46 protein-coding genes, 1 other RNA gene, 1 pseudogene and 1 other annotated feature (1 of these 49 running past the window's edge) are annotated in these 57,671 nt (G+C 29.6%); of the genes and pseudogenes, 46 read left to right on the top strand and 2 right to left on the bottom strand.

The window, feature by feature from the left end:
* The 5 genes from K5V21_RS14410 to K5V21_RS14390 form a co-directional block, all read left to right on the top strand.
* A protein-coding gene (locus K5V21_RS14410) for a hypothetical protein (RefSeq protein WP_221861871.1) crosses the window boundary here: on the top strand, positions 1 to 199 show its 3' portion. Its footprint begins 188 nt before the window's first position; 199 of the gene's 387 nt are visible here — the last part of the coding sequence; its start codon lies off the left edge, out of view; its stop codon occupies positions 197 to 199.
* A gap of 74 nt (positions 200 to 273) precedes the next feature.
* Complete coding sequence (locus K5V21_RS14405) at positions 274 to 1,089, top strand: hypothetical protein (protein ID WP_221861870.1); 816 nt, start codon at positions 274 to 276, stop codon at positions 1,087 to 1,089.
* 68 nt (positions 1,090 to 1,157) lie between these two features.
* A complete protein-coding gene (locus tag K5V21_RS14400) occupies positions 1,158 to 2,171 on the top strand; it encodes an ABC transporter permease (RefSeq protein WP_221861869.1) in 1,014 nt (337 codons plus the stop codon).
* A gap of 3 nt (positions 2,172 to 2,174) precedes the next feature.
* Positions 2,175 to 3,332 (top strand): hypothetical protein, encoded by a 1,158-nt coding sequence (locus K5V21_RS14395; RefSeq protein ID WP_221861868.1) that lies wholly within the window; start codon positions 2,175 to 2,177, stop codon positions 3,330 to 3,332.
* 1 nt (position 3,333) lies between these two features.
* The gene (locus K5V21_RS14390) at positions 3,334 to 4,002 is read left to right on the top strand and encodes an ABC transporter ATP-binding protein (protein ID WP_221861867.1); all 669 of its coding nucleotides are present in this window, start codon (positions 3,334 to 3,336) and stop codon (positions 4,000 to 4,002) included.
* A gap of 363 nt (positions 4,003 to 4,365) precedes the next feature.
* On the opposite strand, the gene K5V21_RS14385 is transcribed toward K5V21_RS14390, so the two are convergent.
* Positions 4,366 to 5,241 carry a DMT family transporter gene (locus tag K5V21_RS14385; protein ID WP_221861866.1) on the bottom strand — a complete coding sequence of 292 codons (876 nt, stop codon included), beginning with the start codon at positions 5,239 to 5,241 and terminating at the stop codon, positions 4,366 to 4,368.
* 254 nt (positions 5,242 to 5,495) lie between these two features.
* On the opposite strand from K5V21_RS14385, the gene K5V21_RS14380 reads away from it, so the two are divergent.
* The 38 genes from K5V21_RS14380 (at position 5,496) to K5V21_RS14195 (ending at position 53,900) form a co-directional block, all read left to right on the top strand.
* Positions 5,496 to 6,407: a D-alanine--D-alanine ligase gene (locus K5V21_RS14380; protein WP_221861865.1), complete on the top strand. Its 912-nt coding sequence runs from the start codon at positions 5,496 to 5,498 to the stop codon at positions 6,405 to 6,407.
* A gap of 230 nt (positions 6,408 to 6,637) precedes the next feature.
* Positions 6,638 to 7,339 carry a response regulator transcription factor gene (locus K5V21_RS14375; RefSeq protein WP_221861864.1) on the top strand — a complete coding sequence of 234 codons (702 nt, stop codon included), beginning with the start codon at positions 6,638 to 6,640 and terminating at the stop codon, positions 7,337 to 7,339.
* Positions 7,329 to 8,888 (top strand): sensor histidine kinase, encoded by a 1,560-nt coding sequence (locus K5V21_RS14370; RefSeq protein WP_221861863.1) that lies wholly within the window; start codon positions 7,329 to 7,331, stop codon positions 8,886 to 8,888. Before K5V21_RS14375 ends, K5V21_RS14370 begins: the two co-directional genes overlap by 11 nt.
* Positions 8,889 to 9,095: 207 nt before the next feature.
* On the top strand, positions 9,096 to 10,043 hold the full coding sequence (locus K5V21_RS14365; RefSeq protein WP_221861862.1) for a glycoside hydrolase family 25 protein: 948 nt from the start codon (positions 9,096 to 9,098) through the stop codon (positions 10,041 to 10,043).
* Between the two features lie 213 nt (positions 10,044 to 10,256).
* Entirely contained in the window at positions 10,257 to 11,675 is a 1,419-nt protein-coding gene (locus K5V21_RS14360; protein WP_221861861.1) for a VanW family protein, read from the top strand.
* Between the two features lie 157 nt (positions 11,676 to 11,832).
* Positions 11,833 to 12,672, top strand: coding sequence for a Cof-type HAD-IIB family hydrolase (locus tag K5V21_RS14355; protein WP_221861860.1), 840 nt, complete (start codon positions 11,833 to 11,835; stop codon positions 12,670 to 12,672).
* Positions 12,673 to 12,721: 49 nt separating this feature from the next.
* Positions 12,722 to 13,735 carry a spore photoproduct lyase gene (splB, locus tag K5V21_RS14350; protein WP_221861859.1) on the top strand — a complete coding sequence of 338 codons (1,014 nt, stop codon included), beginning with the start codon at positions 12,722 to 12,724 and terminating at the stop codon, positions 13,733 to 13,735.
* 184 nt (positions 13,736 to 13,919) lie between these two features.
* Positions 13,920 to 14,381 carry a tRNA (cytidine(34)-2'-O)-methyltransferase gene (locus K5V21_RS14345; protein ID WP_204594866.1) on the top strand — a complete coding sequence of 154 codons (462 nt, stop codon included), beginning with the start codon at positions 13,920 to 13,922 and terminating at the stop codon, positions 14,379 to 14,381.
* Between the two features lie 18 nt (positions 14,382 to 14,399).
* Entirely contained in the window at positions 14,400 to 15,245 is an 846-nt protein-coding gene (locus K5V21_RS14340; RefSeq protein ID WP_221861858.1) for a DegV family protein, read from the top strand.
* Positions 15,246 to 15,366: 121 nt separating this feature from the next.
* A complete protein-coding gene (locus tag K5V21_RS14335; RefSeq protein WP_221861857.1) occupies positions 15,367 to 16,428 on the top strand; it encodes a BMP family lipoprotein in 1,062 nt (353 codons plus the stop codon).
* A gap of 126 nt (positions 16,429 to 16,554) precedes the next feature.
* Positions 16,555 to 17,934, top strand: coding sequence for an RNA polymerase factor sigma-54 (gene rpoN / locus K5V21_RS14330; RefSeq protein WP_221861856.1), 1,380 nt, complete (start codon positions 16,555 to 16,557; stop codon positions 17,932 to 17,934).
* 176 nt (positions 17,935 to 18,110) lie between these two features.
* A complete protein-coding gene (locus K5V21_RS14325) occupies positions 18,111 to 19,145 on the top strand; it encodes a sugar-binding transcriptional regulator (RefSeq protein WP_221861855.1) in 1,035 nt (344 codons plus the stop codon).
* A 66-nt stretch (positions 19,146 to 19,211) separates the two neighbouring features.
* Positions 19,212 to 20,213 (top strand): type I glyceraldehyde-3-phosphate dehydrogenase, encoded by a 1,002-nt coding sequence (gene gap, locus K5V21_RS14320; protein WP_204594871.1) that lies wholly within the window; start codon positions 19,212 to 19,214, stop codon positions 20,211 to 20,213.
* A gap of 112 nt (positions 20,214 to 20,325) precedes the next feature.
* Positions 20,326 to 21,516, top strand: coding sequence for a phosphoglycerate kinase (locus tag K5V21_RS14315; RefSeq protein WP_221861854.1), 1,191 nt, complete (start codon positions 20,326 to 20,328; stop codon positions 21,514 to 21,516).
* Positions 21,517 to 21,642: 126 nt separating this feature from the next.
* A complete protein-coding gene (gene tpiA, locus K5V21_RS14310) occupies positions 21,643 to 22,389 on the top strand; it encodes a triose-phosphate isomerase (RefSeq protein ID WP_204594873.1) in 747 nt (248 codons plus the stop codon).
* Positions 22,390 to 22,578: 189 nt separating this feature from the next.
* Positions 22,579 to 24,111, top strand: coding sequence for a 2,3-bisphosphoglycerate-independent phosphoglycerate mutase (gene gpmI / locus K5V21_RS14305; protein ID WP_221861853.1), 1,533 nt, complete (start codon positions 22,579 to 22,581; stop codon positions 24,109 to 24,111).
* 177 nt (positions 24,112 to 24,288) lie between these two features.
* A complete protein-coding gene (locus K5V21_RS14300; RefSeq protein WP_204594875.1) occupies positions 24,289 to 26,280 on the top strand; it encodes a fructose-specific PTS transporter subunit EIIC in 1,992 nt (663 codons plus the stop codon).
* A gap of 63 nt (positions 26,281 to 26,343) precedes the next feature.
* Positions 26,344 to 28,962 (top strand): glycoside hydrolase family 38 N-terminal domain-containing protein, encoded by a 2,619-nt coding sequence (locus K5V21_RS14295; RefSeq protein WP_221861852.1) that lies wholly within the window; start codon positions 26,344 to 26,346, stop codon positions 28,960 to 28,962.
* 29 nt (positions 28,963 to 28,991) lie between these two features.
* Positions 28,992 to 29,789 (top strand): MurR/RpiR family transcriptional regulator, encoded by a 798-nt coding sequence (locus K5V21_RS14290; protein ID WP_204594877.1) that lies wholly within the window; start codon positions 28,992 to 28,994, stop codon positions 29,787 to 29,789.
* 11 nt (positions 29,790 to 29,800) lie between these two features.
* Positions 29,801 to 31,177, top strand: coding sequence for a glycoside hydrolase family 1 protein (locus tag K5V21_RS14285; RefSeq protein WP_221861851.1), 1,377 nt, complete (start codon positions 29,801 to 29,803; stop codon positions 31,175 to 31,177).
* An 18-nt stretch (positions 31,178 to 31,195) separates the two neighbouring features.
* The gene (locus K5V21_RS14280; protein WP_221861850.1) at positions 31,196 to 32,080 is read left to right on the top strand and encodes an ROK family protein; all 885 of its coding nucleotides are present in this window, start codon (positions 31,196 to 31,198) and stop codon (positions 32,078 to 32,080) included.
* A gap of 215 nt (positions 32,081 to 32,295) precedes the next feature.
* A complete protein-coding gene (locus K5V21_RS14275) occupies positions 32,296 to 32,715 on the top strand; it encodes a DUF2871 domain-containing protein (RefSeq protein WP_221861849.1) in 420 nt (139 codons plus the stop codon).
* 231 nt (positions 32,716 to 32,946) lie between these two features.
* Entirely contained in the window at positions 32,947 to 33,543 is a 597-nt protein-coding gene (locus K5V21_RS14270; protein WP_221861848.1) for a protein kinase family protein, read from the top strand.
* Between the two features lie 357 nt (positions 33,544 to 33,900).
* The gene (gene eno, locus K5V21_RS14265) at positions 33,901 to 35,196 is read left to right on the top strand and encodes a phosphopyruvate hydratase (protein WP_204594882.1); all 1,296 of its coding nucleotides are present in this window, start codon (positions 33,901 to 33,903) and stop codon (positions 35,194 to 35,196) included.
* A gap of 164 nt (positions 35,197 to 35,360) precedes the next feature.
* On the top strand, positions 35,361 to 35,591 hold the full coding sequence (gene secG / locus K5V21_RS14260) for a preprotein translocase subunit SecG (RefSeq protein ID WP_204594883.1): 231 nt from the start codon (positions 35,361 to 35,363) through the stop codon (positions 35,589 to 35,591).
* Between the two features lie 351 nt (positions 35,592 to 35,942).
* Positions 35,943 to 37,955 (top strand): sodium-translocating pyrophosphatase, encoded by a 2,013-nt coding sequence (locus K5V21_RS14255; protein ID WP_221861847.1) that lies wholly within the window; start codon positions 35,943 to 35,945, stop codon positions 37,953 to 37,955.
* 185 nt (positions 37,956 to 38,140) lie between these two features.
* The gene (gene rnr / locus K5V21_RS14250; RefSeq protein ID WP_221861846.1) at positions 38,141 to 40,384 is read left to right on the top strand and encodes a ribonuclease R; all 2,244 of its coding nucleotides are present in this window, start codon (positions 38,141 to 38,143) and stop codon (positions 40,382 to 40,384) included.
* A gap of 190 nt (positions 40,385 to 40,574) precedes the next feature.
* On the top strand, positions 40,575 to 41,045 hold the full coding sequence (gene smpB / locus K5V21_RS14245) for an SsrA-binding protein SmpB (RefSeq protein WP_204594885.1): 471 nt from the start codon (positions 40,575 to 40,577) through the stop codon (positions 41,043 to 41,045).
* 267 nt (positions 41,046 to 41,312) lie between these two features.
* Entirely contained in the window at positions 41,313 to 43,244 is a 1,932-nt protein-coding gene (locus K5V21_RS14240; RefSeq protein WP_221861845.1) for a sigma-54-dependent Fis family transcriptional regulator, read from the top strand.
* Between the two features lie 230 nt (positions 43,245 to 43,474).
* Entirely contained in the window at positions 43,475 to 44,641 is a 1,167-nt protein-coding gene (locus K5V21_RS14235) for an iron-containing alcohol dehydrogenase (RefSeq protein WP_221861844.1), read from the top strand.
* A 100-nt stretch (positions 44,642 to 44,741) separates the two neighbouring features.
* Positions 44,742 to 45,632: a sulfide/dihydroorotate dehydrogenase-like FAD/NAD-binding protein gene (locus tag K5V21_RS14230; protein ID WP_221861843.1), complete on the top strand. Its 891-nt coding sequence runs from the start codon at positions 44,742 to 44,744 to the stop codon at positions 45,630 to 45,632.
* Entirely contained in the window at positions 45,632 to 47,026 is a 1,395-nt protein-coding gene (gltA, locus tag K5V21_RS14225; RefSeq protein WP_221861842.1) for an NADPH-dependent glutamate synthase, read from the top strand. Before K5V21_RS14230 ends, gltA begins: the two co-directional genes overlap by 1 nt.
* Before the next feature lie 275 nt (positions 47,027 to 47,301).
* Positions 47,302 to 48,192, top strand: a complete 891-nt coding sequence (locus K5V21_RS14220) for a DMT family transporter (protein WP_221861841.1) — start codon at positions 47,302 to 47,304, stop codon at positions 48,190 to 48,192.
* 109 nt (positions 48,193 to 48,301) lie between these two features.
* The gene (locus tag K5V21_RS14215) at positions 48,302 to 50,179 is read left to right on the top strand and encodes a glycerophosphodiester phosphodiesterase (protein ID WP_221861840.1); all 1,878 of its coding nucleotides are present in this window, start codon (positions 48,302 to 48,304) and stop codon (positions 50,177 to 50,179) included.
* 59 nt (positions 50,180 to 50,238) lie between these two features.
* Positions 50,239 to 50,506 (top strand) — a binding site (T-box leader).
* Between the two features lie 165 nt (positions 50,507 to 50,671).
* Positions 50,672 to 51,220: a tryptophan transporter gene (locus tag K5V21_RS14210; protein WP_221861839.1), complete on the top strand. Its 549-nt coding sequence runs from the start codon at positions 50,672 to 50,674 to the stop codon at positions 51,218 to 51,220.
* 55 nt (positions 51,221 to 51,275) lie between these two features.
* Positions 51,276 to 51,485 (top strand): hypothetical protein, encoded by a 210-nt coding sequence (locus K5V21_RS14205; RefSeq protein ID WP_221861838.1) that lies wholly within the window; start codon positions 51,276 to 51,278, stop codon positions 51,483 to 51,485.
* A complete protein-coding gene (locus K5V21_RS14200; RefSeq protein ID WP_221861837.1) occupies positions 51,482 to 51,676 on the top strand; it encodes a hypothetical protein in 195 nt (64 codons plus the stop codon). The genes K5V21_RS14205 and K5V21_RS14200 overlap by 4 nt, the downstream gene beginning before the upstream one ends.
* A gap of 265 nt (positions 51,677 to 51,941) precedes the next feature.
* Positions 51,942 to 53,900 carry an SH3 domain-containing protein gene (locus K5V21_RS14195; protein WP_221861836.1) on the top strand — a complete coding sequence of 653 codons (1,959 nt, stop codon included), beginning with the start codon at positions 51,942 to 51,944 and terminating at the stop codon, positions 53,898 to 53,900.
* Between the two features lie 73 nt (positions 53,901 to 53,973).
* Here K5V21_RS14195 and K5V21_RS14190 read toward each other — a convergent pair whose 3' ends face one another.
* On the bottom strand, positions 53,974 to 54,213 hold the full coding sequence (locus K5V21_RS14190) for a hypothetical protein (protein ID WP_221861835.1): 240 nt from the start codon (positions 54,211 to 54,213) through the stop codon (positions 53,974 to 53,976).
* 239 nt (positions 54,214 to 54,452) lie between these two features.
* Here K5V21_RS14190 and cooS point away from each other — a divergent pair, with 239 nt between their 5' ends.
* From cooS to K5V21_RS19830, 3 genes and pseudogenes are all read left to right on the top strand, one after another.
* On the top strand, positions 54,453 to 56,369 hold the full coding sequence (gene cooS / locus K5V21_RS14185) for an anaerobic carbon-monoxide dehydrogenase catalytic subunit (protein WP_221861834.1): 1,917 nt from the start codon (positions 54,453 to 54,455) through the stop codon (positions 56,367 to 56,369).
* A 460-nt stretch (positions 56,370 to 56,829) separates the two neighbouring features.
* Positions 56,830 to 57,186: a transfer-messenger RNA gene (ssrA, locus tag K5V21_RS14180) on the top strand.
* Between the two features lie 419 nt (positions 57,187 to 57,605).
* Positions 57,606 to 57,671: pseudogene (locus K5V21_RS19830) on the top strand (IS200/IS605 family transposase); the annotation flags it as partial.

Genomic DNA, 57,671 nt, shown 5'->3' with positions numbered 1-57,671 from the left:
TAATAATGTTTCAGTAAATTATCATAAAGCGCAAATGTATGATAGTGTTGGAGGTAAAAGTAATAGTAAAGTAGCAACTGGGAATAAAAAATGGGTTAATTTAGGAATTGAAAAAGCACATAAGCATAGAATATCATTTTCTTCTACTGGTTCATCAAATTATGGTGGATTTGGAAAAGATGGATGGCATTATGCATAATTAAAATATTAAGTTTTTAAAGTATAAAAAGGCTATTTAGCCTTTTTATACTTTATAAAATAGAGGGGGTTGCAATGAAAAAGTTAATTATCGGTATTTTTTTAATCTGTAGTATTTTATTGTTAGGAGGATGTTTTAGGAACAACTCTATTACAGCTGTTATTGCTTTAGATCAAGTTTGGGATGGCGGATTTTCATATGGAATTATAAAGGACGGAGATAGTGGGACAGACTTATATAAATTAAAAAAGATTGATTTTGAAAATGGGGTTTTAAATTTAGGAATTAGATATGATGGCGATAAAGAAAGGGAGTTTTCTATAACGCCTTTATTAAATAGCAAAAGAATAAAAGTAGATTTTAATGGTAAAGGGTTAGAGGATCAATATACGACTAAAATAAAAAAAGGAGATAATAAAATTAAAATAAAAACAGATAGCTTAGCTAATGGAATTGTTAGTTTTATATTTAAATCAGGTGATACATGCTTTGGTATATATGGGTATAATAATCATTCTAAGATTGGTGATGTTATGAAAGATATAAATTATGATGAATTAAAAGAAGCGAAAGAAGGAGCTAATGAAGAAATAATAGGGAAAAAAGGTGAAGAGGTAAATTATTCATTTAAGGTGGAACTCCCAAAAGAAAGATTTGAAGGGGATAATTATGGATATAAGGTTTTCTTAGATGACACTTTAATTAATATTGATGATAAAAATTATAAGGTATTTAAAGATAATAAAGATATTTTTGAGGATGAATTTAGATTTAAGTTACCTGAAAAAGAAGGAACATATGATTTATATATTTTTAGAGAAGTAAATCCTATTGATGAAATACAGCCTACCGGCAGTATTGTATTTAAAACAAAGGTAATAGTGGAATAATGTTAATATGTATACTAGAAAAAATAAAAAAAAATTTCAGTATGTATATTGGAATAATTATTTTATTTATGATAGGAACATTTAGTGTATGTTTTATTGCAGGAATACAAGAAAATAGTCTTAAGATTTCTGAAAGATTATCAATGGGTAACTATAAAAATAGAGTTAATGTCGTAATAAATAATGTAACTGAAATAGAAAAGATTGAAAAAATAATTAAAGAGTTTGCAAAGAAAACTAGTGTTAGGATGAACGGAAGTGATTCAGTAGTTTTAGTTAGTTATAAAAATGGACTTGATTATGATTATTTTATTACAAAGGGAAGTTTTTTAAATCCGAGTAAGGCTGAAGAAAAAATAGTATTAGGATATAAAAATGCTATTGAATTATTTGGAACAAGTAATGTTTTAGGAAAATCAGTAGAAGTACTTGGAAAAGAATATAAGGTTTGTGGTATTTTGGGAAACGAAATTTCAAAGGAATTGGATGTATATAATAATTATATTTCAATTTTCACAGTGGATAATTTCTATGATTTTTGTGATGATAATGGTAAGGTAAGTTTTTCTGTATATGATAAAAATGAAAAACCTATAGCTTTAGTAAGTGAATTAGAGAAAGAATTAAAAAAAGCAGATCCTAAGATATATTTCGAATCTAGTGATTGGGATGAAAATAAGTCAGAGCTAACTATAACAAAGGAACAGATTATTTTATTTAATGGAATAATATTCACAATAATATTATTTACTTCATTTCAGATAGGGATATTTAATTATAATTTAAAGAAAAAAGATTATAAATCACTTTTAGTAATTGGTTATGGAAAAAGAGATATTGGTTTTTTAATTTTTTTAGAAAACTTAATTATAGTTATGATAGGTACAATTATAGGAATGATGTTATTTTTATTGTTAGAGGGGAAAATACATTTTCTTTTAAATCAATACGAGTATTTTAATAGCTTTGATTTAAATATTAGAGGAATAGGATATACTCTAGTTATAAATGTATTAGCTTCTATAATATTATCTTCTACCATGATGATTAAAATAAATAAAGGTCAAATAAAGGATATTTAGCGTATGGGTATAGTTTTTATAAAGAATAGAATAAAAAAGGATAAGGTAATAATAGTTTTTCTTACAATAATAATTCTAGCAGGTGTTTTTTTACTTAACTCTGTTAATATATTGTATAGATATCCAAGCTATATAAAAAGTATTTGTGATATAAATAATACTTATTCTATAAATTTGAATTATTATGATAATCAAAAGGGGATAGAAGAAAGTGTTGCAGCAAAGGCAATGATGACAAATGATGAAAATAAGCTAGATAAATTAATAGAACTTAAGGAAATGATATTTAAATTAGATTCAGAAAAATATAGATTTTTAGAAATGCCTGTATTAGATGAGGTTACTAAAAATGGACAGGTTATAGATATAGCTTATATAAATAACAAAACAGCAGTTCCAAATAATAATCTAAAAAATGAAGGGGATACCTTAGTTTCAAATAAATTAAGTGGAATATATAAGGTAAATAACAATTATAAGTTAAATTATGATAATAAAATAAATGTTAAAGGGGTTTTATCAGAGAATGATATTTTATTAAAAGATATCTTTGATGAAAAGAAATATACAGATAATTTTTTACTAATAAGGAAAGAAACTGTGTCTAAAGAAGTTCTAAGAAAAAATACTTTTGACATATTAAAAGGTATGATGGTAGTAGTTAATGAAAAGAATATAGAGGATTTTAAAAAAGAAATATTAAAGATTGATAATAATATTTCAAGTATTCAATTAAGACCTGTGCGTAATATTATCTATGAAAATTACACAAGTAAAAATACATTCAATATATTAATGATATCTTCTTATACAATTATAATAGGAAGTCTAATTATTATATCAATGATAATAGTAAATTATATAAATATGAAAAAAAGAAAAACGGAGTTTATGATATTGTTAACTATAGGATATTCATACAAAACAATAATTCTAAACACTATATTAGAAGAGGGAATATTAGTATTTTTATCGTTAGTTATTTCAGTAGTGGCTCAAAAGATTTCATATTTAATTACTAAAATTGAATGGCTTGATGTTTCTGTTAAAGTATGGGGAGGAATAATAGCTTTACTTATAATATTCTATATTATATTATGTATTGCCATGTATATTTGGTTTTATAGGAATAGAAAAAATATAGTGGTAAGAGGTGAATAAGTTGGAATGTGTAAAATTAGATGGAATAACTAAAAAATATAGTACTGGTAAAAATGAAGTTATAGTTTTAGATAACTTTAGTTATTTGTTTGAAAAAGGAAAATTCTATATGATAAGAGGAGCTTCTGGATCAGGTAAAACAACAATTTTAAATATCTTAAATGGATTAGATGAAGAATATACAGGAACCTACTATATAAATAATAAAGATGTAACATCTGAAAATGCAAACGGAAAGGCTAAAATAAGAGCTTTAGATATTGGATATATTCATCAAGAGTACTTATTATTAGAGGATTTATCTGTATTAGAAAATGTAAAGATAAGATTAAAATGCAAAAATAAATATCTTAGAGAAAAAATTAAAACAAAAGATATAAAAGAAAAGAGTATAAAGATATTAGAAAGATTAGGTCTTAAGGATCATATGAATAAATCGCCAAAAGAACTCTCAGGAGGTCAAAGACAAAGGGTGGCAATAGCTAGATGTTTAGTTTCAGATGTGGATATTATACTAGCTGATGAGCCTACAGGAGCATTAGACGGTAAGATAACAATTGAGATAATGGATTTATTAAAAGAACTAAACAATGAAGGTAAAACTATAATTATGGTAACGCACGATATTTCTATTGAAAATTATGCAGATGAGATTCTAGAGCTTAGATAATATTAGTTGGATAGTATAATAACATAATAATGTTAAAATATGATATGGATAGGGGAATAGGAGCTGAAAGAGATTAGAGTATTTTCAGAGTAAGATCAATATTCACTGATGGAGAGTGTAAATAAATTTTTGCGAAAGAATGATAATTCAAACAAGTATAAAATAATTGATATTCAATATGAAACTAGTAAAAGAATAGTATTGATATTTCTGCTTCTGTAAATAACTTCTTACTCATTTTAATTTCTCCTAATATTATTTATTTAATTATACATAAAAGTACCCTACGGAATAGACTTTTTTATATTGACTATTCTATAGGGTACATTTTATATATAGCTGATAGATTTTTATTATTTAATCTTAACTAGAACTTTTTTGAAGATTATTACCCATCTTATTGTTGTACATAAACATTCCGATAGAGGCTATTATTACGATAGCATAACCAATAAAGCTAAACGCTGTTGGTAATTGATCGAAAATTGTAAAACCAATTAGCGCAGTAAATACTATTTGCGTATATGAGTATATTGATATTTCTCTAGCTGGTGCATGTTTATATGCAGCTGTAAGCGCAAATTGTGCAATTGATGCTGCAACACCTGCCATTAATAAGTAGAATAACTGAATCATAGTAAATGGCTTAAAATCTACTAATACAAATGGTAAAGTTGAAACTATTGAGAAGAATGAGAAGAAGAATACTATAGTAGGTCCTTTTTCACGTCCTCCTAAAAATCTAACAAATGTATAAGCACCACCCGCAAATATTGCAGATGAAAGACCAATTAAGGCAGGGATTATTTCTAAACTAAATGTCGGTCTTATTATAAATAAACTTCCTGCAAATGCTATAAGCAATATTATAATTTGATTCTTTGTAATTTTTTCTCTTAAGAATAGACTAGAGAATATAATTGTAAAGAATGGTGAAAGCTGATTTAGCATATTAGCATCAGCTAGGATTAGATGTTCAATTGCATAAAAATTAGCTATAACTCCTATAGTACCAAGTAAGGCTCTACCTATTAAATACTTTCTATTTTCCTTTTTACCAAATAAAGAATCGCCACTTTTTTTGACTAAATAAAATGCGACTATACAACTTACTACATTTCTAAATAAGCTCTTTTCTATTGATGGTAAGTCACCTGAAAGTTTAACAAAAGTACTCATTACTGCAAAGGCAATAGCTGAAACTATCATTAATATAATTGCTTTATTTTTTTCTTTCATGTCTTAAAATGTCTCCTTATATATTTTTATATGATTACATTATAACATTATCTATGTAAATGCAAAGTAAGAATAAAAGTTATACATTTTAAATTAAGAGAACCACTAGAAGTAAAAAAATGATTATTAGTGGTTCTTCATTTTGATAGAGTCTTTATTATAATAGTAATATAGGTTAAAATAATATAGTTATTAAAATAATGTATTTATAAATAGAGAACTTTAAGTATGATAGTATATTTTGGAGGTACAGTATGAAAATTGGAGTAATAATGGGGGGTATCTCATCGGAAAGAGAGATATCTTTAAAAAGTGGGGAATCAATTTTAGAGAATATAGATACTAAAAAGTATGATGTAGTTAAAATTGTAATAGATAAAAAAGATGATATAGTAAATAAGGTAAGAGATGAAAAAATAGATTTTGCATTACTAGCACTTCATGGACAATTTGGAGAAGATGGAACTGTTCAATCAGTATTACAATCTTTAGAGATACCATATTCAGGTTGTGGGCCATTAAGTAGTGCAGCATGTATGGATAAGGATATGTCAAAGAATCTTTTAAAAGCATCCGGAATAAGAACAGCACCATGGATAAACTTAAGAGATGTTTCAGAGCTTAACTTTGACGATATTGAAAAATTAGGATATCCAGTGGTTATTAAACCGACTCATGGTGGATCAAGCGTTGCAACATTTATTATTAAAGATAGATCTGAGGTTCTAAATGCAGTAGAAGAAGGATTTAAATGGGATAACGAAGTAATGATTGAGAAGTTTATTAAAGGAGAAGAGATAACTTGCCCAATCTTAGGGAATGAAATGTATCCTATAGTAGCTATTAAGCCAAATGCAGAATTCTTTGATTATGCAGCAAAATATAACGATGGTGGATCAGATGAATTTGTAATTGAACTTGAAAGAGATCTTCATAAAGAAGTAGAAGAAATGGCACTTGCAACATATAGAGCCTTGAAGTGTTCTGTATATGCTAGAGTTGATATGATAGTTACAGAGGATAAAGTACCATATATATTAGAAGTAAATACTCTTCCAGGAATGACTAAAAATAGTTTATTCCCAAAGAGCGCTGCTGGAAAGAATATGACATACAGTGAGTTATTAGATAAAATAATAGAAGAATCATTAAAAGAAAAGAGATAATTATATTAAATAAGCTATGCCTAAAAGGTTTAGCTTATTTTTGTTTTTAATAAGTAGTATTGCATGTACCATATTACATAAGTATACTAAAAGAGAATTTAAGATATGATTTGTAAAATATGTATCTTAAGAATATATTAAGAATTTGTGAGATAATTATTTAAGAAGTAAAATTTATAATTTACTTATGATAAAGATAGTATCCACAAATATAAGGAAGGGGTATTAAATTGAGTAAAGAAAAGATTTTAATTGTAGATGATGAAAAGGAAATAAGAGATTTAGTTGAAATATATTTAAAAGGTGAAGGATATGAAACTTTAAAAGCTGCAGATGGAGAAGAAGCTTTATATTTATTAAGAGGAAATGAAGTTGATTTAGTTATATTGGATGTAATGATGCCAAAATTAAATGGGATAGAAACTTGCCTAAAGATAAGAGAGGAAAGCGAATTACCAATAATAATGCTTTCAGCAAAATCAGAGGATATAGATAAGATATTAGGACTTAATATGGGAGCTGATGATTATTTAAGTAAGCCATTTAATACATTAGAACTTATAGCGAGAGTAAAATCACAGCTTAGAAGATACAAAAAGTTTAATAGTTATCAAAGCAAAGAAGAAAGTGATCTAACAATAGTAATAGATGATTTAGTAATTAAATTAGATACACATGAAGTATTTCTAGGGGATAAGAGTATTAGATTCACTCCAACTGAATTTGATATATTAGTTTTACTTGCAAAGAATACAGGAAAAGTATTCTCAATGGTAAATATATATGAGAGTGTATGGAATCAAGAATATATGGAATCAGATAATACTGTTATGGTTCACATTAGAAAAATAAGAGAAAAGATAGAGGAGAATCCAAGAAGTCCAAGGTTTATAAAAACTGTTTGGGGGGTAGGATATAAAATTGAAAAATAAAAAAAATAAATCGGAAACACCTAAAGAAAAGTTTAGAGTCAGAATAGTCAATAAAATATCTACTCTCAGAATAACAAAAAAGGCTAAAGAATTAGTAGCATATATAGATAAGAAAATTAAAAAGAGTATTAGATTTGAACTTATGATTCTATTTGGAGTATGTTTTTTAGTAGCATTATTATCTTATGGAATCTTAAATGATATGTTTAGAGATGTTAAGACTAATGCGGAGATACGATATAACTATAGTAATATTGAATCAAATGCTGAAAATATAATGAATGAAATTGAATATAAAAAAGAAAATGAAGATAGTAATGGAAAACAGTATAATAAATTAAAGATTACAGATAGTAAGTTTTTCAAAGATATTTTAAATAATACTTCAAGAAATTCTGATAAAGTGTATATAACAGATATAGATGGAAAAGTAATATATAGAAATTCCAGTGCATCTGAAGAAAAACTTGATATATTTAATATATTAAAAAATGTATCAAGAAGTTATAAAAATGAACATGATGCAAGTGAGTATACAGTGCTATATCCGATTGATATTGAAAATGGAAAGTACTATTTAATTTATAGTGGAATACCTAATGCGAATATAGAGTATGTTCAGTATGAAGTTAATAATTCGTATCTTGCATTAATTCTTTCAATAATTATATTTGTTGTATTGTTTTTAATTGCAAGTAATAAAAAGACAAAATACTTAGATGAGATTGCAAGGGGAATTAAATATATTGCAGATGGAGATTTAAGTTATGAGATACCTGAAAGTGGAAATGATGAAATAGCTAATATTGCAATGAACGTAAATAATATGGCAAAAGATATAGATACAAGAATAAAAGCACAACAAAATTCAGAGCAAACGAAGGCGGATTTAATTACTAATGTCTCACATGATTTAAGAACACCTTTAACATCTATAATGGGATATATTGGTCTTGTTAAAGATAAAAAATATGGAGATGAAGAAACAAGAGATGAATATTTAAATATTGCCTATAATAAATCAGAAAAACTTAAAATTTTAATAGAAGATTTATTTGAATACACAAAGCTTAATAATAATGGAATGAAACTTGATAAAGCCGAGGTGAATCTTGTAGACTTTGTATCACAAGTATCGGAAGAGATGAAGCCTTATTTTGAAAGTTCGAATATAGAGCAGGTTAAAACATTAACTGATCAAAGGATTATTGTAAGCATTGATCCAGGAAAGATGGTTAGAGTAGTTGAGAACTTATTAACTAATGCAGTCAAGTATTCATATAAGCCTGGCGCAGTTATCATTGGAGTATATTCAAAGGATGGATATGCAACAATAGCTGTAAAAAATAGAGGTGAAAATATTCCGCAAGCAAAACTTGATAAGCTATTTGATAGATTCTATAGATTAGATGAATCAAGAAGTACAGACTTAGGTGGTTCGGGTCTTGGCCTTGCTATATCTAAGAATATAGTAGAAATGCATGGTGGTAAAATTTGGGGGGAATGCTATGGAAATGATATAAGTTTTTATATAAGATTAAAAATATAAAAAATATATTGCTTAAAAATAAAGAAAAGAATTACAAATGCTTAATATTATACTAACTATAAAACTTAAAATATGTTTATTACTATAATACTAAGAATCTATTATTTATAGCTTCTTAGTATTATTTATCTTTTTTGCTATTTAAGGAACATTATATCTTGAAAAATAATACTTTAATAAAGAATAAGTATTTTCTTTGGAGGAGTTATGCAAGATAGGAATGCTAGAAGCACTTTTGGTGTAGATTTAAATGAATATAGCATGGGAGTTAATTTTAGAACATTAGCAACTACAGTTGATTTTTTGTACTTAAGATCATCAGGTTCTGGTTCAGGAAGATTTAGAGAGGATAAAAGATTTCTAGAATTTGCAAGAGAAAGCAGAAGTTATGGTATACCAGTTGGGGCATATCACTATGCACTACCATCATATAATATTTTAACAGCTGATTCTCAATGTGACGATTTTATTGCCATACTTCAAAGGGGTTTTGGAAATAAAAATTATGGCGATTTATTCCCAGTACTAGATGTGGAAGCACCAATAGAACCTAAAATGGATACAGATGCTCTTTTAAATTGGGTAGACAGATTTAGAGATAGATTTGAAAAAAAGACTAGAAGAAGGCTTATGTTATATACTGGTTTATTCTTTATAGAGCTTTATGATAATTTTAGAAAGAGTAATGGAACTTATCCTTTAAGCAACATGCCATTATGGATAGCAATGTATAGAAATGTTCCAAGCAATCCACCGGTTCCGCCAAATATAGGAGGTTGGAAGAGATGGAGAATATGGCAGTATAGCGAAAATGAAACTGTAAATGGTGTTGGTAACCCAGTAGATGCAAACTGGGGCCCTGATAATTTAGATCTTCTAATGCAGCCAAGGCAAGTAAGAGGATTAACGGTTACACATGATAATAAATATATTTATGTAAGATGGAATAAGAATAGTGATATAGATTTATTAGGATACAATATATTCGTAGATAATTATTGGGTAGGAACAGTTGATAAAGATGATACTAGTTTTAGAATTCCTTTAAGTACAATTTATAAGCCATTCAATAGAGTATTAAATATATCTATAGAAGCTTTTGATTACGATGGAGAAACATCACAAGTTAGAAGTCACTATAAACTTAAAGTATAGATAATTCAAAGAAGTTTTTAAAGTTAAAATACCAATTTGTTATAAATTATAATAAAAATATAGAGCCTTTTAAGAAAACTTAAAAGACTCTATATTAATGTATTTATATAATATTATATAAATATATTATATTTTTAGTAATTATAATATATAATTATTTTATAACCAATTTATATATAAATTTAGAAATTATTACAAAAGGGAGGACGAAGGGTGAGGAGTCGAATGGAGAGGCGTGAGACGGGCCACAAGAAAGATGGGAGTGACCCAAATAAAAGAAAGCATATATTAATAGCAACTGTTGCAGTGGTTGCTATGATTGGTATAGGTACAGGTGCATATATTGCATCAATAAATAGTACAATAAATGAATGGAATAATAAAATTTATCCAAAAGTTATAGTTCAAGGTATAGATATTGGTGGAAAGAGCAAAGAAGAAGCTACTGAGGTACTTCAAAAGGAGTTTGCTAATAAAATAAATAATAAAGAAATTATTATAGATGTTAAGGATAAGGATAAAAAGTATGAAGCTAAATATTCAGAAATAGATTCTAAATATGATATTGAGAAAACTGTGAGTGAAGCATTTGATTATGGAAAGGATTTAAGTATTTTTAAAAAGAATTCATTAATAAAAAATAAAGGTGGTACAAGCCATGATATTCAACTTAGTTTCAGTTATAGTGATAAGAAATTAGTTGAATTAGAAGATAAAGTAATAAAGAAACTTAGCATAGCACCACAAAATGCTAAAATTAATATAAGTAATTCAGGAAATATTTCAATAGCACCAGGGAAAGTAGGGTATGGAATAAATAAAGAAGACCTTAACAAAGAGCTTAAAGCTAAAATAAATGGTAATGTTGATGAAGCAACAAAAGTAGAAGTAATAGATAAAGAAAATAAGCCTAAGGTAACAGAAGCTGAATTATCTAAGATAAATGGTGTTATGGGCGAATTTACTACTTCATTCCAATCATCAGATGCAAATAGAGCAACAAATATTGATGTATCAACTGAGTTTGTAGATGGAACACTTTTAATGCCAGGTGATGTATTTAGTTATAGTGATATTAGTCAAACTGATAAAAGTAGATACAAAGAAGGAAACGTTTATATAAATAACAAAGTAGAAAAAGATATTGGTGGTGGAATATGCCAAGTATCATCAACGCTTTATAGAGCTGTAATGAGAGCAAATGTCAGATCAACAGAAAGACATAATCACTCATTAACAGTTGGATATTCAAAACCAAGTCTTGATGCAACTGTAGCATGGGGATATTTAGATTATAAATTTAAAAATCCATATGATTTCCCAATTTATATTCAAGGGATTACTCATAATAAAAATGTTACATTTAAAGTTTATGGAGACGTTAAAGGTTTAGGTGGAAAGACTTATGACATGACAAATGAAGTTATAAAGACTATAAGTCCAACAGAAGAAATTATAAAAGATCCAAGCTTGCCAAAGGGTACGAGGATTGTAGAATCATCTGGACAAACTGGATATGTTTCTAAGGGATATCAAGTTACTTATGAAAATGGTAAAGTTATAAATAAAGAATTAGTTTCAACAGATAATTATGCTATGGTGCCTAAGAAAGTTAGAGTTGGAACAAAATAAGGTTAAAAAAGTTAAATATAGTTTAATTAATTAAAAATATGTGGAAAAATTTGAATATTTCTCTTAGAATAATATATAAGAGAAATTATATAACAAAGCAAGTTATAATATTATAACTTGCTTTTTGTAGTATATAGTAGATGATGGAGATGAAAATATGAGTTATAAAATGGTATGTATAGATATGGATGGAACTTTGCTTGGAAAGAGAAAGTCTATTTCAGAAGAAAGCAAAAAAGTAATAAAAGAAGTTGCAAACAAAGGCGTTCAAGTGGTAATAACAACTGGAAGACTTTATAATAATGCGGCATACTATTCAGAACTTGTAGGGGCATCAGCAGCTGTTATAGCAGGTAATGGGGCGGTTGTTAGGGAAAAGAGAAGTAGTGACATTATTTTTAAAAGTAAAATTAATGAAAATACGTGTAAGAAGTTACTTAAAATAGCAGATAAATGTGGAGTGGTTTTACATTTACATACAATAGATAAAATTATAACTAATAGCTATATTAGTAATTTAATAACTAGGATAGTGATTCCTGGAATAAAGAACAAAGACTTTTCAATAGGTGTGGAAACTATAAAGGGAGAAGAAAAGTGGAGTGAAGAATTAAATAAATATAAAGGTGAAATCACAAAATGTATAATGTTTTCTATTTTTCCAGAAAGAACAGAGATGTTTAGAAAGGAACTTGATAATATAGATGATATTGTATATTACAGCTCTGGGAATAGAAGTATAGAGATAAATGCACATGGGGTATCAAAAGGAAATGGAGTAAAGATTTTAGCAGATCATTATGGAATTAAACGTGAAGAAATAATATGTATAGGTGATAATGAGAATGATATATCAATGATTGAGTATGCAGGTCTTGGAATAGCCATGGGAAATGCAATTGATAAGCTTAAGGAGAAGGCAAATTATATAACAGATACAAATGTAAATGATGGTGTGAGAAAAGCTCTTGAAAAATTTATATTAAATACAAGATAGACGTATAAATACTTTAAATTTAAGAAAATACTACTTTAGAGGTGATTTTATGTTTAAACCAGCTAAAGTTATTTTTGATGAAAAATCATTAGAATATCCATTAGGAAAAAGATTGTTTTCTTATTTTAATGAGGAAGATACAGAAGTTATAGTAAATAAAGGTGGAAGGTTTATTGGTAAGAAGGCAGAAAGTCCTATACAAAGCTTTATTTCAGGTAAAAGTTCTTTGGTTGTAGGAGTTAGAAAAATAACAGAGTTTCAAAGTTGTAAGCCATCAGCTAATTATCAATTACCTCTCATCAGTGGGTGTAGTGGTATGTGTGAATACTGTTATTTAAACACCCAATTAGGTAAAAGACCCTATACAAAAATTTATGTAAATGTGGATGAAATATTAGAGAAGGCACTAAATTATATTAACGAAAGAAAACCTAAAACTACAACTTTTGAAGGTGCAGCTACATCAGATCCAATTCCTACAGAAGAATATACAGGAGCAATGAAAACTGCAATAGAATTTTTTGGATCAAATGAATATAGTTATTTTAGATTTGTAACAAAATTTTCAAATGTTGATTCGTTGATAGGTGCAAAGCATAATGGTAGAACAACTATAAGATTTAGTCTGAATACGGATAGGATAATAAGAGAATTTGAAAGAGGAACAGATCCATTTATAAAAAGAATTGAAGCTGCTAAAAAGTTATATAATGATGGATATAAAATAGGATTTATTATAGCTCCAGTATTCATATATGAAAATTGGATGGAGGAGTATGAAAATCTTATCAAAAAAATAGGTGAAGAGTTTAGAGATATAGACAAAAAGATTGAAATAGAAGTAATTTCTCATAGATATACAGAACGAGCTAAGAATCAAATCTTAAGTGTATATCCTGAATCAAAACTTCCGATGGATAAAGAAAATAGAACGCTTAAGTACGGTCAATTTGGATATACAAAGTATGTTTATGATAAAGAGGAATTAGAAAGGATGAAAATATTTTTTAAGGATAAAGCAAGTAAATATATTAAAAATTGTATAATAAAGTATATTATTTGATGATAAGTTTATTTGTTTTAAAATGTAAAAATAACAAATTAAGTATATAGAAATTCTTTGACTAAAAAGAAGTGATGTAGTATTATTTTTATTATAGTCTAAAATAGGATAGGGCTATAAAAGCGTAAGATGAATGTGAATTCATCTTCTTTTTTCTCGTATTCGATAATGGAAGGTGATTTTTTTGAATTTAAATATAGTTATGTATCAACCAGAGATACCACAAAATACAGGTAATATAGCAAGAACTTGTGTATTAACAGGAGCTAAGCTTCACTTAATAAAACCACTAGGTTTTGATATAAGCTCAAAGCAAGTAAAAAGAGCAGGTCTTGATTACTGGGATGAGTTAGAATTAGAAGTTCATGAAAGCTATGAAGATTTCATGAAAAAGTATGGAGATAATAAAATATATTTAGCAACAACCCATGGTGGAGAACATTATGATGAAATTGAATTTAAAGAAGGTGATTTCATTATGTTTGGAAGAGAGACATGCGGAGTTCCAGAAGATGTACACAATGCTCATGAAGGAATAAGAGTTCCAATGATTAAGACTAGCACGAGAAGTTTAAATCTTTCAAATACAGTTGCAATAATTGCTTATGAAGCATTAAGACAGTTTGGATTTCCTAATATGAAATAAAGCAAAGGGGAATGAGGAATGGAAAAAATTAAGATTATAACAGATAGCACCGTTGATTTACCGAAGGAGCTTTTAAGAGAATTAGATGTGGAAGTATTGCCAGTTCTTATAAATTTTGGTGAAGAAAGTTACTTAGATGGAATAGAAATAACTTTAGAGGAAGTATTCAAAAGAATAGATGAAGGTGATGTTTTCCCAACAACAGCTCAAATTACTCCAAATAGATTTGTAGAAGTGTATGAAAAATATATAAATCAAGGTTATAAAGTTTTAGCAGTTCTAATGTCATCAGGAATGAGTGGAACATATCAATCAGCATGTCTTGCAAAACAAATGCTAGAGACAGAAGATGTACAAGTTGTTGATTCTCAGACAATAACATCAGGACTTGGTCTACTTGTAATAAAAGCAGTTAAACTTAGAGATCAAGGCCTAAAAATTGAAGAGATAGCTAAAGAGTTAGAGGAAATTAAGCCTTATTTAAGTAGTTCTTTAAGTTTTGATTCATTAGATAACTTAGTTAAAGGTGGAAGACTTCCAAAGGCAGTAAGTGTTGTAACAGGAATGCTTGGAATTAAGTTAGTACTTGAAGTTAAAGATGGGGTTATTGCCTTAAAAGGTAAGGTAAGAGGTAGCAAAAAGGCTGTTAAAAGAATTATAAATGATATGGAAGAATTAGTTCCAAGAAGAGATTTACCAGTAGTTATAGCAAACGTAAATCATGATGAGGTATGTAGTGGATTGAAAGAATATCTAGAAGAACACGATATTGATTATATAGAAGGACCAGTTGGTTGTTCTGTAGGAATACATTCAGGTGATAAAGCTCTTGGTGTATTCTTTATAGGTGAGAAGAAATTATAATATTATATAAGAGATTACAATATATAAAAGAAGTATCAAAATCTGATACTTCTTTTATTTTGTATTAAAAAAAAGTAATTGGAAAAAATAAAATTGATAAATTTTATTGAGGTGAACTTATATGAATAAGCTAAAAAGAAATAAGGAAATTTCTATTTTATTGGTTTTATTAGTCTGTTTATACATATTAATGCTTACTGGTGGGTGTGTTGCAAAATTTGAAAAGTCTATATCAAGAAAGATACACATAGGACTTATAGCTCAAAATTTTAAGGATGCATCTTTTGGAGAACTTGCAAAAAAAGGAATAGAAAAATCAAAGGAAGAAGTTCAAATTATTCCAGGATATGTTGAAACTAAAGATGATAAAGAAAAGATTGATGAAGGACTTAGAAAGCTTGCAGAAGATAGTTATATGACAGTTGCTATGGGAGTTGAAATGAAGGCTGCTGTAGAAAAAGTTTCAAGAGAAAGAAGAGATAAAAGTTTTACTATTGTAGATGAAGACGTTGAAGAGCCAAATGTGAAATCAGTTTTATTTAGACATCAAGAAGGATCCTTTTTAATGGGAGTGGTAGCTGGAGATGAAACAAAATCAAATAAAGTAGGCTTTATCGGAGGTATGAATAATGAAATAGGGCTACAATTCTATAGTGGATATGCAGCTGGTCTTAAGACAGTTAATGAAAAAGCGGCTATGGGAATTATAGATGGAAGTAATGTAAGATTTATTCAAAGTTTTGCAGATGAAAATAAAGCTTATGAGAATGCAATAGAACTTTATGATGAAGGGTGTGATATTATATTCCAAGCATGTGGTAAAGCGGGTTTTGGAGTGTTTAAAGCAGCAAAAGAACGAGGTAAAAAAGTTATTGGAGTAGATACTGATCAAAGAGTTACTGTGCCTGAGTATAGTGATCAAATAATATCTTCTATGATTAAAAGTGTGGATAAAGCAATATTTAATCTATGCGAAAATGTAAAAAATGGAGAGTTTAAAAGTGGAATTCAAAATATTCAAGAACTAGGAATTAAAGAAGAAATGATAGATTATGCTCCATCAACTAGTGAGGCTGTATCAGGAAAGACTATGGAGGATTTAAAAAAATATAAAGAAAAAATAAAGACAGAAGAAATAAAAGTGCCAAAAATGATATTTGAAGTCATAGAGTTTAAAGCATGATATAATACTTGGGATGGTGGGGTAAAACCATTACACGCTTATTTATTACTAAAAATTTCTATGATATAATTAACTGTAAAAAGAATATGTGTATAAATAAACAGATAAGTGGAGATGGGTGATATTATGAAAATGGAGTATTCTATTAATCTAACTCAAGAACAGAAGTTAGTTATGACTCAAGAGATGCAAATGTCTATAAAAATGCTTCAAATGTCAGTAAATGATTTGCGTGAGTACATAGATAAAGAATATGAAGAAAATCCAATACTTGATATGAAAGATAATAATCAGGAAAAATCCTCTATTAGCGAGGATAAGGTAATGGATAAGTATGATTACAAAGAAATGGTAAAATATTTTGAATTTGATAACTATGGAGCGCAAAGTTATGGATCATATGATGAGGAGGAGGTATCTCCTTTTAATTTTATATCAGAAATGAAGTCGTTAAAGGAATATTTACATGAGCAATTAATGGAGTTATCAATAGATGAATATACCAAAGAAATTGGAGATTACATAGTAGAGAATTTAGATCATAGAGGTTATTTAGAATGTGACTTGAAGGATATTTGTGAGGAACTTAAAATTTCTTTAGATAAAGGTGAAGAGGTTTTGAAAATAGTACAAGATTTAGAACCTTATGGTATAGGGGCAAGAAATATAATAGAATGTTTACTTATACAATTAGATAAATTAGCTTTAGATGATGATATTATGGTCGAAATAGTAAAAAATCATTTAGAGGATATAGCAGAGAATAGATATGTAGTACTAGGCAAAAAATTAAATATATCACCAAGAGAGGCACAGAGATATGGAGACGTTATAAAAAAACTAGAACCAAAACCATCAAGAGGTTTTTATACTGGTGAAGAAGTTAAATTTATAATACCAGATGCAGCGATTAGAGAAATTGATGGGGAATTCATAATAATAATGAATGATAGTGTTATACCAAGATTATCCATAAATAAAACGTATAAGCAAGTTATCAATAATGATGATAATGCAAAGGCATCAGAATACGTTAAGGAGAAGCTTAATAAAGCGTTATTTTTAATTAAAAGTATTGAGCAAAGAAGAAGTACTTTATATAGGGTTTTAGAAAAAATAATTGAAAGACAAAAGGAATATTTTAAAAAGGGACACAATTACCTAAAACCTATGACCTTAAAAGAAATTGCAGAAGAGTTAGAAGTTCATGAGTCAACAGTAAGTAGAGCGATTAAAGATAAATATATATCAACTGATAGAGGAACTGTAAAAATAAAAGATTTATTTAGGGTAGCTGTATCTTCAAGAAATGAAGATCTTGGAGTGATAAAAATAAAAAATACCATAAAAGAGATGATTGATTCAGAAGATAAGAAAAAACCACTTTCTGATCAATTTATATGTGATAGGTTAAAAGAAGATGGAATGAATATATCAAGGAGAACTGTGGCAAAATACAGAGAGGAACTTGGTATCAAATCTTCAAGTAAAAGAAAAAGATTATAATTGCAATGGATTACTGTAAATATAAGGTTTGAGAGTAGTTTCTAAACAAAAAATAGGTATAAAAATCAAAAAAAATTAAATTTATACTTTAAAAATTAGTCAAGATAACTTATAATGTTCTTGTGGGACGAAAATAATAAGTGTGGGACGCTTTGTGACCAAAAGGAGTGTTGAAGTTGCAGGAAATATTAAGATTGCAAAAGAAGATAGTTCCTGAACTTGTAGAGGTACTCGAGAAAAGGTACAATATACTAAGGACTATATTTTTAAATCAGCCCATAGGAAGAAGAGTTTTAGCAAATGAGCTTTCTTTAAGCGAAAGAGTTGTTAGAACAGAAGTAAGCTTTTTAAAAGGGCAAGGATTAATAGAAGTTAATACCCCTGGTATGAATGTAACTAAAAGTGGAGAAGAGATAGTTGATAAGCTAAGTGGATTTATTCATGAAGTTAGAGGATTATCTGATATTGAACAAGATATTAAAGAAAAACTTTCTCTAAAAGATGTTTTAATAGTTCCAGGTGATGTAGATAGCAATTCGTCAATCCTTAAGGATATAGGTAAAGCTGCTTCAAATTATTTAAAAAAAATAATTAAAAGCAATTCAGTAATTGCCTTAACGGGAGGAAGTTCTGTTAAAGAAGTTGTTGAATCCTTTGAAATCATTAGAAATATATCTAATGTATTGGTAGTTCCAGCAAGAGGTGGAATGGGAAGAAATGTAGAAGTACAAGGAAACACATTAGTAGCCTCACTTGCAAAAAAGGTTAACGGAACTTACAAAATGCTTCATGTTCCTGAAAGTGTTAGTTTAGAAATTTTAAATTCTTTAAAAGAAGAAAAATCAATAAAAGAAGTTGTTGAAAGTATACATAATGCAGATATTTTTGTATACGGAGTAGGTAATGCTTTTGAGATGGCTCATAAAAGAGGCCTTTCAGATGAAAGTATTTCTAAATTAGCAGAGCTTAAAGCTGTAGGAGAAGCATTTGGATGTTATTTTGATAAAGATTCAAAAGTGGTATCAAATACAACCGCTATTGGAATAAATATTGATGAAGCCAGAAAAATTAACACGCATATTGTTGTTGCTGGTGGAAAAAATAAAGTAGAGTCAATTATTGTGACTCAAAGAAATAATAAAAATGGTGTATTAGTCACCGATGAAGCTACTGGGCGTGAAATCTTAAGAAGATTAAATGAAGCCAAGTAGATAATTAAATTAATTTGTTTATAAAAAAAATTTTTATAAAAGCTATTTTTAGGAGGTATTTACAATATGGTAAATGTAGCAATTAACGGTTTTGGAAGAATAGGAAGATTAGCATTAAGATTAATGATCAACAACCCTGAATTTAATGTGGTTGCAATCAACGATTTAACAGATGCTAAAACATTAGCTCACTTATTCAAATACGATTCAGCACAAGGAAGATTCGATGGAGAAATCGAAGTTAAAGAAGGAGCTTTCGTAGTTAACGGAAAAGAAATTAAAGTAACTGCAGAAAGAGAACCTAAGAACTTACCATGGGGAGAATTAAACGTAGACATCGTTTTAGAATGTACTGGATTCTTCGCTTCAAAGGAAAAGGCTTCAGCTCATATCGAAGCAGGTGCTAAGAAAGTTGTTATATCAGCTCCAGCTGGAAACGACCTTCCAACAGTTGTTTACAACATAAACAATGAAATATTAAAAGCTAGCGATACAGTTATATCAGGTGCTTCATGTACTACAAACTGTTTAGCTCCAATGGCTAAAGTATTAAATGATCAATTTGGATTAAAAGAAGGATTCATGACTACAATCCACGCTTACACAAATGACCAAAATACATTAGACGCTCCACACGGAAAAGGAGATTTAAGAAGAGCAAGAGCTGCTGCTGCTTCAATCATCCCTAACTCAACTGGTGCTGCTAAAGCAATCGGATTAGTTATCCCAGAATTAGCTGGTAAGTTAGACGGAAACGCTCAAAGAGTTCCAGTAATAACTGGTTCATTAACTGAGTTAGTTTGTGTACTTGACAAGAACACTACAGTTGAAGAAATAAATGCTGCTATGAAAGCTGCTTCAAACGAATCATACGGATACACTGAAGATCCAATAGTATCATCAGACGTAATCGGAATAAGCTTCGGATCATTATTTGATGCAACTCAAACTAAGATCATGGAAGTTAACGGACAACAATTAGTTAAAGTTGCTTCATGGTACGACAATGAAATGTCATACACTAACCAATTAATCAGAACTTTAGGATACTTCGCTAACTTAAAGTAATCTATTAATTAGATAGTAAATATAAAAAGTTTTATAAGTCTGGTTTTGTAGTATAAGGCTATAAGGCCAGACTATTTTAAAATATGTATATAATTTATAAGAGGTGAAAGAGATGAACTTCAATAAAAAGACTATAGAAGATATAAATGTTAACGGTAAAAAAGTCCTAGTAAGATGTGACTTTAACGTTCCACTAAAAGATGGAGTTATAACTGACGAAAATAGATTAAATGGAGCACTTCCAACTATCAAGTACTTAGTTGATAATGGAGCTAAAGTAATCCTTTGCTCACATATGGGTAAACCAAAGGGAGAACCAAAGCCAGAATTATCATTAGCACCAGTTGCTAAGAGATTAAGCGAAATGCTTGGAAAAGAAGTTGTTTTTGCAGCAGACGATAATGTTGTTGGAGAAAACGCTAAAAAAGCAGTAGCTGAAATGAAAGATGGAGATGTTGTTTTACTACAAAACACTAGATACAGAAAAGAAGAAACTAAGAATGGAGAAGAATTCTCAAAAGAATTAGCTTCACTTGCTGAAATCTTCGTAAACGATGCTTTCGGAACAGCTCACAGAGCTCACTGTTCAACAGTTGGAGTTACTGACTTTATAGATACAGCAGTATGTGGATACTTAATCCAAAAAGAATTAAAGTTCTTAGGAAGCGCTGTAGAATCACCAGAAAGACCATTCGTTGCAATCTTAGGAGGAGCTAAAGTTTCAGATAAGATCGCTGTTATAAACAACCTTTTAGATAAAGTAGATACTTTAATAATTGGTGGAGGAATGGCTTACACATTCTTAAAGGCTCAAGGATACGAAATCGGAACTTCATTAGTTGAAGAAGATAGAGTTGATTACGCTAGAGAAATGATTGAAAAGGCTAAGGCTAAGGGAGTTAACTTCTTATTACCAGTAGATCATAGAGTAGCACCAGAATTTAAAGATATGGAAGCTACAATAACTGAAGATCAAAACATTCCTGCTGGAAACATGGGATTAGATATCGGACCAAAAACAGAAGAATTATATGCAAATGCAGTTAAAGATGCTAAGACAGTTATCTGGAATGGACCAATGGGAGTATTCGAATTCGATAACTTCAATAAGGGAACTATTGCAGTAGCTAAAGCTATGGCAGAATCAAATGCAACTACTATAATCGGTGGTGGAGATTCAGCTGCAGCTGTAAACATCTTAGGATTCGGAGATAAGATGACTCATATCTCAACTGGTGGTGGAGCATCACTTGAATTCTTAGAAGGTAAAGTATTACCTGGTATAGATGCTTTAAATAGCTAATTTATTAGCCTAAATAGTTTTTATAAATAAAATATTAGCCACTCTGTTAAGAAGTTAAGAGAGTGGCTGATTTATCAGTATTTTTAAGAGTTTTAATAAACTCAATAATTTTAGAGGTGATTTTAAATGAGAAAAGCAATAATCGCAGGAAACTGGAAAATGCATAAAACTCCAGCTGAAGCTGTAGAATTTATAAACGAATTCAAACCATTAGTAAAGGATGCTACTTGTGAAGTAGTACTTTGCCCAACTTTTGTATGTTTAGACGCTGCTGTTAAAGCTGCTAAAGGATCAAACGTAAAGATCGCTGCACAAAACATGCACTTTGAAGAAAAGGGAGCTTTCACAGGAGAAGTTGCTCCAGGAATGCTTGAAGCTATGGGAGTTGATTACGTAGTAATTGGACATAGTGAAAGAAGAGAATACTTCAACGAAACTGATGAAACTTGCAACAAGAAAGTTAAAGCTGCTTTAGCGCATAACATAATTCCTATTCTTTGCTGTGGAGAAACTTTAGAGCAAAGAGAATCAGGAAAATATGTAGAAGTTTTAGCTGGACAAATCAAAGCTGATTTAGAAGGATTAACTAAAGAGCAAGCAGAAAAAGTTGTTATAGCTTACGAACCAATCTGGGCTATTGGAACAGGAAAAACTGCTACATCAGAACAAGCTAACGAAACTATAGCTGCTATCAGAAACGTTGTAGCTGAAATGTTTGGAAAAGAAGTTGCTGATAAAGTAAGAATCCAATACGGTGGATCAGTTAAGCCTGCAACTATTAAAGAACAAATGGCTCAATCAGATATCGATGGAGCTTTAGTTGGTGGAGCTAGCTTAGTAGCTTCAGACTTTGCTGCAATAGTTAACTACTAAAATTAAGTAAGATTAATAGGTAGAATTAACATATAAGCAATAGTCATGATTGAATAATACTAATTCTTTCATACTATTGCTTTTTGTTGTTTAAGGCACTTTATTATAGTATAATATAAGTGGAAAAATGACACATAATAAAAAGAGATGAATCATTTTTAATATAGATATAAAATGGAGGTAATAGTTATGGCAAAAAAACCAGTAATGTTAATGATATTAGATGGATTTGGAATAGCAGAAGCTTCAGAAGGTAATGCTGTTTCATTAGCTAAAAAACCAAACTTTGATAAATTAATAAAGGAATATCCTCATTCAATGCTTGAAGCATCAGGAATGGCAGTTGGTCTTCCAGAAGGTCAAATGGGTAATTCAGAAGTAGGTCACTTAAATATAGGTGCAGGTAGAATAGTATACCAAGAACTTACTAGAATAACTAAAGCTATAGCTGATGGAGATTTCTTTAAGAATGAAGAGCTTTTAAAGGCTATGAAAAATGCTAAAGAAAATAATACAGCATTACACTTAATGGGATTATTATCAGATGGTGGAGTTCACTCACACATCAATCATTTAAAAGGACTTTTAGAATTTGCTAAAAAAGAAGGTTTAACAGAAGTTTACGTTCATGCATTCATGGATGGTAGAGATGTTGCTCCTTCATCAGGTAAGGAATTCATAGAAAAGACTGAAGAAATGATGAAAGAAGTTGGAGTAGGAAAAATCGCTACAGTAAGTGGTAGATACTACGCAATGGATAGAGATAACAGATGGGAAAGAGTTGAGCTTGCTTACAATGCAATAGTAAGAGGAACTGGTAATACAGCAACTAGTGCAGTAGAAGCTATACAAGAATCATATAATGATAAGAAGACTGATGAATTCGTAGTACCTACAGTAGTATTAGAAGATGGTAAGCCAACTTCAACTGTTAAGAGTGGAGATTCAGTAGTATTCTTTAACTTTAGACCAGATAGAGCTAGAGAACTTACAAGAGCTTTAACTCAAAAAGATTTTGATGGATTTAATGCTGAAAAGTTAGATTTAACATTTGTTACAATGACTCAATATGATAAGACTTTCGAAGGTGTTATGATAGCATTTAAGCCTCAAACACTAGAGAATACGCTAGGAGAATTTGTTGCAAACAAGGGATTAAATCAATTAAGAATAGCTGAAACTGAAAAATATGCTCACGTAACATTCTTCTTCAATGGTGGAGTTGAACAGCCAAATGAAAATGAAGATAGAGCATTAATTGCATCACCTAAAGTTGCAACTTATGACTTAAAGCCAGAAATGAGTGCATACGAAGTAACTGAAGAGTTGCTAAAGAGAATAGATAGTGATAAATATGATATGATTATATTAAACTATGCTAACCCAGATATGGTTGGTCATACAGGAGTAATTCCAGCAGCAGTTAAAGCTATAGAAACTGTTGATGAATGCTTAGGAAAAGTAGCTGATAAGATCTTAGAAAAGGGTGGATCATTATTTGTAACTGCTGACCACGGAAATGCAGAAACAATGATAGACTTTAAGACTGGAACTCCATTTACTGCTCACACAACTGATCCAGTACCATTTGTATGGGTAACTAAGGATACAGAAGGTAAGACATTAGAAAGTGGTAAATTATCAGATATAGCACCAACTATGTTACACGAAATGGGACTTGAGGCTCCATCAGAAATGACTGGACACTCATTGATAAAGTAATTAAATAAAATTGTTTAAGAACTCGTATACTATATACGAGTTCTTTTCTTATATATATTTTGAAAATATTTTCGCTGAAACATATAAAAAAGAAAATCAAATCTAAAAGGGCTGAAAATGTTTGCAAAGAGAAAAAAATGTGTAATAATGAAATCATCAAATGGGAGGTGCAATAAAATGAACAAAAAAATTGTAGCAGTTACAGCTTGTGCAGCTGGGATAGCACATACATATATGGCAGCTGAAAGTATAAATAAGGCTGCTAAGAAAAAGGGTTATTTAGCAAAAGTAGAAACACAAGGTTCTATAGGAGCTGAAAATGTACTTAATGAAAAAGATATTAAAGATGCAGATGTAGTAATAATTGCAGCTGATATAGATATCGATTTATCAAGATTTGCAGGAAAGAGGGTATTGCAAACAAAATCAATAGATGCTATAAAAAATGCTAGTTCATTAATTGATAGAGCATATGATGAAGCTCTACTTTATGGTAAGAAAGGCTCTAAAGTTGGAGGTGTAACTTTAGGAAAAACTGATAATCAGTTTATAAAACATATAATGAGTGGTATATCTTATATGGTACCAATGTGTATAGCAGCTGGACTTCTTTTAGCAATAGCTAACATATTTGCATTCCAAAAAGATGAACTTGGAAGAATAGTAAATTGGGGATTTGATAATACAACAGCAATGGGATACTTCATGTCAAAATTATTTGCTGTAGGACAAGTTGGATTTAAATTAATGATTCCATTATTTGCAGGTTTTGTTGCTAACTCTATAGCAGATAAGCCAGCAATTGCACCAGCAATGATTGGAGCATATTTAGCAAACGATCCAGAATTTTTAGGAACTCAAACAGGTGGAGGATTCTTATCAGCTATATTAGTAGCATTTATTGTAGGATACTTAGTAAAAGGACTTAAGAGTATAAAGTGGCCAAAGATATTACAACCTTTATTAGCAATTATGATTATTCCATTAATAGCTACTTTTGCAATTACAGTAATAGTATTATTCTTAATAGGACAACCAATAGCAGGAGCTATGGATTGGTTATATAGTGGACTTACAATGTTAAATGATAAATATTCAAGTGCACCATTTATTATTGGAGCTATTATTGGAGCTATGATTGGATTCGACTTTGGTGGACCAGTAAATAAAACAGCTTTAATATTTGGTACAGCAGTATTTACAGATACAGTTGCAAAGTTTGGTATTCAAAATGCAAACTTTGTTCCAGGAACAGCAGCACAAGCTGCAATATCAGTAGCACCACTTGGAATATGGCTTGCCTCAATATTATTTAAAAATAAATTTACTAAAGATGAAAAGATATCAGCAAATTCAGCCTTTGGTATGGGTATGGTTGGAGTTACAGAAGGTGCAATACCATTTGCAGCAGCACATCCAGTACAAATGATTACAGCTTCAGTTGCAGGTTCAGCACTTGCTGGGGGATTAGTTGGATTATTTGGATGTAAGTTCTATGGGGGTATAGGTTCACCTCTTGGAACATTTATAGGATATATTGAACAACCAATTCCTTTTATAACATGGATAGGATCAGTTTCAGCAGGTATACTTCTTACAGCTGTATTACTAGGTATACTTAAAAAACCAGTAACTGAAGAAGCAGATGTATATGAAGATGATGAAGAAATCAATGAAGAGAAAATTGCAGAAGAAATAGTTTTAGATATAAAGGATATAGATAATGAAGTTTTTAAAGAAACTCATATATATGTAGATGAAAATTCAAAGACACAAGATGAAGCATTTAAATTCCTAGCTTCAATTGCATATGAAAATGGCTATGTATCTAATAAAGAAGAATATCTTAAAGGATTATATGAAAGAGAAAAAGAAGCTACAACTGGGTTTAATGATGGAATAGCAATTCCACATTGCAAAGGTAAAGTAGTTAAAAAATCAGGAGTGTTTTTAATAAAGTTTAAAAATCCAATTGAATGGGATTCTCTTGATGGAAAACCAATAAAAGTAGCATTTGGACTTACAATACCAGAAGATGGTGCAAATAATCATATAAAGATATTAAGCGCTATTGCAACAAAACTAATAGATGATGATTTTAGAAATAAAATAGCAAGTGATATTGATAATAGAGAATTATATAGCTTAGTGTCACAAATAGAATTTTAAATAATTAAATCAAAGCCTAAGTAGAATATTCTATTTAGGCTTTTTAATAAAAAGGAGAAATATATGAAGAAAGTACATGTTTATTCTCATACACATTGGGATTATGAGTGGTATTTTACAGCAAATGAAACAATAATACAGTTAATATATCATATGGATGAAGTTATAGAAGCACTTGAGAGTGGGAAAGTTAACAAGTATTTATTAGATGGTCAAATAAGTATATTAGAAGAATATATAAAGTTTATGCCAGATAGATTTGAAGTCGTTAAGAAACTTGTTACTGAAGGAAAGTTATTAATAGGACCATGGTACACTCAAACAGACGAATTAATAATCTCTGGAGAATCTATCATAAGAAACTTATTCTATGGAATTAAAAATTCATCTAAGTATGGGGATTACATGAAGATAGGGTATCTTCCAGATTCTTTTGGTCAAACAAAAGACTTACCTAAAATATTAAATGGATTTGATATAAAAAGATCAATATTTTGGAGAGGTGTTTCAAAAGATGAATGTCCAAATAGAGAGTTTATATGGAATAGTGAAGATGGGAGTAGCGTGTTAGTTTATAACATAAAAGATGGATACTATTATGGTGGAAACCTTATATATAATGATGATGTTAAATCTGTTGAAGAAAAAATGAGAGATGGATCAGCTACACAGAATATATTACTACCAGTAGGTGGAGACCAAAGGTATGTAGATTTTAATATAAAAGAAAGAATTAAATATTATCAAGATAGAACAGAAAATAATTTTAAATATATAGAGAGTTCTTGTGATGAATTTTTTGATGAATTAGAAAAGGAAAAGAATTTATTTCAAGTAGAAGGAGAATTTATAAATCCATCTAATTCTAAGATACATAGATCAATTTATTCATCGAGGTATGATCATAAATACCTAAATGATAAAATTGAAAGAAGACTTGTATATGTATTAGAACCTCTAATGGTAATGGCTCAAAATATAGGGTTAGATCCTAAAGTAAGCATGCTTGAAGAGATATGGAAGAAGTTACTTATGAATCATGCTCATGATAGTGCTTGTGGATGTAATAGCGATAAAACAAACGATAGTATATTAGCAAGGCTTATTGAGGTAGATCAGTTGTCTTATTCAGCTTGTGATTATATAGTAAGAAAAATAAGCGAATCAATTAAAGATAGAGAAGAAAATGATTTAATTTTATTTAATACTTTATCAAGAACTAGAGATGAAGCGTTTACTATAAATATAACATCTAAGAATAAGGATTTTAAGATTATAGATGAAGAGGGAGTAGAAATTCCACTTCAAATAATCGAAAGTAAAAAAGAATATAGTGGAAGTATAAAGAGAAGTGCAGAAGAGCATGATGAAAATTTATATTTCTATGTAACTAAAGCAGTAATAAAGTGCAAAGTTAATCCATTTAGTATAAAGAGACTAAATGTTATTGAAGAAAAAAGCAACTATAGTAAAGAAGAAATTTTAGAAAATGTAATTGAAGATAATTATTATAAAGTTGAGTTTAATAATGGAAAAATAGATATAACTAATAAGCTAACTGGAGAAATCTTAAAGGATTGTATATCAATTGAAGATTCAGGTGATGATGGAGATACCTATGATTACTCGCCACCTTATAATGATACAAGATTTAAATTTGATTTTAAAGATTCAAAGTGTGAAACTATAAATGGAGAGTTATATAAAGAACTTAGCATAAGTGGGATATTTGATATTCCTAGGAACTTGGAAGATAGAAATATTTCTAGAATAAATTCAAGTATTCCATATACTATGAAATTATCTCTAAATAATAAGAAGATAATAGATTGTCATTTAGAAATTAATAACAATGCAGAAGACCATAGAATGAGAGTTATAATAAAAACAGGAGTTATATCAGAAAAGTCAATAACTGATACTCCTATGGGAATAATTAAAAGGGATAATACTCCAAATCATATTGATGATTGGAGAGAACTTAATTGGAAGGAAGAACCTTCACCTATTTATCCGATGTTACATTTTGTATCATTGAATGATACAAAATCATCAGCTACAATAATGACAAAGGGAATTAAAGAGTATGAAATATTAGATAATTCTAATATAGCATTAACACTTTTTAGGGGAGTTGGATATTTAGGAAAGCCAGATCTTATAAGAAGACCTGGGGTGGCATCTGGAAATGAATTTAAATATATAGAAACCCCAAAGAGTCAGCTTAAGGGTAAGCTTAAGTTTAAGTTTGCAATAAATTTTGATAAAGAATTAGATATAACTAAAATAAAAAATATATTTGAAAATTATAGTATAAGTAGTCCATATTATCAAATACAAGAGATAAATAGATTTACGAATACATTAAAATATTTTGTAAGTCATCCTCTTCAAGATGATATATCTATTATTGATAGCTTAATAAATAGTGATGAATTAAAAGGAATTAATATAACCTCAATAAATGCAATAGATAAAAAATCATTTATTATAAGATTTCTAAATTCTTCAGATAAAGAAATAAATGATTCAGGAAGAATAAAAGTTAAGAATGCTAAGAGCTATCAATTAGTTAATTTAAATAATAGAGAATTAACAGAAGAGGTAAATGTAGATAAAGAAGAGATACTTATACCATCATTTAAAAAAGGAGAAATTAAAACTATAAAAATAAATTTATAGTTAATGATGAATCAAGTATTGGAGGAAGTATGAAGAAGGAAATTGTTTTAAGGATAAACCATTCCAAAATTAATTTTACATTTGTTGAGGAAAGAATAGCTGAATATTTTCTAGATGAAAAACCAGTTTTACCTATAAATAAATTATCAAAAGAATTAAATGTATCTAATGCATCAATAACAAGGTTTTGTAAGAAGATAGGACTTTCTAATTATAAGGAGCTTATATATTTATACAATGAGCATCTTAAAAATAAAAAAGACCATAGCTTAAATAATATAGCAATTGATTTACAAACTGAATATTTTAATTTGTTTGATGATATAGATAAAAATTTTGATGAGAAAAAAATAGAGAGGGTTTGTGAAGAGATACATTCACATAGGCTTATAAATATATTTGCATTAGGGCTTAGTGCAACAGCTGCTCAGGATTTTAAATTTAGATTTTCAAGAATGGGAAAATTCATAGAAGTTATACATGATAGAAGTGCAATAGAAATGGCAACTCAGATATTAGAAAAAGGTGATTTAGTATTTTTGTTTACTCTTAGAGGTAATAAAGCTTTAGAGAAGATTGGTGAAGAGTTAAAAGAGAAAGATATAACTGTAATAACTATAACAGCAAACAAAAAATCATCTTTAAATGAGACTTCAGATATAACAATAAATACTTCAAACTTTAAGGGGGAGGAAGCAACAGGTATATTATCAGCTCAAATTCCAATACTTGTTCAAATTGATTTAATTCATTATTACTATATAAGAAAATATAAGGAAGTCTTAAATAGTTGGGTTTCAACGGAGAAAGTATTTAATAAAGAGTAGGAGAGAATAATATGATAAAATTTTCAAATGATTTTTATTTTGGAAGCGCATCTTCAGCCACTCAAAGTGAAGGTGCTATAGATGTAGGAAATAAGGGAGAGAATATTTGGGACTATTGGTTTAAGACAGAGAAACATAGATTTCACAATGGTATAGGAACGGAAGATACTTCAACATTCTATAAAAACTACAAAGATGATATAAAGTTAATGAAAGAAACTGGACATAATTCATTTAGGATGTCTATAAGTTGGTCTAGAATGTTTAAAGAAGGATATGGAGAAGTAAATAAAGACGGTGTAGAATTTTATAATAATGTTATAGATGAATTAATCAAAAATGGAATAGAACCTTTTGTAAATTTATTTCATTTTGATATGCCAATGGAACTTCAAAAGATTGGTGGATGGGAAAATAGAAAAGTAGTAGATTATTATAAAGAATATGCAAAGACTTGTTTTGAGTTTTTCGGAGATAGAGTAAAACGTTGGTTTACATTTAATGAACCTATGGTACATGTTGAATGTGGGTATTATTTAGGATATCATTACCCATGTAAATTTGATCCGAAAGCAGCTGTACAAGTAGCGTACCACACAGCGTTAGCCAATGCATTAGCTATTAAAGAATTTAAAGAGTTAAATACTGATGGAAAGATTGGTATAATAATAAATCTTTCTCCATGCTACCCAAGAAGCGAAAATAAATGGGATTTAAAAGCAGCTAGAATAGCAGATTTATTTGCAAATAAGAGCTTTTTAGATCCAGCTGTAAAAGGCGAATTTACTACAGAGTTAGTAGAAATTATAAAAAAACATGATTTAATGCCTAATTATACAAAAGAAGATCTAAGCATAATAAAAGAAAATACAATAGATTTTCTAGGTGTAAATTATTATCAGCCAAGAAGAGTTTGTGCAAAAGCTAATAAACCTAATGATGAGGCACCATTTACTCCAGAATATTATTATGACAATTATGATATGCCAGGAAAGGTTATGAATCCATATAGAGGATGGGAGATATACCCTAAAGGAATATATGATATAGCTGTAAATATAAAAGAAAACTACAACAATATTGAATGGATGATAACTGAAAATGGTATGGGCGTTGAAGGCGAAGAAAGATTCATAGTAGATGGCGTTATAGAGGATGACTATCGAATTGAGTTCTATAAAGATCATTTAAGGTGGTTAAATAAAGCTATTGAAGAAGATGCAAATTGCATTGGATATCATGTTTGGACATTTATTGATAATTGGTCATGGCTTAATGCTTATAAAAATAGATATGGACTTGTATCTTTAAATCTTGAAGATGGAAAGAGGACAATAAAGAAAAGTGGTAGATGGTTTAAAGAACTATCTAGAAACAAAGGATTTTAAATTAAAGGGGCTGAGGACATGTTTGCTTGTTTGGACATAGGAGGTACATCTATTAAAGTTGCACTTTCAGATAAGGATGGAAACCTTATAGAAAAGGATACATTATATCCATCACATGAATTAAATGAATTTACTAATACTATTGTAAATTGGGTTAATGGAATGAAAAGTCAATATGATATAGAAGGTGTTGCTATAAGCTCACCAGGAGCTGTTGATACAAATAGTGGAATTGTAGGTGGTGCTAGTGCAGTTCCATGCATTCATGGAACTAATTGGAAAGAAGTATTGTCAGAGAGATTAAATCTTAATATAAGTATAGAAAATGATGCAAATTGTGTAGCGCTTGCAGAAATTTTTTCAGGAGCTGCAAAAGAGGTAAATGATATATTGTTTGTAGTATGTGGTTCTGGAATTGGTGGATCTATAATTAAAGATAAGAAAATTCATCATGGAAAGCATCTTTATGGTGGAGAATTTGGATTTATGATCATGGAAGATAATGACGGAGAATATAAAACATTTAGTGAGGTTGCATCTACAATGTCTTTTGTAAGAAAGGCTAGAAAGTATTTTAATGATGAAAGTTTAGATGGCAAAGATGTATTTAATAAAGCACAAAATGGAGATGAGTTTTGCAAGGGAGTAATAGATACATTTTATGAAGAACTTGCAAAAGGAATTTATAATCTTCAGTATATGTATGATCCAGAGCTTGTACTTATAGGGGGTTCTATAAGTGATAGAGATGATTTTATAATAAGCTTAAATGAAAAAATAGATGAAATATTAAAGAAGATTAAGATTGCAGAAATAAAGCCAGAAATAAGAACATGTACGCATAGAAAAGATGCAAATCTTATAGGAGCTTTAGCGCATCATCTTAAAGAATATAACATATAAATTTAAATTAATTACAATTATATTATAATTAATTTAAGTAAAAATATTTGTTTGAATTAATAAAAGCTACATTCTATAAATGAATGTAGCTTTTAAATTTCTTTATGGACAAGAGAAGAGAAGTATAGTAATATTTAAATGGATAATTAATGTTTATAGATATTAATTATCAATTTAAATATGTTTGTGGGAATGTGAAGAAGGGGGTGTAACTAATGAAGAAACTTATAAATACAGCTTTTATATATGCTGTTATTGCTCTTGCAAGTGGTGTTTTTTATAGAGAATTTACAAGAATGAATGATTATACAGGTAAGACATCATTAGCAGTAGCACATGTACATTTACTAGTTTTAGGTAGTTTAATGTTTCTGATTTTAGTTTTATTTGAAAATGCATTTAAGATCACTAAAAATAAATTCTTTAGCAAATTTTATATAATTTATAATGCTGGACTTATTTTTATGATTGGAATGTTTATATGGAGAGGCGTAGATCAAGTTTTAGGACTTAATGGTGGAGCTATGATATCCGGTATAGCTGGATTATCTCATATAATTATTACTGCAGGAATTATAATGATGTTCATTGTACTTAGAAATGAAGTTATAAAAGCTGAAGAAGCAAGTAACTAGATATAATTATAATTTATCCTAAAATATAAAGAGTGTTATAGAGATTATATCAAACTTAATTTTAAAACAAAAAACAGTTATATACTTAAAATAAGTATATAACTGTTTTTTTATATCTTTATATATTCAAGTATAAAGATAAATAGGATTATTATAAGAGATAGAACTCTATCACAATAAATAATAAGTGTAATAGTATATATTGAGAGAAATAATATATAGGATGATTAAATGAAAGGAAATTACACCTATTCTGTTTGCTTTGATGAGAAGACAGAAAAGTTATTTAGAAAAGCAAAATACTTAGGACAAGGAAATAACGGGATAGTATATGAACTTCCAAATAATAGAGTTATAAAGATTTTTTTAAAAGAAAAAATCTGTAGGGCAGAGGGTGATACTCTTAAAAGAACCAAAAAATCAAAATATTTTCCTAATATATACGCGCGAGGCGAACTTTATATTGTACGAGAAATGGTTTGTGGAGTACGTTTAGATAAATACATAAAAAGAAACGGGTTAAGTAAAGAAATGTCTATGAAGATATATAGACTATTAAAAGAGTTTAAAAAACTTGGATTTGCAAAATTAGATACAAGATGTAGAGATGTATATGTAACTGAAAAGTTAGAGCTTAGAATGATAGATCCTAAAGGATGCTATACAAGAAAAGTTGATTTTCCAAGACATTTGATGAAAAAATTAAATGGACTTAAAGTATTAGATACATTTTTAAAGCATATAGAAGAGAAAGATCCTAAGTTATGTATTTATTGGAAGAGTCAGCTTGATAAATACTTTGAGAAAAACAACATAGAATACAATTAGATAGTAATATATTTACGTAAAATAACATTAAGATATAATAGTTATGATATATAAGTATAATAATTAAAATAAAGAAGTCCTTTAGGGCTTTTTTATTTTGCTAGGAATTATAACAGTTAAGGTAGTATATATTAATTAAGTATGTGATTATAGTCAAAATATTGGTAAACAAAGATTTACTAATGTTATAAATTAATATCTAATATTAATAAATTGAAAAAAGTTATCAATTGATTGAAAATATCAACAGAATGGATTATAATGTATTTAAATAAAAAAAGCAATTAATTATTTAATAAAAATATAGGATGTTGTAAATAATATCTAATGTATTTGATTGTTAAGGAGGAAAAGTAAATGAAACAATATGCAGAAATAGTAGATGTTTTAGCTAGAGAAATTTTAGATTCAAGATCATTCCCAACAGTAGAAGTTGAGGTATATTTAGAAGATGGAACAGTAGGAAGAGCAGCAGTACCATCAGGTGCATCAACAGGTGTATTTGAAGCTGTAGAACTTCGTGATGGAGATAAATCAAGATTCAATGGAAAGGGTGTACTTCAAGCAGTAAAGAACGTTAATGAAGTTATTGCTGATGAATTAGTTGGATTAAATGCTTTAGATCAAATTTTCATCGATAAGACTTTAATAGAATTAGATGGAACTAAGAATAAAGGTAAATTAGGAGCAAACGCTATACTAGGTGTTTCACTTGCTGTAGCTAGAGCTGCTGCAAACTATTTAGGCTTACCTTTATATCAATATGTTGGTGGAGTTAATGCTAAAGTATTACCAGTACCAATGATGAATATTATAAATGGTGGAGAACATGCTGATAATTCAGTAGATTTACAAGAATTCATGATTATGCCAGTTGGAGCAGAAAGCTTTGCAGAAGCATTAAGAATGTGTTCAGAAGTATATCATGCACTTAAAAAATTATTAAACGAAAAAGGATATTCAACAGGTGTTGGTGATGAAGGTGGATTTGCACCAAACTTAAAATCAAATGAAGAAGCTATTGAAGTTATTATAGAAGCTATCAAGATAGCTGGTTTAGAACCAGGAAAAGAAATGTTTATAGCACTAGATCCAGCTTCATCAGAATTCTTCGAAGATGGTAAATATATCTTAAAACATGAAGGTAAGACATTATCACCAAAAGAAATGGTTGATTTCTATGAAAACTTAGTAAATAAATACCCAATCATCTCAATTGAAGATGGTATGGCAGAAGAAGATTACGAAGGTTGGAAGATCATGACTGAAAGATTAGGAAAGAGAATCCAATTAGTTGGTGATGACTTATTCGTAACTAACACAGAAAGATTAAAGATGGGTATCGAAATGGGAATTGCAAACTCAATTCTTATAAAGCTTAACCAAATTGGTACATTAACAGAAACTTTAAATGCTATCGAAATGGCTAACAGAGCAGGATACACTGCAGTAATCTCACATAGATCAGGTGAAACAGAAGATACAACTATTTCAGATTTAGTTGTTGCTGTAAATGCAGGTCAAATCAAGACTGGTGCGCCAGGAAGATCAGAAAGAGTTGCTAAGTATAACCAATTAATTAGAATAGCTGAAGAATTAGATGATGTAGCTGAATACAGAGGAAGAGATGCATTCTTCAATATAAAGAAATAGTAACTAATTTCTATAATTGAAATAGAATTAAATTTAATCTTGAAATAATATTTAGCGCTTTCAGATAATTTTTGGAAATTAGTGTAGAAATAAATTATTCTTTATGATATACTAATTGAGTTAAATAGTATAAAATAAGCGTTTAAATATTAGGAGGTGTTCCCATGCAAACAGCGTTATTAGTACTTGAGGTAATATTAGGAATAGTTATTGTAGTTTCAGTACTTATGCAACCAAGTAAATCAGATGCCTTAAGTGGATTGATTCAAGGTAGCAACAATGATACATTCTTCTCAAGAAACAAATCAAGAACAAAAGAAGTTATGCTAGAGAGAGTAACAATAATAGGAATGTTACTATTTGCTATAAATACAATTGTTTTAAATTTAATATAATATGTGTGGGAATCACAAGTTAGATTTATTAGCCAGTCATTATGACTGGCATTTTTTTATTAATTATAAATTTTACTTAAAAAAATATAGTACAAAAAATTATTCGAAATGATAAAAGTAAGACGAATAAATATATATATTTCGTATAATATAGCTATAAATGTCATGGACAAAGTAAATAAACCATTTACCATAGTAGATTTTTTATTATTCTTAAGCTAAAAAGTGAAGTTATGTATTTATATAACGTAAATTCAAATAAGATTATAAATTTAATTCTAATAGAAAAATTTATTTCATAATTATATAGTAGTGCCCTAGGTACTAAAAATAATTATGAGAGGTGTAACTATGGAGTTATTAGCATTACCATTAGTCTGTGGGATTATTTCATTAATTGTTTTAATTTTTATTGCAAAAGGTATTATTAAAAAAGATCCTGGAAATAAAAAAATGAAAGAGATAGCATCACATATAGAAGAAGGAGCTATGGCCTTTATAAAAAAGGAATATAAGTATCTTTCAATATTTGTGGTGTGTATTTTTGTATTAATTTCAGCATTTTTAAGTTATAAGACAGCTATAGCATTTTTAGTAGGTGCAATATTCTCAATGCTTGCAGGATTTATAGGGATGAAGATTGCTGTTAAAGCAAATGTAAGAACAGCAAATGCAGCAAAGCATGGAATGAAAGAAGCATTAGGAGTAGCTTTTTCTGGTGGATCCGTTATGGGACTTTCAGTTGTAGGACTTGGAGTTGTGGGGCTTACTATTTTTGCAGTTATTTTTGATTTAAATGCAGAGTATATAACAGGCTTTGGACTTGGTGCATCATCAATAGCACTATTTGCAAGAGTTGGTGGCGGTATATATACAAAGGCAGCAGATGTTGGAGCAGATTTAGTTGGAAAAGTAGAAGCTGGTATACCAGAAGATGATCCAAGAAATCCAGCTGTAATTGCAGATAATGTTGGAGATAATGTTGGAGATGTTTGTGGTATGGGAGCTGACCTTTTTGAATCCTATGTTGGATCAATAATTTCAGCTATAACACTTGGCGGTTTTGTATCAATAGTAGCAGGACGTGAGGCTATGATTTATCCTTTAATACTTGCTGCAATTGGAATTATTGCATCACTTATAGGGATATTTGTAGTTAAAAGTTATAAGGGGGATGACCCTCAAAAGGCTTTAAACATAGGAAGTTTCTTATCAGGAGGAATAGCCCTTATATTAAGTGCCATTGCATGTAATTATTTATTTAAAGACTTAAAATTCTTTATTCCAGTAGTAGTTGGTATATGTGTTGGCTTATTAATTGGGAAAATCACAGAAGTATACACATCATCAGATTATAAATCAGTAAAATTTATTGCAAAAGAATGTGAGACAGGAGCAGCTACCAATATAATAGCTGGTCTTGCAGTTGGTATGAAATCAACAGTTATACCTATACTTTTAATAGTAATTGGAATATTAATTTCATTCTTTAAAACAGGTGGTGCAAGTGATTCTATTGTGGGATTATATGCAATTGCATTATCGGCAGTAGGAATGCTTGCTACAACAGCTATAACAGTTGCTGTTGATGCATATGGACCAATAGCTGATAACGCTGGTGGAATAGCTGAAATGAGTGAGTTAGATGAAGGTATTAGAGAGATTACAGATAAACTTGATTCAGTTGGTAATACAACAGCAGCTATCGGAAAAGGATTTGCAATAGGTTCAGCAGCACTTACAGCTTTAGCTTTATTTGCATCATACACTCAAGCTGTAAAATTAGATTCAATAAATCTTTTAAATCCATTAACATTAGTTGGTGTGCTTATAGGTGGAATGCTTCCATTTTTATTTGGAGCACTTACAATGCAATCAGTTGGTAAGGCAGCAGGTCAAATGGTAGAAGAAGTTAGAAGACAATTCAAAGAAAAGCCTGGAATATTAAAAGGTACAGATAAGCCAGATTATTCAACTTGTGTTGAAATTTCAACTAGAGCTGCTTTAAGAGAGATGCTAGTGCCAGGAATAATTGCAATTTTATCACCTATAATTGTAGGATTACTTTTAGGTGCAGAAGCACTTGCTGGATTAATAGCTGGAGGAGTTGTAACTGGTGTTATGATGGCTATACTTATGGCAAATGCAGGTGGTGCATGGGATAATGCTAAGAAGTATATAGAAGGTGGCGCATATGGTGGAAAAGGAAGCGAATGTCATAAAGCAGGTGTAGTTGGAGATACAGTTGGTGATCCATTTAAAGATACATCAGGACCAGCTATGAATATATTAATAAAGCTTATGACAATAGTTGCAGTTGTATTTGCACCACTTATAGTAGAATTTGGTGGGTTATTATTTTAAAATATATATTTAGTTAAACTAGGGGTTATTATTTAGTATATGAACTAAATGATAACTCCTTTCTATATAAACTTCTAATAGAGGAATTAAAACTCATAATGTGTTAATATATAGGTAGAATAATATATAACAATAGTGGGTAGCATATATTTAAGAATATAGATAAATTAATTTGGAGGAATAAAATGGGAATAAAGAATACGTTATTGGATTTTATGCGTGAAGATGCATATAAACCAATGGATTTAAAAGAATTAACATCAGTATTTGATATAAAATCAGACGAATATAGAGCTTTTAAAAAAGTATTAAAAGCAATGGAAAAGGAAGGCCTAGTCGTTAGAAATAAAAGCGATAAATATACTATTCCAGAAAGAGTAGGTTTAGTTGCAGGAAAACTTCAAGGACATCAAAGAGGATTTGGTTTCTTAATACCTGAAGCTGAAGGAGAGAAGGATGTATTTATACCATCATCAGCAATGAACGGTGCTATGAATGGAGATAGAGTATTAGTTCATGTAACTAGAGATGATAAAAATGGTAAGAAGAGAGAAGGCGAAGTTGCTGAAATAGTAGAAAGAGCTAATAAAACAATAATTGGTGTCTATGAAAATAGCAGAAACTTTGGTTTTGTTGTACCAGAAGATACAAGATTACACCAAGATATATTTGTAACTAAAAAAGATAGAAATGGCGCTAACGATGGTGATGTTGTAATAGTAGAAGTTACAAAGTGGCCAGAACAGAGAAGAAGCCCTGAAGGTGTTATAAAAGAAGTATTAGGACAAAAGGGAGATAAGGGACTTGATATTCTTACAATAATTAAGAAGTTTGGTCTTCCAGAGGAATTCCCTGATAAGGTATTAAATTTTGCAGATAGAATAGAAGAAGAGATAGATCCTAAAGAATATAAAAGAAGAACAGATTTTAGAGATTTAAAGATGGTAACTATTGATGGTGAAGATGCTAAAGATTTAGATGATGCAGTTTCAATAGAAAGATTACCAAATGGAAACTATAAATTAGGAGTTCATATAGCAGACGTTACTAATTACGTTAAAGAAGGTAACCCACTAGATAAAGAAGCACTAAAAAGAGGTACATCAGTATATCTTATAGATAGAGTTATACCAATGCTTCCAAAGAAACTTTCAAATGGTATATGTTCACTTAATCCTAAAGTAGATAGATTAACATTAAGTTGTATCATGATAATTGATAAGAACGGTAAAGTTATAGAACATGAAGTTCATGAAGGTATAATTAAAACAAATGAAAGAATGACTTATACAGATGTAACTAAGATACTTAGAGATAAAGATGAAGAGCTAATCAAAAAGTATGATTACTTATATGATGATTTCTTAGCCATGGAAGAACTTGCAAATATTTTAAACAAGAAGAGAATGAGAAGAGGAGCTATTGATTTTGATTTTGAAGAAGCGAAAATCACTTTAAATCCTTTAGGTAAGCCAATTGAAATAAAACCTTATCCAAGAGAGATAGCAAATAGAATAATAGAAGAATTTATGCTTGCGTGTAATGAAACTATAGCTGAATATATGTACTGGACTAATTTACCATTTGTATATAGAGTCCATGAAAATCCAGATGAAGAAAAGCTAACAAAATTTAGAGAGTTTATATATAACCTTGGATACACAATGAAGTGGAGTCAAGATGTACATCCAAGAGCACTTCAAGAAGTTTTAGAGAAGGTTAAAGGTAAGAAGGAAGAGGCAGTAGTAAGTACACTTCTTTTAAGATCAATGATGAAGGCTAGATATTCACCAGAAAGTCTTGGTCATTTTGGTTTAGCTGCAAGATATTATTGTCACTTTACTTCACCAATTAGAAGATATCCAGATCTTCAAATCCATAGAATTATAAAAGAACAAATAAATGGTAAGATTGATGGAGGAAGAGCTAAGAAGCTAATTGGAATAGTTGATTATGCATCAAAACAATCTTCAGAAACAGAAAGAGTAGCTCAAGAGGCTGAAAGAGAAGTTGATGATTTAAAGAAAGCAGAATACATGCAAGATAGAATTGGAGAAGAATTTGATGGGATTGTTTCTTCAGTTACATCATTTGGTATGTTTGTTGAACTTCCAAGCACTATAGAAGGATTAGTTCATATAACTGCTTTAGAAGATGACTATTATGTATATGATGAAAATCATTTAGCTTTAATTGGAGAAAGAACAAAGAATATTTATAGATTAGGTGATGAAGTTAAAGTTAAATGTAGTAAGGTAGATATTGCAAATAGAGAAATTTACTTTGATTTAATAAAAGAAGAAGAGGAAGAAAAAGAAGAAGAAGCTTTAAAAGAATTCCAAGAGAGACTTCCTCAAGTTAAAAAAGAAGTAAAAGAAGCTTTAGCAAGAGTTGAAGAGATAGAAGAAAAAGAATCAGAATTAGAATAATCTAATAAATTAAAAAGGAAGCTATCATTGAGTTATCTGGAAGGGTAATTATAAATGATAGCTTCATTTAGTTAAAGAATATTTAAAAAATATATAGAGATACACTTTTTATATATAATTGCTAATAGGCTCAATATATAATATAATTTTATTAAGTTATATAGTGGTAAATAAAAAGTAGGTGAAAAAGATGGTAAGAAAGAAAAACTCAAATACTTTAGCAGAGAATAGAAAAGCGAGACATGATTATTTTATAGAAGAAACAATTGAAGCTGGCTTAGAATTAGTTGGAACAGAAGTTAAATCTATAAGAAATGGTAGAGCAAATCTTAAAGAATGTTATGCTGAAGTTAGAACTGGTGAAATATTTATTAGAGGAATGCATGTAAGTCCTTATGAGCAAGGAAATATATTTAATGTAGATCCATTAAGGGATAGAAAACTTCTTCTTCATAAAGAACAAATAGGAAGACTTGCAGGGCTTGTATCTAGAGAGGGACTTACGCTTATACCTTTATCTCTTTATCTTAAGAATGGAAGGGTTAAAGTTGCACTTGGAGTTTGTAAGGGTAAGAAGGACTATGATAAGAGAAATTCATTACTAGAAAAAGCTCATAATAGAGAAATGCAAAGAGAACTTAAAAATAGAAATAGATATTAATAAAGAGAGTATTCTAATTAAATTGGAGTACTCTTTTTTATTACGCTTAATACTATATATTTAATTAATTGATAGTTAAAAATTTAAACTAGTTTATAACATATTTTGTTATGATGTTTTTATTATACTAATTTAGTAGTTAAATCAAAATTGTAAATCCAATTTGTAAACTTTGATAAATAAATTAGAATTCAAGAAATTTAGTATTATAATAGTAAAGAAGGATTTTTTTTCTAAAACGAGACGTTGTAGCAGGGGGAATTTTATATGGAGATTGATAATAAAAATACAATAATGAGTTCTCACAAGAGAAGTAGAGAATATGGAATAAAGGAAAATAATAAAGGACCTAAAAGAAGTATTAAGAATAGCGAATTAAAAATAGTATTAGAAGAAAATGTAGAGCTTATAAAAATAGCAAAGATATATATGAATATGTTTAAAGATGTTCTTAAAGATGAGAAGTTTATAATAGTGCTTACAGATAAAGATGGTTGTATATTACACATAAGTGGAAAAGAAAGTGTAGTAAAAGAATATGCAAAGTTAAATATAATTGCAGGAATGTATATGGGTGAGAAAAGTATTGGAACAAATGCTATGGCAGTTGCAATAGAAGAAGATAGAGCAGTTCAAGTAACCGCAGATGAGCATTATATAGATATTTTTAAAAGACTTACATGCTCAGCTGCACCTATACATGGAAAAGGTGGCAAAATAATAGGGACATTAAATCTAACATCAGAATGGGAGAATAAACATCCTCACTCATTAGGATTAGTTTTATTTGGAGTGAAAGCTATAGAGAATGAATTAGTAAGACTACATGTAAATGAAGTCCTTAAAGAAGCTTATAATTATGTAGGAAGTGTTATAAATAACGTAGATAAAGGAATAATAACTTTAGATTCTGATGGATGTATAAATAATGTTAATGAACTTGCTTGTGAAGTTATTGGGTTAAAATCTTTAGATTTATTAAATAAAAAGGTTGAAAGCATAATACCTGGATGGAAAAATATTAATTTAAGTTTTAAAAAGAATAATTATAATACATATATGAAAGAGATAAAGTTTTTAAATGATACAAGCAATAGAATATTAATAACAGTAAAGCCTATAAGATTAGAGGATAAAATTATAGGTTCTGTAATTATTATGAGTAAAGAAAAAGAAAATAGAGAGAATAAATCTTCAGGTGCGTATAAAACCTTTGATGATATATTAGGATCTAGTGATGCAATATTAAATGTTATAACTAATTGTAAAGTAGTAGCCAATAGTCCATCTACTATTTTAATAGAAGGAGAAAGTGGAACAGGTAAAGAGGTATTGGCACAAGCTATACATAATTTTAGTTATAGAAGAGATCATAGGTTTGTTGCTATAAACTGTGGAGCTATTCCTAAAAATTTAATTGAAAGTGAATTATTTGGATATGAAGAAGGCGCATTTACAGGAGCTAAAAAGGGTGGAAAGATAGGTAAATTTGAATTAGCTAATGGAGGAACAATATTCTTAGATGAAATTGGAGAAATGCCTCTTGAAATGCAAGTACATCTTCTTAGAGTTATCCAAGAAAGTAGAATTAGTAGGGTAGGTAGTGACAAAGAGATACCTATAGATGTTAGAATAATTGCGGCTACTAATAAGGATTTGAAAGAAGAGGTTAGAAATGGAAAATTTAGAGAAGACTTATTTTATAGGTTAAGTGTTATTCCTATAAATCTTCCACCTCTTAGAGATAGAAAAGGAGATGTAGAAAAACTTATTGAGCATTTCTTAAGAGTAAAAGCATTTAAATTAAATAAAGAAGTTCCAAAGATAAATGCTAAGCTTTATAATAAATTAATTAATTATTCGTGGCCGGGAAATATTAGAGAACTTGAAAATTGTATTGAAAATATAGTTAATCTAGATGGAGATATATCATATAAGTTTGTTGGAAATATAGATGAAGATTCTAAAGGTTGTGATATAGAAAAAGAAATTGCAACAGAGGGTGTAGAATATAATACTTCATCAAAGGATGGTATATATATAGAAATAGGAAATGATTTTAATATAAAAGATATAGAAAAAACATTAATTGAAAAGGCTATTAAATGTAATGATTATAATATGAGTAAAACTGCAAAGGCTCTTGGGATAAGTAGAAATACTTTATATTATAAGCTTGATAAATATAATATATATTAAGTGTCCTAAAATCTAACGATGTCCTAAAATTTAACATAAAATATAAAAATGTGTAGTAAAATAGTACATGTGGATTATTTGTAAAAATCAAAGATTGTTAAAAAAATGACGTGGTTGTGAGAAAATCGTTAAATTTATAACATTGGCATGGTAATTGCTAATATATAATAACGTAAATGAAAACAATTTAAATTATTTATAAATATAGTGTGTTTAGGAGGAGTTTGGTTATGGCACGTTTTACATTACCAAGAGATATTTATCATGGAAAAGGTTCAATTGATGTATTAAAAGAAATTGAAGGTAAGAAGGCAATTATAGTAATGGGTGGAGGCTCGATGAGAAGATTTGGTTTCTTACAAAAAATTGAGGACAACTTAAAGGCTGCAGGACTTGAAGTTATGGTATTTGATGGAGTTGAATCTGACCCATCAGTTGAGACTGTAATGAAAGGTGCAGAAGCTATGAGAAGCTTTGAGCCAGATTGGATAATTGGATTAGGTGGAGGTTCACCAATAGATGCAGCGAAGGCTATGTGGATATTCTATGAGTACCCAGATTTTACTTTTAAAGAAGCTATAGTTCCATTTGGATTACCTAAATTAAGAAAGAAAGCTAAATTTATAGCTATAGCGTCAACTAGTGGAACAGCTACAGAAGTAACTGCTTTTTCAGTTATAACTGATTATGCAGCTAAAATTAAATATCCTTTAGCTGATTTTAATATAACTCCAGATATAGCAATAGTAGATCCAGATCTTGCAGAAACAATGCCACAAAAATTAGTTGCACATACAGGAATGGATGCTATGACACATGCAATGGAAGCGTATGTTTCAACAATAGCAGATAATTTTACAGATCCATTAGCTTTAAAAGCAATTGAAATGGTTAGAGATAATATTAAAAAATCATATGATGGAGATAAACATGCAAGAGCAGAAATGCATGATGCCCAATGTTTAGCGGGTATGGCATTTAGTAATGTTTCTCTTGGAATAGTTCATTCAATGGCTCATAAAATCGGTGGTGTGTTCCATGTACCTCATGGATGTGCAAATGCTATAATGCTTCCTTCAGTAATAGAATTTAATGCTGCTGTATGCGGAGAAAGATACGCTAAAATAGCTAAAATGTTAAATTTAGAAGGAGAAAATGACAAAGAATTAACAAAGTCATTGGTTAAATTAATAAGAGATTTAAATAAAGAATTAAATATACCAGCTACATTTAAGGAATATGGAGTAGATGAAGCAGAGTTCTTAGCTAACTTAGCTTTCATGGCTGAAAATGCAGTTGCAGATGCTTGCACAGTAACTAATCCAAGAAAAGTAGTTCCAGAAGAAATAGAAAAGATATATAAAGCATCATTCTATGGAGAAGAAGTAGACTTTTAATTTAAAAATATAAAAATATCTAAAAGCTCCCAGAAAGACTTTTGATGGGAGCTTTTAGTAAGTTAAATAGGCAAAATATATTAAAAGGAGTAGGGCTAACATGTATAAGATAGTTTCAAAGAGAGAGCTTACAAATAACATATACTTAATGGATATAGAAGCGAAGAGAGTGGCAAAATCAGCAAAGCCAGGGCAGTTTATAATAATTAAAAATGATGAAAAAGGTGAAAGAATACCATTAACAATTGCAGATTTCAATAAAGAAAAAGGAACTGTAAGCATAGTATTTCAAACAGTTGGACAAGGAACTAAGGAATTAGCAAAATATGAAGTGGGGGATTACATAAAAGATTTTGTGGGGCCTCTTGGAAGACCAAGTGAATTTGTTGCAGAAGATTTAGAAAAGCTTAAGAATAAAAAATTGATATTTATAGCTGGTGGTGTTGGGGCAGCACCTGTATATCCACAAGTTAAATGGATGAAAGAGCATGGTATAGATGTTGATGTAATAATAGGAAGTAGAACTAAGGATCTTTTAATCTTAGAAGATGAAATGAAAGACGTAGCTAAGAATCTTTATGTTGCAACAGATGATGGATCTTATGGATTTAATGGAAGAGTTACTGATATGTTAAATCATTTAGTTAAAGAAGAAGGAAAGCATTATGATGAAGCAATTGTTATAGGACCTATGATAATGATGAAATTTATGTGCATGTTAACTAAAGAATTAAATATTCCTACAATAGTTAGCTTAAATCCTATTATGGTAGATGGTACTGGCATGTGTGGAGCATGTAGAGTAACTGTTGGAGATGAAGTAAAGTTTGCCTGCGTTGATGGTCCAGAATTTGATGGACATCTAATAAATTTTGATGAAGCTATGAGAAGACAAAATATGTATAAAACAGAAGAAGGAAGAGCTATCCTTAAGGAAAAAGAAGGAGATACTCATCATGGTGGATGTGGACATTGCGGAGGTGAAGAATAATGAATATGGAAGATAGAATGAAGAGAGTTCCAGTTAGAGAGCAAGATCCTAAAGAAAGAGCTAGAAACTTTAATGAAGTATGTTTAGGATATAATGAAGAAGAAGCAGTTAAAGAAGCTAAGAGATGCCTTCAATGTAAGAATCCAAGATGTGTTACAGGATGCCCTGTATCTATAGATATACCAGGATTTATTAAAGAGGTAGCTGAAGAAAATTTTGAAGAAGCAGTTAAAGTTATTTCAAAATATAGTGCTCTTCCAGCCGTTTGTGGAAGAGTATGTCCACAAGAAAGTCAATGTGAAGGTAAATGTGTACTTGGAGTAAAGGGAGATCCAGTTTCAATTGGTAAGCTTGAAAGATTTGTGGCTGACTGGGGGCGTGAACATAATGTAGATCTTTCAGAAAAAGAAGAAGAAAAAAATATAAAGGTTGCAGTAATAGGAAGTGGACCTGCTGGACTTACTTGTGCTGGAGATTTAGCTAAAAAAGGTTATGATGTAACTATATTTGAAGCTCTTCATGAAACAGGGGGAGTTTTAGTCTATGGTATACCAGAATTTAGACTTCCAAAAGATACTGTAGTTAAGAGTGAAATTGAGAATATTAAGAAATTAGGAGTTAAAGTAGAAACTAATGTAATCATTGGTAGAACTATAACTATTGATGAGTTATTAGAAAATGAAGACTTTAAAGCTGTATTTATAGGATCAGGTGCGGGACTTCCAAGATTCATGGGAATAAAGGGAGAAAATGCGAATGGAGTATGCTCAGCAAATGAATTCTTAACAAGAGTTAATTTAATGAAAGCATTTAAAGATGATTATAAAACTCCAGTTAGAACAGGAAATAAAGTTGCTGTTGTAGGAGGCGGAAATGTTGCTATGGATGCTGCAAGAACAGCCCTTAGACTTGGAGCTGAAACTCATATAGTATATAGAAGAAGTGAAGCAGAACTTCCAGCAAGAGTTGAAGAAGTTCATCACGCAAAAGAAGAAGGTATAATATTTGATATTTTAACTAATCCTACAGAAATTTTAACAGATGAAAATGGATGGGTTAAGGGAATGAAATGCGTTAAGATGAAACTTTTAGAAGCTGATGAATCAGGCAGAAGAAGACCAGTTGAAATTGAAGGTTCAGAATTTATAATGGATGTAGATACAGTAATAATGTCTTTAGGTACTACACCAAATCCACTTATTTCAGCTACAACAGAAGGTCTTGAAATAAATAAAAGAAAATGTATAGTAGCAGAAGAACATTCAGGTAAAACAACTAAGAACGGAGTATATGCAGGTGGTGATGCAGTAACAGGAGCTGCAACAGTAATACTTGCCATGGGTGCAGGAAAAGATGCTGCAAAAGCAATTGATGAATATTTAAGTGAAAATTAGGGATAATAAGTATATACCACATTAACTTCATTTGTGTATAGCTTAAAATCCAGTTATACAAAGAATAACAAACCTTAGAAATCCTTCTATCTATAACATCACGGTCTGGTTATGGGTAGAGGGATTTTTCTTAGTTATTAACGACAAGTATGACTAAAGTGTAAACAATGATAGCAATCTTAGAAAAAAATAAGAATTTATAGTAGAATAGTAAAGGGTTAATGTAAACCTTAGCACAAAATATAAACATACTTTATTATGAAAGGAAGAATTACATGAACAACAAGAAAAAAGGAATCACTCTTGTATTAATTGCAACATTATTCTGGGGAATGATGGGTGTAACTAGTAGAACTCTAGGAAATGCAGGGATTGATTCAATGAGTATATCATTCTTTAGATGTCTAATTGCAGCAATTGGCTTTGGTATATTCTTATTTATTTTTAATAAAAAAGCCTTTATGGTAGATTTTAAAGGAATTATAATTAGTGGTATATATGGTATCGTAACATTTGGATTATCATTTACAACATTTAATATTGCGGTAGAGAGAGTTCCAATTGCAGTTGCAACAGTTCTTATGTTTACTAATCCAATATGGGTAACAATTTTTAATGCAATATTCTTTAAAGAAAAGATAACTTCAAAAAAAGCAACTGTAATTGCTCTTGCAATAATAGGATGTCTTTTAATTTCAAATATATTTGGAGTTGGATTTGAAAATCTTGATATAGTTGGATTATTAGTTGGACTTTCAACAGGAGTATTATTTGCTCTTCAACTTGTAATACCAAGATTTTTTGATGGAAAGTACTCAAAGGATAGTATGCTAATCTATGGATTTATATTTAGTACAATAGCTTTAGCATTCTTTACAAACTTTACTGGAGTAAATACTGCTATAACTACAAATTCATCACCTATTTTTGTAATACTTAACATATTATCAATTGGTATATTAAGTACATTTATAGCTAACATATCATATGTAAAAGCTACAGATTATATAGAAACAGGTGTTGCATCAGTATTAGTTGCATTAGAGCCAGTTCTTGGAAGTTTATTTGCTTATATAGTTTATGGAGAAACATTAACAGGACTTCAATTACTTGGAGGACTATTAATAGTTATTGCAGCTATATGGCTTGCAAGAACATCCGATTAATTTTATAAATAAATAGATATAATAGCTATTAGAGAATAAGTTTACAATCCTCTAATAGCTTTTTTTGTTGTTTAGTAGGATAATAAACTTAGAGATTGGGGGAAAACATATGAAAAACAGCAGAGAAAAGCAAAAGATAGTAATGCTATCTCTTATTAAAAATACATATAAAAACTTTAAGTTTAATTTTTTCGCATGTACATATTTTGAAATGTGCTATAGAATTTTAACTGCATTTATATTTGGGCCAATAATATTTCTAATATTTAAATACTTTATAAAGACAGATGGAATGGCTAATCTTACAAATAAAGATTTTATAACCTTTGGACTTAGTCCTGAGGGAATTATATGTATAGCCATATTGCTAGTATTAGCTTTTTGTATGATATTTATAGAGATTGGCGCCTTAACATATATAGGAGCAGAATCACATAGAGGAAAAAAAATTAAGATTATAGATGGGGTCTTTAATGTATTTGGAATATTAAAAGATACATTTAATATTGGATTAATACCACTTATTCTGATTACAGGGGTAATTGGGCCATTAACTGGAGTTGGACTTTGTAGTTCTTTAATTAGAAATTATTCTATACCACCCTTTATAACAATAGAACTTTCAAAGACACTTTTGGGAAAGGTTTTACTTGGGTTAATAGCGGTTGTGGTAGTAGTATTATTACTTAGATGGATATTAGCTATTCCAATAGTTGTAATAGAAAAAGTAAAAGGAAAAGAAGCTGTAAGTAAAAGCAATAGAATATACAAGAAAAATAAATGGACTCTTTTAAAAGGAGTAATTTTATGGGAAGTTGTTTTTATTATACTCATTTCAATTGCAATAAGTGTATTTTTAGGAGCTGGAATTGGAATTGGTGGATATATTTTTTCACCAAACTCTATTGAAAGTAAGATATTATTAGGGATTTTATTAGTATTATTTTACATAGGTTTCATAGTAGTATCACTTTTAATAACTCCATTATTTGTTTCATTCTTAGTAGAACTTTATTATGCACTTAGAGATGATCTAGTGGAGGATGAGAGAGAGTTTAAATCCTATGAGGATTATAAAAATAATATTTTATATAAAATATCAAGAAAAGGATCAAAAATATTTGTAGCAATACTTATACTATGCTTTATAGGATATAGTGGATTTATAGGGTATAGAACAGTGTTTAATAAAGTAATAAATGATAAAGTTCAAATAACGGCCCATAGGGGGGCAAGTGAAGTTGCTCCAGAAAATACCTTATCAGCAATAAAGGAAGCAGAAAAACAGGGAGCTAATTATGCTGAAATAGATGTTCAGACCACAAAGGATAATCAAATTATACTTCTTCATGATGGCACTTTTAAAAGAACAGCTGGAGTTAATAAAACACCTAGACAATTAACTCTAAAAGAAATTGAGAAGCTTGATAATGGTTCATTCTTTTCAAGTAAATACAAGGGAGAACCTATTCCAACATTAGATAAAGTACTAAAAGAATCTAAGGGAAAGATTAAGTTGAATATTGAACTTAAGCCAAAGGGAAACGATGACCCGTTGGTTCAAAATGTAAATAAATTAATTGTAGAAAATGGTATGGAACATGAGGTTATAATATCATCATCTAATTTTGAAGCATTGCAGAAAATGAAAAAACTTAATCCTAATATGGAGATTGGATATATTGTACTTGCAGCAGTAGGAGATTTTGAAAAGTTAAATGTAGATTTCTTTAGTTTAGAATATTCTCTTGTAGATGCAAAGACCGTTTATGGACTTCATGCACTTGGAAAAGGAGTACATGTATTTACTATAAATGATAGAGAAGAAGCAGAAAAGATGATCTATTTAGGAGTAGATAACATAATAACAGATAATGTGCCTATGGTTCTTGATGTTAAGAGAGAAATGGAAAGTGGGGAGCATTATGATTATGTAACATTCTATTATGAATCTATATTAGGAATAATAAATTATGCGAAAATTTAAAAAAATAGTTGCAAAAAACTATAAATCTGATAATATATAGTATAAGAAAATTAAATAAAGATAATCTATTGATAAGGAAGAGTAGGTAAGTTAAGCTTCGTTAAAGAGAGCTAGGGATGGTGAGATCTTAGCAAGAAGAGATTTAGTGAATGGACCTTGGAGGAATAAAACGAAATCTAATTTTTAGAGAGTAGCATTTATGGTGGGCTGCACCTTATAGCGGATAGAGTATGTTAGTACTTGAATTTGAGGTGGTGTTTAATTTATTACATAAATTTTAAACACAATTTAGGTGGCAACGCGGAAAGTTTATAATCCGTCCTATGTTTTTAGCATAGGACGGTTTTTTTATTTGTCTAAAATTAATAATTAAGAATTTAAAAGATTCTAAGATAGAGATATGTAAAGGTGGTGATCAAAGTGTTATGAAATGATGAAATTCTAGGAGAGTGGCAAATAAATAATTATTTTAAATTAGAAGGAGATAAAATTATGAATAGAAATGGAAATACTAAAAAAATGATAATTAATGCATTATTACTTGGAATAGGAGCTATACTTCATCAAATTACACCAGCACTTGGATTGCCAATGCAACCTGACTTTGCACTTGTTATGCTATTTATAATAATGATTATAAATAATGGAGATTATAAGACTTCATTAATAGCAGGAATTATAACAGGAGTATTTACAGCTATGACTACTAAATTCCCTGGAGGACAAGTTCCTAATATGATAGATAAAATAGTTACTGTAAATCTTGTATTTATTATGATGTTTGCTATGAATAAGATTAAGATGCTAAAAGATATGTCAGAAAGTAAGAGAAGAATGACTCAAAGTGCAATTATATTCCCAATTGGTACTTTAATAAGTGGTGTGACCTTCTTAGGTTCAGCTAGTATATTAGTTGGATTACCAGCAGGATTTGAAGCTTTATTTATTGCAGTAGTAATTCCAGCAGTAGCTATAAATTTAATTGCAGGATGTATGTTATTTAAGATAGTTAGTACTTCAATGAAGAGGGCTTTGGCATAGAGTGAATATATTAATTATATAATATATATGTAACGATAACTTAAGGAGAATATAGATGGGAGAGTCAAGAGTCAATAGTGTATCTAACCTTAAGAATAGTTTTGGAATCTTAATAGTTATAGGAGCTATAATTGGAATGTTAAGTGGATTTATATTTCAAGATATTGAAGTGGATGCAGGACTTTGTATTGGTGCTTCAATAGGAGTGCTTCTAGAGAGTGTGTTAGGAGGAAGAAACAATAAAAAACAGGAAAAAATTAAATGAATGTATCTGAAAATAAAGTTTTATTAAGTCTTAAGAAAAGTTTTGGAAGCTTAATAATAGTTGGAATGATGGCAGGCTTACTTATAGGAATCCTACTTAATAAAATTGGAGTTTGGATTACTATAGGGGTAGGTATTGGAGCTGGACTTGATAATTCAATTAAAAATTCAGAGAAAAGTACAAAAGAATAATTATATAAAAAGCTACTAGAATTTAATATATTCTAGTAGCTTTTTAGTTAATTAAGATAAAGTTATTTAGGAAATATATAAATTTAATATTGTGTAGTTTTATTACAAATTTAAATATATTGCTACATATATACCTATAATATCCAATATATCGTTGAATCATAGATAAATTTATCTTATAATGATAAATGTTAACAAATAAAGAATAAATAATTAATTAATAATGAATATATATATTGGGATTAAAGGGGAGAAATTACAAGGTATGAATAGAAGGAAATTAAATACAATAGTTAAAACTACATTACTTATGGCAGCTATATCTATAGCTCCATTGTTTGCTGGTGGAACAGCTGCAAATGCAAGTGCAGCTACTGAACAAGAATTTTTATCAGCAATAAGTAAGTATAATCAAAAAGAGGTTATTGTTGAAAATGGTATATCTTTAAGAAAAGGAGAATCATTAGATTTATCTAAGTATCCGGATTGGGAGATGTCTAATAGTAATACAATAACTATAAATGATAAAGGAGTTGTAACTCCTAAAAATTCAGGGACTGTTTATTTAACTAAGAAAATAGGGGATAAGGTTCATGTATTTGAAATATATGTACCTAAAAATAGTTCAAGTACTTATTCAGCACCAAAATCAAATACGGTAGATAGAGATCATTATAAAGTATTTATAGATGCAGGTCATGGTGGACATGATAACGGAGCTTATGGAAATGGAGTATATGAAGATGAATTAAATCTTCAAATTGCACTAAGAATTCAAAAAAAATTAGAAGCTAAGGGTATAGAAGTAAGAATGAGTAGAACATCTGATGTATATCTTTCATTAGAAGAAAGATCAGAACTTGCAAATGAATATGCTCCAGATGTATTTGTATCTAACCATATAAACTCATTTGACCAAGAAAGTGCAAACGGAATAGAAACATATCATCATAGAGATAAAACTCAGTACAAGCCTTTAAGTGATAATATACAAAATAATGCAATTAAATCAACAGGCGCAGTAAATAGAGGAGTTAAGTCTGCAAATTTCGCTGTACTTAGAGAAACTAATATGCCTTCATCATTATTTGAAGCTGGATTTATATCAAATAAAGCAGAATCAAGTAAATTAAAAACTGATGAATATCAAGAAAAGTTAGCTACATCAATTGCAGATGGAATTGAAAAGTATTTAAAAGATAATATTAAATTAAATGGTAATACAGATAAGCCAGAAGAAAAACCGGATACTAAACCAGAAGTTAAACCAGAAGAAAAGCCAGATACTAAACCTGAAGTAAAACCAGAAACTACAAAGACAGGAAAAGTAACAGCAAGTGCATTAAATGTAAGAAGTGGAGCTTCAACAAAACATTCAGTAATAGGAAGTTTATCAAAGGGTTCAACTGTTGAAATAGTATCAACATCAAATGGATGGCACAAAATAAAATATAAAAATGGTTTTGGGTATGTATCAGCAGAATATGTTACTATAAATTCAACGCCAAGTAAGCCAGAAGTTAAACCGGAAGAAAAGCCAGATACTAAACCTGAAGTAAAACCAGAAACTATAAAGACGGGAAAAGTAACAGCAAGTGCACTAAATGTAAGAAATGGAGCTTCAACAAAGAATAAAGTAATAGGAAGCTTATCAAAGGGAGCAACTGTTGAGATAGTATCAACATCAAAGGGATGGCACAAAATAAAATATAAGAATGGATATGGATATGTATCAGCAGATTACGTTACTGTAAATTCTAATAATTCATCAAACACAAATAAACCATCAACAAATACTCCAAGTACAAGCACTAAAACTGGAAAAGTAACAGCAAGTGCATTAAATGTAAGAAATGGAGCTTCAACAAAGAATAAAGTAATAGGAAGCTTATCAAAGGGAGCAGCTGTTGAGATAGTGTCAACATCAAATGGATGGCACAAAATAAAGTATAAGAATGGATATGGATATATATCAGCTGATTATGTAAGTGTAAATAATTCATCAAGCACAAATAAACCATCAACAAACACTCCAAGCACTAAGACAGGAAAAGTTAAAGCAAGTGCATTAAATGTAAGAAATGGAGCTTCAACAAAGAATAAAGTAATAGGAAGTTTATCAAGAGGAGCTAAAGTTGAAATAGTATCAACATCAAAGGGATGGCATAAAATAAAGTATAAGAATGGATATGGATACGTATCAGCAGATTATATAACTTTATAGGATAGGATAATATTATTAAATTTAAGTATAATTCAATAATTAGATATGTAATAAGATAGGCAAAAAGCCTATCTTATTTTTTGTCATAACCATGTGAAGGATCAACTGCGCCTGCTAATGTAGTCTGTTTATTTGTTTCTACTCTTGGATTAATATAAGATAATATTTCCTCATTTGAAAATCTATCATTAATTTTAATATTATCTAGATCTTTATTAAGAGAAGTTATCATATCTGCATCACTAGAGTCAGTTACATTGGTTTTCACTATATGAGCTAACACACCTATAGGATTTCCATTTTCATCTTTCATCCAAATTACCTCCTTACCTTCAAATGTATTATCTGCATTAATGAATGTTTAATTCATGGGAAATTGAGTGAAAAATTTAGTATTATATTAAGAATAGGTACTTATAGAGATATTGAAAAGACTCTTTTATATATAGTAAATAAGAAATATAAATAATATTAAAAAATAGGCAAATAATATCAAATGATATTAATTTATATAAGTAATATTTAAGTATAGAAGGGAGATTAATATAAAATATGAGTGAAACAATTAGAGAAAAATTAGAAGGTCGCGTGAGTTACCATGATTCTGTTGAAGAGATGTTAAAGAGAATACAAACTGATGGACTTTCAAGTGTATTTTCAAGATGGGAACCACAAGAAAAAATAAGATGTAAATTCTGCCTTGAAGGATTAAGTTGTCAATTATGTACACAAGGTCCTTGTAGAATTAATGAAAAAACAGGAGCTGATAAAGGAGTTTGTGGTATCGGAGCAGATGCCATGGCTATGAGAAACTTTCTTATGAGAAATATAATGGGTGCAGCTACATATGCACATCATGCATTTGAAGCTTTTAGAACACTTAGATCTACTGGTGAGGGTAAATCTCCATTTAAAATAAAAGATGAAACTAAACTGAAATGGATGTGTGAAAAAGTAGGAATAGATGCTAATCAAGATATTAATAAACTTGCTGTTCAATTAGCCGATTTTCTTGACAAAGAGATGAAAGTTAGTCCTGATCAATCTAGTATAATGACGGAAGCTTTTGCTCCACAAAAAAGAAAATCAGTATGGAAAAAACTTCATATTTATCCTTCTGGCGTTGAACATGAAGTTCAAAACTCAATTGCAAGCTGTTTAACAAATGTGGATGGAGATTATGTATCACTTGCTATAAAAGGTCTTAGATTAGGACTATCTACAATATATACAGCACAAATAGGCCTTGAAATGGTACAGGATATTTTATTTGGAACTCCTATGCCTCATGAAGTTGATGTTGACTTAGGTATAATGGATCCTGACTATGTAAATATAGTATTTAATGGACATCAACCTTGGATAGGAGCAATTACAATAGAAAAACTTAGAAAAGGTGAATATAAAGATGAAGCTATAGCGGCAGGTGCTAAAGGGATTAGAGTAGTTGGTTCCATTGAAACAGGGCAAGAATTACTACAAAGATACGAAGTTGATGATGTATTCGTTGGTCTTATGGGCAATTGGCTAGCTATAGAACCACTCTTAGCTACTGGTACAGTAGATGCAATCGCTATGGACGAAAACTGTTCACCTCCAGCTATAGATCAATATGCTGAAAAATATCAAATAGCATTAGTTAGTATAAGTACAATAATAGGTGTACCTGGTGCTGAACATAAGATTCCATATTATCCAGAAAAGGCTAATGAAATGTCAGATAATTTAATTAAGATAGCAATAGATAATTTTAAGAAAAGATATGGTAAAATTGAACCTATGGTTCCTAAACATGTTACAAAAGCTATATCAGGATTTTCAACAGAAGCTGTTTTAAGTGTTCTTGGAGGTAAAATTGATCCATTAGTTGATGTAATTGCAGCAGGTAAAATAAAAGGTGTCGTTGCACTTGCAAACTGTTCCACTTTGAGAAATGGTCCTCAAGATTGGAATACAGTTAATATAACAAAAGAATTAATAAAAAGAGATATATTAGTAGTGGCCGGAGGTTGTGGTAATCACGCTCTTGAAGTAGCAGGATTATGCAACTTAGATTCTGTAGAAAAATATGCAGGAGAAGGTTTAAAGGAAATATGTAATATGCTTAAAATACCTCCTGTATTAAGCTTTGGTACTTGTACTGATACAGGTAGAATATCAATGCTTGTTACGGCCTTAGCAGATCATCTTCATGTTGATATTCCAGACCTTCCTATAGCAGTTACTGCTCCAGAATGGATGGAACAAAAAGCTACTATAGATGGTATATTTGCAGTAGCATATGGAGCATATACGCATTTATCGCCTACTCCATTTGTTACTGGTGCTCCTAAATTAGTAAAATTTCTTACAGAAGATGTTGAGGGGTTAACAGGTGGTAAGGTAGCTTTAGGAGATGATCCAGTTGAAGCAGCAAAGGCTATAGAAGCTCATATAATAAGTAAAAGAAAAAAACTTGGACTTAAATAATATTTTTAATAAATTGGCTATGTTTTAATAAAGTTAGGTTGTTGAATAAAGAATATTTACAATAGAGTAATAAAAGTGCTAGAAAGAGTAGAAAATCAAATAAGTATCAATAAAAATAGAATACGGTTGATTTTAAGTATTTGTACACACCTTTTAGTGAAATTTTCGCTAGGAGGTGTGTATTTTATTATTAAAATACAATTTATGTAAAATGCGAAAAATATGTTTTTAAGTATAATATATAACATCAGAAAATAAATATGAAGTTGTTAAGTTATTAAATGAAATTTTGAAAAAATAATGTATTTAAGGTAAGTTTAAAAAATATTAAAATATTTTGGCTTAATATGAATTAGTTTCAGCATGTAGGTAAGTTGACAGTGAAGAATATGTGCTATATAATTAGTTCATAAAACAAAATTGAATATAAGCGTTTTACAAAATCAAATTTACCTAACATGGGGATGTTTTGGCTTCGACGGGGGTAAGTGAGGTTTGGTAAGCGGGCCGAGGGAAGCATGGTGCCTCGATAATAAAGTATGCATTAAAGATAAACGCAGAAGACAATTTTGCATTAGCAGCTTAATATAGCTGTTCATCAGCCCTAGATTGCCCACGGTCTAGGATCCTGGTGTCATTATAAGTGGGGAACCGAGCTTAGCAAAGCTTTGAGCTAGGAACGGAACTTATGAAGCTAGCGATCTAGTTACCCGTCTGTAGGTGTTCTAGAAAGCGAAATTTAATATGCAGACTACGCTCGTAGAAAGCTAGACGGAACTACTTTCGGACACGGGTTCGACACCCGTCATCTCCACCATAGAATAAATCCACGATAGAAATATCGTGGATTTTTTTGTGTATAGAAAAAAGATTAAACTGTTGATGATTATAATAGTAATAGGCATGTGAAAAAATACAACAGTTTATAGATTACTAAGACTTAAGCTAAGGAGTGGTATAGAAGATATAAATTATATTATGCTTTTATAATACAGTAAGAATTTTAAAATTTAAGATATAGTTAGTGCTAATTAGAAATAATGGATGCACATGACGCCTCGCCTCCATCATGAAACTCTCGACAATACAGATTGTGTTGTAGAGGGTTATTGTATTTGGAATACCACCTGCTACGCGGGTGGTTCTAAAAAGCTTTCAGCGGTGAGTAGAAAATAAAAAAACCTCCATTGTAAAATTATAGTAGGTTTGCCGACCAGAACTATAATACAAGGAGGTGTGCCCGTTATGGACAATAGTAGTTTAGCACATAGTAAATGGAATTGTAAATATCATATAGTTTTT

The organism is Clostridium sardiniense (assembly GCF_019753795.1).
In the GTDB taxonomy this organism is placed as follows: domain Bacteria; phylum Bacillota; class Clostridia; order Clostridiales; family Clostridiaceae; genus Clostridium; species Clostridium sardiniense.
Note: the sequence above shows the minus strand (reverse complement) of the source record. Positions and strands in the feature narration are given on the sequence as shown.

What these genes read in the sequence shown, in the direction of transcription:
- K5V21_RS14405 (WP_221861870.1), top strand. Translation starts at nt 274, where the DNA reads ATGAAAAAGTTAATTATCGGTATTTTTTTAATCTGTAGTATTTTATTG.
- K5V21_RS14400 (WP_221861869.1), top strand. Translation starts at nt 1,158, where the DNA reads ATGATAGGAACATTTAGTGTATGTTTTATTGCAGGAATACAAGAAAAT.
- K5V21_RS14395 (WP_221861868.1), top strand. Translation starts at nt 2,175, where the DNA reads ATGGGTATAGTTTTTATAAAGAATAGAATAAAAAAGGATAAGGTAATA.
- K5V21_RS14385 (WP_221861866.1), bottom strand. Translation starts at nt 5,241, where the DNA reads ATGAAAGAAAAAAATAAAGCAATTATATTAATGATAGTTTCAGCTATT.
- K5V21_RS14380 (WP_221861865.1), top strand. Translation starts at nt 5,496, where the DNA reads ATGAAAATTGGAGTAATAATGGGGGGTATCTCATCGGAAAGAGAGATA.
- K5V21_RS14365 (WP_221861862.1), top strand. Translation starts at nt 9,096, where the DNA reads ATGCAAGATAGGAATGCTAGAAGCACTTTTGGTGTAGATTTAAATGAA.
- K5V21_RS14355 (WP_221861860.1), top strand. Translation starts at nt 11,833, where the DNA reads ATGAGTTATAAAATGGTATGTATAGATATGGATGGAACTTTGCTTGGA.
- splB (WP_221861859.1), top strand. Translation starts at nt 12,722, where the DNA reads ATGTTTAAACCAGCTAAAGTTATTTTTGATGAAAAATCATTAGAATAT.
- K5V21_RS14340 (WP_221861858.1), top strand. Translation starts at nt 14,400, where the DNA reads ATGGAAAAAATTAAGATTATAACAGATAGCACCGTTGATTTACCGAAG.
- K5V21_RS14335 (WP_221861857.1), top strand. Translation starts at nt 15,367, where the DNA reads ATGAATAAGCTAAAAAGAAATAAGGAAATTTCTATTTTATTGGTTTTA.
- rpoN (WP_221861856.1), top strand. Translation starts at nt 16,555, where the DNA reads ATGAAAATGGAGTATTCTATTAATCTAACTCAAGAACAGAAGTTAGTT.
- gap (WP_204594871.1), top strand. Translation starts at nt 19,212, where the DNA reads ATGGTAAATGTAGCAATTAACGGTTTTGGAAGAATAGGAAGATTAGCA.
- K5V21_RS14315 (WP_221861854.1), top strand. Translation starts at nt 20,326, where the DNA reads ATGAACTTCAATAAAAAGACTATAGAAGATATAAATGTTAACGGTAAA.
- tpiA (WP_204594873.1), top strand. Translation starts at nt 21,643, where the DNA reads ATGAGAAAAGCAATAATCGCAGGAAACTGGAAAATGCATAAAACTCCA.
- gpmI (WP_221861853.1), top strand. Translation starts at nt 22,579, where the DNA reads ATGGCAAAAAAACCAGTAATGTTAATGATATTAGATGGATTTGGAATA.
- K5V21_RS14300 (WP_204594875.1), top strand. Translation starts at nt 24,289, where the DNA reads ATGAACAAAAAAATTGTAGCAGTTACAGCTTGTGCAGCTGGGATAGCA.
- K5V21_RS14295 (WP_221861852.1), top strand. Translation starts at nt 26,344, where the DNA reads ATGAAGAAAGTACATGTTTATTCTCATACACATTGGGATTATGAGTGG.
- K5V21_RS14290 (WP_204594877.1), top strand. Translation starts at nt 28,992, where the DNA reads ATGAAGAAGGAAATTGTTTTAAGGATAAACCATTCCAAAATTAATTTT.
- K5V21_RS14285 (WP_221861851.1), top strand. Translation starts at nt 29,801, where the DNA reads ATGATAAAATTTTCAAATGATTTTTATTTTGGAAGCGCATCTTCAGCC.
- K5V21_RS14280 (WP_221861850.1), top strand. Translation starts at nt 31,196, where the DNA reads ATGTTTGCTTGTTTGGACATAGGAGGTACATCTATTAAAGTTGCACTT.
- K5V21_RS14275 (WP_221861849.1), top strand. Translation starts at nt 32,296, where the DNA reads ATGAAGAAACTTATAAATACAGCTTTTATATATGCTGTTATTGCTCTT.
- K5V21_RS14270 (WP_221861848.1), top strand. Translation starts at nt 32,947, where the DNA reads ATGAAAGGAAATTACACCTATTCTGTTTGCTTTGATGAGAAGACAGAA.
- eno (WP_204594882.1), top strand. Translation starts at nt 33,901, where the DNA reads ATGAAACAATATGCAGAAATAGTAGATGTTTTAGCTAGAGAAATTTTA.
- secG (WP_204594883.1), top strand. Translation starts at nt 35,361, where the DNA reads ATGCAAACAGCGTTATTAGTACTTGAGGTAATATTAGGAATAGTTATT.
- K5V21_RS14255 (WP_221861847.1), top strand. Translation starts at nt 35,943, where the DNA reads ATGGAGTTATTAGCATTACCATTAGTCTGTGGGATTATTTCATTAATT.
- rnr (WP_221861846.1), top strand. Translation starts at nt 38,141, where the DNA reads ATGGGAATAAAGAATACGTTATTGGATTTTATGCGTGAAGATGCATAT.
- smpB (WP_204594885.1), top strand. Translation starts at nt 40,575, where the DNA reads ATGGTAAGAAAGAAAAACTCAAATACTTTAGCAGAGAATAGAAAAGCG.
- K5V21_RS14240 (WP_221861845.1), top strand. Translation starts at nt 41,313, where the DNA reads ATGGAGATTGATAATAAAAATACAATAATGAGTTCTCACAAGAGAAGT.
- K5V21_RS14235 (WP_221861844.1), top strand. Translation starts at nt 43,475, where the DNA reads ATGGCACGTTTTACATTACCAAGAGATATTTATCATGGAAAAGGTTCA.
- K5V21_RS14230 (WP_221861843.1), top strand. Translation starts at nt 44,742, where the DNA reads ATGTATAAGATAGTTTCAAAGAGAGAGCTTACAAATAACATATACTTA.
- gltA (WP_221861842.1), top strand. Translation starts at nt 45,632, where the DNA reads ATGAATATGGAAGATAGAATGAAGAGAGTTCCAGTTAGAGAGCAAGAT.
- K5V21_RS14220 (WP_221861841.1), top strand. Translation starts at nt 47,302, where the DNA reads ATGAACAACAAGAAAAAAGGAATCACTCTTGTATTAATTGCAACATTA.
- K5V21_RS14215 (WP_221861840.1), top strand. Translation starts at nt 48,302, where the DNA reads ATGAAAAACAGCAGAGAAAAGCAAAAGATAGTAATGCTATCTCTTATT.
- K5V21_RS14210 (WP_221861839.1), top strand. Translation starts at nt 50,672, where the DNA reads ATGAATAGAAATGGAAATACTAAAAAAATGATAATTAATGCATTATTA.
- K5V21_RS14205 (WP_221861838.1), top strand. Translation starts at nt 51,276, where the DNA reads ATGGGAGAGTCAAGAGTCAATAGTGTATCTAACCTTAAGAATAGTTTT.
- K5V21_RS14200 (WP_221861837.1), top strand. Translation starts at nt 51,482, where the DNA reads ATGAATGTATCTGAAAATAAAGTTTTATTAAGTCTTAAGAAAAGTTTT.
- K5V21_RS14195 (WP_221861836.1), top strand. Translation starts at nt 51,942, where the DNA reads ATGAATAGAAGGAAATTAAATACAATAGTTAAAACTACATTACTTATG.
- K5V21_RS14190 (WP_221861835.1), bottom strand. Translation starts at nt 54,213, where the DNA reads ATGAAAGATGAAAATGGAAATCCTATAGGTGTGTTAGCTCATATAGTG.
- cooS (WP_221861834.1), top strand. Translation starts at nt 54,453, where the DNA reads ATGAGTGAAACAATTAGAGAAAAATTAGAAGGTCGCGTGAGTTACCAT.